Source organism: Mycobacterium sp. UM_CSW, from assembly GCF_000455205.1.
Lineage (GTDB): Bacteria > Actinomycetota > Actinomycetes > Mycobacteriales > Mycobacteriaceae > Mycobacterium.
In genome coordinates, this window is record NZ_AUWQ01000008.1 from 1 (window position 1) to 56,016 (window position 56,016).

The 56,016-nt window shown below is 68.3% G+C and carries 45 protein-coding genes; 17 read left to right on the forward strand and 28 right to left on the reverse strand.

The genetic code is table 11. The annotated features are described in order from the left end of the window. Positions 1 to 104: 104 nt before the first annotated feature. Entirely contained in the window at positions 105 to 1,079 is a 975-nt protein-coding gene (locus N415_RS03435) for a helix-turn-helix domain-containing protein (RefSeq protein WP_081665050.1), read from the forward strand. 24 nt (positions 1,080 to 1,103) lie between these two features. Here N415_RS03435 and N415_RS03440 read toward each other — a convergent pair whose 3' ends face one another. The 11 genes from N415_RS03440 to N415_RS03490 form a co-directional block, all read right to left on the reverse strand. Beyond that, positions 1,104 to 1,643 (reverse strand): DUF302 domain-containing protein, encoded by a 540-nt coding sequence (locus tag N415_RS03440; protein ID WP_068177247.1) that lies wholly within the window; start codon positions 1,641 to 1,643, stop codon positions 1,104 to 1,106. 75 nt (positions 1,644 to 1,718) lie between these two features. Beyond that, positions 1,719 to 2,561, reverse strand: coding sequence for an alpha/beta hydrolase (locus tag N415_RS03445; RefSeq protein ID WP_239645437.1), 843 nt, complete (start codon positions 2,559 to 2,561; stop codon positions 1,719 to 1,721). Between the two features lie 216 nt (positions 2,562 to 2,777). Then, positions 2,778 to 3,992, reverse strand: coding sequence for a VWA domain-containing protein (locus N415_RS03450; RefSeq protein WP_068177251.1), 1,215 nt, complete (start codon positions 3,990 to 3,992; stop codon positions 2,778 to 2,780). A 6-nt stretch (positions 3,993 to 3,998) separates the two neighbouring features. Then, entirely contained in the window at positions 3,999 to 4,661 is a 663-nt protein-coding gene (locus tag N415_RS03455) for an SRPBCC family protein (RefSeq protein WP_068177253.1), read from the reverse strand. A gap of 13 nt (positions 4,662 to 4,674) precedes the next feature. Beyond that, positions 4,675 to 5,541, reverse strand: coding sequence for a MoxR family ATPase (locus N415_RS03460; protein ID WP_068177256.1), 867 nt, complete (start codon positions 5,539 to 5,541; stop codon positions 4,675 to 4,677). Next, positions 5,541 to 6,125, reverse strand: a complete 585-nt coding sequence (locus N415_RS03465; RefSeq protein ID WP_068177318.1) for a nucleotidyltransferase family protein — start codon at positions 6,123 to 6,125, stop codon at positions 5,541 to 5,543. The genes N415_RS03460 and N415_RS03465 overlap by 1 nt, the downstream gene beginning before the upstream one ends. Then, entirely contained in the window at positions 6,122 to 6,994 is an 873-nt protein-coding gene (locus N415_RS03470; RefSeq protein WP_068177257.1) for an XdhC family protein, read from the reverse strand. Before N415_RS03470 ends, N415_RS03465 begins: the two co-directional genes overlap by 4 nt. 60 nt (positions 6,995 to 7,054) lie before the next feature. Then, the gene (locus N415_RS03475) at positions 7,055 to 9,448 is read right to left on the reverse strand and encodes an aerobic carbon-monoxide dehydrogenase large subunit (RefSeq protein WP_068177259.1); all 2,394 of its coding nucleotides are present in this window, start codon (positions 9,446 to 9,448) and stop codon (positions 7,055 to 7,057) included. Beyond that, complete coding sequence (locus tag N415_RS03480; RefSeq protein WP_068177261.1) at positions 9,445 to 9,921, reverse strand: (2Fe-2S)-binding protein; 477 nt, start codon at positions 9,919 to 9,921, stop codon at positions 9,445 to 9,447. Before N415_RS03480 ends, N415_RS03475 begins: the two co-directional genes overlap by 4 nt. A gap of 2 nt (positions 9,922 to 9,923) precedes the next feature. After that, positions 9,924 to 10,805 carry a xanthine dehydrogenase family protein subunit M gene (locus tag N415_RS03485; RefSeq protein ID WP_068177263.1) on the reverse strand — a complete coding sequence of 294 codons (882 nt, stop codon included), beginning with the start codon at positions 10,803 to 10,805 and terminating at the stop codon, positions 9,924 to 9,926. Positions 10,806 to 10,836: 31 nt separating this feature from the next. Continuing rightward, positions 10,837 to 12,006, reverse strand: coding sequence for an XdhC family protein (locus N415_RS03490; RefSeq protein WP_193376398.1), 1,170 nt, complete (start codon positions 12,004 to 12,006; stop codon positions 10,837 to 10,839). A 22-nt stretch (positions 12,007 to 12,028) separates the two neighbouring features. Here N415_RS03490 and N415_RS03495 point away from each other — a divergent pair, with 22 nt between their 5' ends. Beyond that, entirely contained in the window at positions 12,029 to 12,994 is a 966-nt protein-coding gene (locus tag N415_RS03495) for a LysR family transcriptional regulator (protein WP_068177265.1), read from the forward strand. 49 nt (positions 12,995 to 13,043) lie between these two features. Here N415_RS03495 and N415_RS03500 read toward each other — a convergent pair whose 3' ends face one another. The 6 genes from N415_RS03500 to clpB all read right to left on the reverse strand — a co-directional run bounded on the left by N415_RS03500 (position 13,044) and on the right by clpB (position 19,692). Next, complete coding sequence (locus tag N415_RS03500) at positions 13,044 to 13,688, reverse strand: RNA methyltransferase (RefSeq protein ID WP_068177266.1); 645 nt, start codon at positions 13,686 to 13,688, stop codon at positions 13,044 to 13,046. After that, positions 13,685 to 14,605 (reverse strand): hypothetical protein, encoded by a 921-nt coding sequence (locus N415_RS03505; protein ID WP_068177321.1) that lies wholly within the window; start codon positions 14,603 to 14,605, stop codon positions 13,685 to 13,687. Before N415_RS03505 ends, N415_RS03500 begins: the two co-directional genes overlap by 4 nt. A gap of 179 nt (positions 14,606 to 14,784) precedes the next feature. Next, a complete protein-coding gene (pyrE, locus tag N415_RS03510; protein WP_068177268.1) occupies positions 14,785 to 15,327 on the reverse strand; it encodes an orotate phosphoribosyltransferase in 543 nt (180 codons plus the stop codon). Further along, the gene (locus N415_RS03515) at positions 15,314 to 16,084 is read right to left on the reverse strand and encodes an SDR family oxidoreductase (protein WP_068177270.1); all 771 of its coding nucleotides are present in this window, start codon (positions 16,082 to 16,084) and stop codon (positions 15,314 to 15,316) included. The genes pyrE and N415_RS03515 overlap by 14 nt, the downstream gene beginning before the upstream one ends. 34 nt (positions 16,085 to 16,118) lie before the next feature. Beyond that, positions 16,119 to 16,967: a trehalose monomycolate transport factor TtfA gene (ttfA, locus tag N415_RS03520; protein ID WP_068177273.1), complete on the reverse strand. Its 849-nt coding sequence runs from the start codon at positions 16,965 to 16,967 to the stop codon at positions 16,119 to 16,121. A gap of 178 nt (positions 16,968 to 17,145) precedes the next feature. Next, positions 17,146 to 19,692, reverse strand: coding sequence for an ATP-dependent chaperone ClpB (gene clpB / locus N415_RS03525; protein ID WP_068177275.1), 2,547 nt, complete (start codon positions 19,690 to 19,692; stop codon positions 17,146 to 17,148). 125 nt (positions 19,693 to 19,817) lie between these two features. Between clpB and N415_RS03530 the strand changes: the two genes are divergently transcribed. Both N415_RS03530 and N415_RS03535 read left to right on the forward strand, forming a co-directional pair. After that, positions 19,818 to 20,969 carry an FAD-binding oxidoreductase gene (locus N415_RS03530; protein WP_068177277.1) on the forward strand — a complete coding sequence of 384 codons (1,152 nt, stop codon included), beginning with the start codon at positions 19,818 to 19,820 and terminating at the stop codon, positions 20,967 to 20,969. 13 nt (positions 20,970 to 20,982) lie between these two features. Continuing rightward, entirely contained in the window at positions 20,983 to 21,873 is an 891-nt protein-coding gene (locus tag N415_RS03535) for an aldose 1-epimerase (RefSeq protein WP_068177279.1), read from the forward strand. Positions 21,874 to 21,884: 11 nt separating this feature from the next. Here the strand turns inward: N415_RS03535 and N415_RS03540 are convergent, their stop codons facing one another. The 6 genes from N415_RS03540 to N415_RS03565 all read right to left on the reverse strand — a co-directional run bounded on the left by N415_RS03540 (position 21,885) and on the right by N415_RS03565 (position 27,869). Next, the gene (locus N415_RS03540; RefSeq protein WP_239645438.1) at positions 21,885 to 22,421 is read right to left on the reverse strand and encodes a hypothetical protein; all 537 of its coding nucleotides are present in this window, start codon (positions 22,419 to 22,421) and stop codon (positions 21,885 to 21,887) included. A gap of 8 nt (positions 22,422 to 22,429) precedes the next feature. Further along, positions 22,430 to 22,822 carry a helix-turn-helix domain-containing protein gene (locus N415_RS03545; RefSeq protein ID WP_068102682.1) on the reverse strand — a complete coding sequence of 131 codons (393 nt, stop codon included), beginning with the start codon at positions 22,820 to 22,822 and terminating at the stop codon, positions 22,430 to 22,432. After that, positions 22,822 to 24,000, reverse strand: coding sequence for a molecular chaperone DnaJ (gene dnaJ, locus N415_RS03550; protein ID WP_068102680.1), 1,179 nt, complete (start codon positions 23,998 to 24,000; stop codon positions 22,822 to 22,824). The genes N415_RS03545 and dnaJ overlap by 1 nt, the downstream gene beginning before the upstream one ends. Positions 24,001 to 24,054: 54 nt before the next feature. Continuing rightward, a complete protein-coding gene (grpE, locus tag N415_RS03555) occupies positions 24,055 to 24,693 on the reverse strand; it encodes a nucleotide exchange factor GrpE (RefSeq protein WP_081665051.1) in 639 nt (212 codons plus the stop codon). Continuing rightward, positions 24,690 to 26,558 carry a molecular chaperone DnaK gene (gene dnaK / locus N415_RS03560; RefSeq protein WP_068177283.1) on the reverse strand — a complete coding sequence of 623 codons (1,869 nt, stop codon included), beginning with the start codon at positions 26,556 to 26,558 and terminating at the stop codon, positions 24,690 to 24,692. The genes grpE and dnaK overlap by 4 nt, the downstream gene beginning before the upstream one ends. Before the next feature lie 396 nt (positions 26,559 to 26,954). Further along, positions 26,955 to 27,869 (reverse strand): LysR family transcriptional regulator, encoded by a 915-nt coding sequence (locus N415_RS03565; RefSeq protein ID WP_068177326.1) that lies wholly within the window; start codon positions 27,867 to 27,869, stop codon positions 26,955 to 26,957. Between the two features lie 130 nt (positions 27,870 to 27,999). On the opposite strand from N415_RS03565, the gene N415_RS03570 reads away from it, so the two are divergent. From N415_RS03570 to N415_RS03585, 4 genes are all read left to right on the forward strand, one after another. Further along, positions 28,000 to 29,490 (forward strand): aldehyde dehydrogenase family protein, encoded by a 1,491-nt coding sequence (locus tag N415_RS03570; protein WP_068177286.1) that lies wholly within the window; start codon positions 28,000 to 28,002, stop codon positions 29,488 to 29,490. Next, the gene (locus N415_RS03575; RefSeq protein ID WP_068177288.1) at positions 29,490 to 30,446 is read left to right on the forward strand and encodes an amidohydrolase family protein; all 957 of its coding nucleotides are present in this window, start codon (positions 29,490 to 29,492) and stop codon (positions 30,444 to 30,446) included. The genes N415_RS03570 and N415_RS03575 overlap by 1 nt, the downstream gene beginning before the upstream one ends. Beyond that, complete coding sequence (locus N415_RS03580; RefSeq protein ID WP_068177291.1) at positions 30,443 to 31,642, forward strand: cytochrome P450; 1,200 nt, start codon at positions 30,443 to 30,445, stop codon at positions 31,640 to 31,642. Before N415_RS03575 ends, N415_RS03580 begins: the two co-directional genes overlap by 4 nt. 83 nt (positions 31,643 to 31,725) lie before the next feature. Further along, the gene (locus tag N415_RS03585) at positions 31,726 to 33,174 is read left to right on the forward strand and encodes an amino acid permease (RefSeq protein ID WP_068177293.1); all 1,449 of its coding nucleotides are present in this window, start codon (positions 31,726 to 31,728) and stop codon (positions 33,172 to 33,174) included. Here the strand turns inward: N415_RS03585 and N415_RS03590 are convergent. Further along, complete coding sequence (locus N415_RS03590; protein ID WP_068177295.1) at positions 33,153 to 33,713, reverse strand: NTP transferase domain-containing protein; 561 nt, start codon at positions 33,711 to 33,713, stop codon at positions 33,153 to 33,155. The genes N415_RS03585 and N415_RS03590 overlap by 22 nt on opposite strands. 52 nt (positions 33,714 to 33,765) lie before the next feature. Here N415_RS03590 and N415_RS03595 point away from each other — a divergent pair, with 52 nt between their 5' ends. The 4 genes from N415_RS03595 to N415_RS03610 all read left to right on the forward strand — a co-directional run bounded on the left by N415_RS03595 (position 33,766) and on the right by N415_RS03610 (position 38,183). Continuing rightward, on the forward strand, positions 33,766 to 36,102 hold the full coding sequence (locus tag N415_RS03595; protein ID WP_068177297.1) for a xanthine dehydrogenase family protein molybdopterin-binding subunit: 2,337 nt from the start codon (positions 33,766 to 33,768) through the stop codon (positions 36,100 to 36,102). Next, entirely contained in the window at positions 36,099 to 36,998 is a 900-nt protein-coding gene (locus N415_RS03600; RefSeq protein WP_068177299.1) for a xanthine dehydrogenase family protein subunit M, read from the forward strand. Before N415_RS03595 ends, N415_RS03600 begins: the two co-directional genes overlap by 4 nt. Beyond that, entirely contained in the window at positions 36,991 to 37,476 is a 486-nt protein-coding gene (locus tag N415_RS03605; RefSeq protein ID WP_068177301.1) for a (2Fe-2S)-binding protein, read from the forward strand. The genes N415_RS03600 and N415_RS03605 overlap by 8 nt, the downstream gene beginning before the upstream one ends. Positions 37,477 to 37,580: 104 nt before the next feature. Further along, entirely contained in the window at positions 37,581 to 38,183 is a 603-nt protein-coding gene (locus tag N415_RS03610; RefSeq protein WP_068102659.1) for a hypothetical protein, read from the forward strand. 155 nt (positions 38,184 to 38,338) lie between these two features. Here N415_RS03610 and N415_RS03615 read toward each other — a convergent pair whose 3' ends face one another. Beyond that, on the reverse strand, positions 38,339 to 41,386 hold the full coding sequence (locus N415_RS03615; RefSeq protein WP_343203450.1) for an adenylate/guanylate cyclase domain-containing protein: 3,048 nt from the start codon (positions 41,384 to 41,386) through the stop codon (positions 38,339 to 38,341). Positions 41,387 to 41,622: 236 nt separating this feature from the next. Further along, positions 41,623 to 44,295 (reverse strand): adenylate/guanylate cyclase domain-containing protein, encoded by a 2,673-nt coding sequence (locus N415_RS03620; protein WP_239645439.1) that lies wholly within the window; start codon positions 44,293 to 44,295, stop codon positions 41,623 to 41,625. A 363-nt stretch (positions 44,296 to 44,658) separates the two neighbouring features. On the opposite strand from N415_RS03620, the gene N415_RS03625 reads away from it, so the two are divergent. Next, complete coding sequence (locus N415_RS03625; protein WP_068177307.1) at positions 44,659 to 45,156, forward strand: hypothetical protein; 498 nt, start codon at positions 44,659 to 44,661, stop codon at positions 45,154 to 45,156. Positions 45,157 to 45,170: 14 nt separating this feature from the next. Here N415_RS03625 and N415_RS03630 read toward each other — a convergent pair whose 3' ends face one another. Continuing rightward, entirely contained in the window at positions 45,171 to 48,365 is a 3,195-nt protein-coding gene (locus N415_RS03630) for an adenylate/guanylate cyclase domain-containing protein (RefSeq protein WP_255342503.1), read from the reverse strand. A gap of 165 nt (positions 48,366 to 48,530) precedes the next feature. Next, positions 48,531 to 49,781, reverse strand: a complete 1,251-nt coding sequence (locus tag N415_RS03635; RefSeq protein ID WP_068177308.1) for an HNH endonuclease signature motif containing protein — start codon at positions 49,779 to 49,781, stop codon at positions 48,531 to 48,533. A 250-nt stretch (positions 49,782 to 50,031) separates the two neighbouring features. Here N415_RS03635 and N415_RS03640 point away from each other — a divergent pair, with 250 nt between their 5' ends. From N415_RS03640 to N415_RS03655, 4 genes are all read left to right on the forward strand, one after another. Beyond that, positions 50,032 to 51,615, forward strand: a complete 1,584-nt coding sequence (locus N415_RS03640; RefSeq protein ID WP_068177329.1) for a PPE family protein — start codon at positions 50,032 to 50,034, stop codon at positions 51,613 to 51,615. Between the two features lie 52 nt (positions 51,616 to 51,667). Continuing rightward, positions 51,668 to 52,180, forward strand: coding sequence for a hypothetical protein (locus N415_RS03645; protein ID WP_068177310.1), 513 nt, complete (start codon positions 51,668 to 51,670; stop codon positions 52,178 to 52,180). Positions 52,181 to 52,190: 10 nt separating this feature from the next. After that, complete coding sequence (locus tag N415_RS03650; RefSeq protein WP_068177312.1) at positions 52,191 to 53,834, forward strand: Hsp70 family protein; 1,644 nt, start codon at positions 52,191 to 52,193, stop codon at positions 53,832 to 53,834. Between the two features lie 122 nt (positions 53,835 to 53,956). After that, positions 53,957 to 56,016 (forward strand): heterodisulfide reductase-related iron-sulfur binding cluster (locus N415_RS03655; protein WP_068177314.1); only part of this gene is annotated, 2,060 nt, incomplete at its 3' end.

Sequence of the window (56,016 nt, forward strand, 5' to 3'; positions counted from 1 at the left end):
GACCCACCGTCACCAGCCCGTCCTATGCTCTCGGTTTGACTTTATGAACTGATCAGTCCAGAATATTATGGACCGATCGGTGTAGATTTCCGACGAGGTAAACCATGTCTTATGTGACTGTCGATACCCGCCGAACGCCGCTCAGCGCCGAAGCGGTGACCCAGATGATGCACGAGACGGTGGTGGCGGTCGACATCGCGTTCACCGAGGGAGCGCCGGTCACCCTTGCGGGCACCATCTACGAGTTGGGTGATTTGCAGAAGTTCTCGGTGCACTCCAACACCTTGGGGGTCGAGCGGACGCCGGCGCAGGCCCGGGATGACATGCGCCCGTGCGTGTTCGTGGGGGTGCAGTCGTCGGGCACCAGCGTCGTGGTCCAGCATGGCCGTGAGGCGTTGTTGCGTCCGGGTCAGCTGGTGTTGTGGGACTCCACCGCTCCATACACCGTGTGCGATCCCGACGGGATCCGCCACCACTACTTTCGGGTGCCGATTGATCGGCTTGGTCTGCCGCACAACATGATTAGTCAGTTGTGTGCGGTCACGCTGAGTCCGCAGCATCCAGTCGCCGATCTGACGGCTACCTATCTGCGTCGACTGGGGACGCGGTCTGACATCTTCGAGCGCGCCGATACGGAATCGGTGGCACAGGCCACCATCGACCTGCTGCGCGCCCTGTTGACCACCCACGTCGACGCCACCAAGCTCGGCCGTGAAGCCATGCACGCAACACTGCAGTTGCGGATCATCGAATACCTGCGCGCCCACCTGCATGACCCGAATCTCTCTGCGGCGCAGGTGGCATCCGAACACCACATCTCGGTGCGCCAGCTCTACAAGGTGCTCGCGGAGGCGCAGATCGGCCTCGGTGATTGGATCCGCGCCGAAAGGCTGGAGGCGTGCCGGCGCGACCTGGCCCAGCCCATGGCACAGACCGCATCGATCGCCGCGATCGCACGGCGGTGGGGGTTCGCCGACCCATCGAGCTTTGCGCGGATGTTCCGCACCGCGTATGGGATGTCGCCCCGCGAGTGGCGCGACCTGCACGCGGGGACGGGGGGCGGCAGGCCTGGCACCTAACCGCGCCCCTGGCTTTCTCGGCGGTCACGGCGTCTGACCGTCGTCGACGAACGCCGCTGCGGCGTCGACGCCGACGACCGTCAGCAGGCGGGCCACCTTGCGGTCGAGTTCGCGGCCCACGTCGGTGATGGCGGGATCGTTCAGGCTGGCGAACAAGCTGCTGGGCTGGTCGAGGGTGAAAATGGCGTCGCCGCCGGCATCACTGTGGACGAGGATGCGCAGCGGCGCGTAGAGCAGAGCCAGCGAGGAGCGGCGGAACATCTGCTCGGCCACGACGGGGTTGCCCAGCAGGTACTCCACGGCCGGGGTTTGGTGACCGGCGGCCGACATGATCGGTCTGGCGTCGATGGAAGTAAACACCATCAGTTCGTGGGGTGCATTGGCCCTGACGGCGGCACGCACGTCATCCCAGGCGCCGCCGCCGGCGACGATCTCTTGTACGGCTTGGCGATCGAACACCGGCGCTGCGGATTCGAAGGCGGCGCGGAACTCGTCAAACGGGATGGCGGTGGCGATATCGAGGCGCACGACGCGGTGCGGCGTGCGGGTGGCCGTTGCAGACATGGCGCTCCTTTAGGGGGTGTGTGGTGACGGGACGCGCGGTCGTCGGCTGGTAATCGGTAAAGCGCGAGGAGGAGGTCAAAATCCCTTGCCGGCCAACCATTCCAGGACAACGTCGGCGACCTCCTTCCAGCCGTTGTCGATGGTCAGGGAGTGGCCGCGGCCTTCGAAGACGTGGAAGTCGGTGTCGCCGGGTCCCTTGCTGTAGAGGTCGACAACCTGCTTGGTGACCTTGAGCGGCACCACGTGGTCCTCGGTGCCGGAGGTAATCAGCAGCGGCCCGCGGCTGCCGACGGTGACGTCGACGGCGGCGGCGGAGTGCCTCGAGAGGTTAGCGCTGGCCTCTTCGAACAGCGGGCGTCCAGCACCGGGTATGGACCAGGCGTCGTGCAGAGCGTTGGATTCCTCGACGGTCAGAGCATTGCCGAACGCGTAATGGAACTGTTTGGGTGTAAGCGCCACGGCGCGGTGTCGGTTGGCGGGATTGCCGAGCACCGGGAACGCGGATTTCAGTTGCGCGAAGGGCAGCGCTTTGGCGCCTTTGATCGCCGCGGGGTCAAGTGCGACGGCGGCTGCGGCGTACCCACTGGCGAGGAGTTGCTGGGCAAACAATCCTCCGAAGGAATGGCCGATGACGATCGGTTTGACGCTCGGGTTGCCAATGATGCCGGCGTAATGGTCGACGACATCGGCAATGCCGACGCCGTTCATGGCGTCGGGGTTGGCGCGGGTCTCTTCCACAGTGGGGGAATCGCCGGGCCAGCCGGGGGCTGTCGCGGCATATCCGTTGGCGCCGAACAGTTCTAGCCACGGTTGCCAGGCGCTCGAGTGGATCCACAGGCCGTGAATAAAAATGACCGGGTGGGTCTTAGCAGGTGCGGTCATCGCGAATGTCCTTTCAGGTGCGATTGTTTCGCACAATGGATTGCCGGCGGTGTGCGGTTGCGGTCGGTTACGACGCTAGGGCGGCCCGCACACGGTTGCGACGCCGGTGACGTGTTCGTGCGCGTGGTGCACATCTGCGTGCACTGGGTGAGCACCCAATGGGAACCGATCGGCTTGTCCTAGACCGAGGGTTCGACGCCGTCAACACTTGGGACGAGGGCCGCGGGGGGTACTTCGATGGCCCCAACGGCGTTACGGCGCGATTGATAGCAGCGGGCGGGTCAGGGCGGTGAGTAGCTCGCGCAGCCCGGTCAGCGAGTTCGCCGGCAGGAACAGGTCGCAGTAGGGCAGGGCGGCGGCCATCGAACCGGCCAGCGGTTGGAAGTCGCCTTGCGCCGCACGGGGATTGAGCCAGACCAGCGTCGCGGCCCGGCGGTGCAACCTCGCCATCGCGTGGGCAAGCACCTCGGGCTGGTCGCTGTCCCAGCCGTCGGAGGCGATGATCACCACCGCACCGCGCAGCGCGTTGCCGTGCGGCGGGGCCAGCAGGGCGCCGACGCTGCGGCCGATGAACGTGCCGCCGTAGCGGTCGGTGACCTTCGCGTTGGCCTTCTGCAGCGCGACCTCGGCCGAGCGGTGCGACAGCACCGACGTGAGCCGGGTCAGCGACGTCGAGAACGCGAACACCTCGGGGTGGGCGCGGGCTTGGCGCAGCACGGCGGCACGCATCAGGTGCAGATAGATCGCGGCGTACGGCTGCATCGAGCGGCTCACGTCGCACACGAGGACCACCCGTCGGGGCCGGCGGCGGGGCCGTGTCCGCGCCAATCTCAGCGATTCCCAGCCGGTTTGGCGAGACGCGTTCATGGTGGCCCGCAGATCGATCCGCTTGCCGGCCGCGCTGGGCTCGAAGCGCATGCTGCGGCGCCGCGGCCAGCGCGCCACCGTCGCCTCCAGCCAGGAGCCGAGCAGGCGAAGGTCTTGCGCGTCGAAGCGGTCGAACGGTTCGTCGGCGCGCGCGGCGATGCGGCTGGGGAGGAGATCCGGCAGGAGGACGCTCGCCGCTCCGTCGTCGCCGCCGCCAGCCATCCTCGCGACCCATGGCAATTCGTGGGCGCCGCCACCCGATCGGCTTCCCGCCGGCTGCAGCGTGCCGGCCCCGGGTGCCTTCGGCCCCGGAACTGGTAGGACCGATTCGCGGCCCGCCGCGGCTTCGGGGAGGGCGGCGCCGAACACCTCCTCGAACACGGCGTCGAAGGCCACCAGGTCTTCCATCCGGTTCACCAGCGTCAGCCTGGCCGCCCAATACAGCGCCGACGTGGTGTCGGGCACCAACCGCCCGAGCGCTTGCACGAAGTCGGCCGGGCCGTTGGCCGACACCAGCACCCCCGCGCCGCGCAGGCGCGCCACCAGGGCCGCCGCGAACGCGGCCAGGTCGACGCCCCGCAACAGCAGTGGGGTGGGCACGACGCGCTAACGCCTCCGGCCGAGCAGCCAACCGAGCACCAGCGCGGCCAGCACGGCCAGCGCCACGGGCGCGTATTTCTTGAGCTGGTCGCCACCGGCGAGCTCGAGCAGGTCGATGGGCTCGGGCTCGGGAGCGGGCGACTGGCGCGTTCCCGGGACGGGGTTCGCCGGCCATGCCGGAATCGGCTCCTCCTGCGCCGCGTCGGGCGCCGGGGCGCCGGTGTTCTTGGCGGCCAGTTCGGCCTCCAGCGACTCCACGAACTGGCCCAGCAGCTTCTCCGAAACCTGCTGCAGCATGCCGCTGCCGAACTGGGCCAGCTTGCCGACGATCTTCAGATCGGTGTCGACGGTGACGCTGGTGCGTTCCCCGTCCTCGTGCAACTGGGCGGTGACCGTGGCGGCGGCGTTGCCGGTGCCCCGCGCCTCCTTGCCCTTGCCGTCGATGACCGCGCGGTGCTGTTCGCGGTCCAGCTCGACGAAGCGCACCTTGCCGCTGAACTCGCTGGTCACCGGGCCGACCTTGACCTTGACCTTGCCCAGGTAGTCCTCGCCCTCGTGGCCGGTGAGCTGGGCGCCCGGCATCAGCGGGATCACCTGTTCCAGGTCGCACAGCACGTCCCAGGCCTGCTCGATGGGAGCGCTGACGGTGAACTGGTTGGCGATCTTCATGCGGTAAGTCCTCTCAGGTGCGGCTGTACTCAGTAAACGCGTCGCGAATCAGGGTACGGTCGTCCGGGGTCTTGGCCAGCGCCCCCAGGCTCACGACCGCCGCCTCGTCAACCAGGTCCGCCACGCCCAGGGACACCAGGGCGGAGACCCAGTCGATGGTCTCGGCCACCCCGGGCGGCTTGTCCAGGTCGAGATCGCGCGTGCGCCCGACGAATTGGGTGGCGTGCTCGATCAACGGCGCCGTCGCCCCCGGCACCGTGCGCCGGACGATGGCGGCGGCGCGGGCCGGCTCCGGGTAGTCGATCCAGTGGTACAGGCAGCGGCGGCGCAACGCGTCGTGCAGGTCGCGGCTGCGGTTGGAAGTCAGCACCGCGATCGGCGGGCGCTCGGCGACGAAGGTGCCCAGCTCGGGCACGGTGACCGCGGATTCACCGAGGAACTCCAGCAGCAGCGCCTCGAATTCGTCGTCGGCGCGGTCGATTTCGTCGATCAACAGCACCGGAGGCTTCGGGCCGCGGTGCCGCACGCACCGCAGGATGGGCCGGTCGACGAGGTAGTTCTCGGTGTAGAGGTCGGCCTCATCGATATTGGCGCCCTGCGCCTCCGCCAGCCGGATGGACAGCAGCTGGCGCTGGTAGTTCCAGTCGTAGAGCGCCTCGCTGGCGCTGAGTCCCTCGTAGCACTGCAGCCGCACCAGCGGGGTACCCAGCACCGCCGCAAGGGTTTTCGCGGCCGTGGTCTTGCCGACGCCCGGTTCGCCCTCCAGCAGCAGCGGGCGGCCGAGCGTGACCGCCAGGTAGATCGCCGACGCCGTCCCCGTGTCGAGCAGGTAGTCGTGCGCGTCGAATCGGGCGATCACGTCCTGCACGCCGTCAAACATCAGGACGTCACCAGCCGGCGGTAGTCGTCCCAGGTGTCGACGTCGAGCGGCACGGGACCGTCGACCGCGAGTTCGCGCACCTGGTACCGGCCCGACTCGATGAGCTTCCACACCCCCTTGTCGCCGTGCAGTTCGCGGAGTTCGCCGAACAGCGCACGGCCGAGCCAGAACGGGTGCCCGATCCCGTCGTCGTAGCGGCACACGGCGATGTCGGCGGTCGCGCCTTCGGCGGCCACGCGCCGCGGTGTTAGCGGATCGATCCGGGGTTGATCGCCGAGCATCAGCACGATGCCGGCGGCGCGGGGGTCCACCCGCTCGAGCGCGGCGCGCAGCGAGGCCGCACATCCGGTCCCGAAGTCGTCGACCTGCACCACGTCGACCCCGGCCATCGGCACCGCATCGCGCACCGCCGCCGCGGCGCCGCCGAGGGTGACGATGAGCTGGTCGAACCCGGCGCCACGGGCCGCCTCCAGGGTGGCCCCGAGCAGGGTCGTATCCCGGTACGGCAGAAGCTGTTTGGGCGTGCCCAGCCTGCGCGAACCGCCGGCCGCCAGCACGACGCCGGTGACGGGCGACCCGGTCATGCGCCGGCTGGCCGGTCGGCGAACGCGGCGCGGCATCCCGGGCTGCAGAACCAATGGTCGGCGCCGCCCACCCGCAGGTGTTCGGTGGCGGGCCCGATCGTCACCGTCATGCCGCACACCGGATCGACCGCCTCGCGCGCGACGGCCTCCGGCGCGACCGGGCGCCGCAGGCCGGCGCGAATGCCGGCGATCAGTTCGGCCGCGATCGAGACCGCGATCTCGGCGGGGGTCTTGGCGCCGATGGCCAGCCCGACCGGGGTGTGCACCCGCGCCCGCTCCTCCGGCGAGAGGTCGAGCGACTCCAGGATCGCGGCGCCGCGCACCTTGCTGGCGACCAGGCCGATGTAGCCGACACCGTGATCCAGTGCCGCGCGGATGGTTTCGGCTTCCGGCCCGCCGTGGCTGGCAATGACGACGGCGGTCGCGTCGGAGAGGTCGCCGTCGCTGCGGGCGTCGTAGCCGAGCACGCCGCACACCCGGGTCAGCGCCTCGGCGATCGGCGTGGTCCCGTAGACCCGGATCAGCGGGGCCGGCAGCTGCGGGGTCAGGAAGATCTCCAGCGACCCGCCGGACAGGCACGGGTTGACGACGACGCAGGCGCCGGGGGCCTCGGGGAAGTGCACGTCGCCGTCGGGAAGCACTCGCAGCAGCACGCTTTCGCCGGCCTGCAGCGCGCCCATCGCCGCCTTGCGGACCGAGTTCTGGGCGCATTGGCCGCCCACGAAGCCCTCGATTGTGCCGTCCGCCAACAGGATTGCCTCGTCGCCCGGGTAGGACGAGGTGGGCGGCTGGGCGCGCACCACGGTCGCGTGCACGAACGGTGTCCGTGCCGCCAACAGCTCCTGAACGCGCTCACTGATTATCGTCATCTGTTTGACTGCGCCCTTCCTCCTCATCGCTCGTTCCTCGCTCTGCATCGTCACGGCGCGCTAGATCGGCGGCCTCGCTCTGCCCTGCATCGCCTCCCACACCCGCGACGGCGTCAGCGGCATGTCGGCGTGCCGAACCCCGTACGGCGCCAACGCATCCACCACGGCGTTGACCACCGCTGGCGGCGATCCGACGGTGGCCGATTCGCCGATGCCCTTCGCGCCGATCGGGTGGTGCGGCGACGGCGTCACGGTGAAGCCGGTCTCCAGGTGCGGCACCTCGGCCGCGGTCGGGATCAGGTAGTCCATCAGCGATCCGCCGAGGCAGTTGCCCTCCTCGTCGAACGCGATCATCTCCATCAACGCCATGCCGATGCCGTCGACGATGCCGCCGTGCACCTGCCCCTCGATGATCATCGGGTTGATGCGGGTGCCGCAGTCGTCCACGGCGAGGAAGCGGCGCACCTTGACCACCGCGGTGCCCGGATCGACGTCCACCACACAGAAATAGGCGCCATACGGGTACGTCAGGTTCTCCGGGTTGTAGCAAACCTCGGCGTCCAGGCCGCCCTCGATGCCGTCGGGCAGGTCGCCGGCCCCGTGTGCGCGCATCGCGATGTCCTGGATGGTCACCGACGCCGACGGGTCGCCTTTGACGTGGAACGAGCCCTTCTCCCACTCCAAGTCGGCGACCGAGACCTCGAGCATGCCCGATGCGATGATCCTGGCCTTGTCGCGCACCTTGCGCGCCACCAGCGCCGCGGCCCCACCGGAAACCGGCGTCGAGCGGCTGCCATAGGTGCCCAGCCCGAATGGCGTCTGGTCGGTGTCGCCGTGCACCACCTCGATGTCGTCGGGCGGGATGCCGAGCTCCTCGGCGACGATCTGCGCGAACGTCGTCTCGTGCCCCTGCCCCTGGCTCTGAACCGACAGCCGCACAACGGCTTTGCCGGTCGGGTGCACGCGCAGCTCACACCCGTCGGCCATGCCGAGGCCGAGGATGTCCATGTCCTTGCGCGGACCGGCGCCGACGGCCTCGGTGAAGAACGACATCCCGATGCCCATCAGCTCGCCGCGCGCCCGCCGCTCCTTCTGCTCGGCCCGCAGCGCGTCGTAGCCGATCATGTCCATGGCCTTGCGCATGGTGGCCTCGTAGTCGCCCGAGTCATACGTCCAGCCGGTCTTGCTCTGGTACGGAAACTGGTCCGGCCGCAGCAGGTTTCGCAGCCGCAGCTCGGCCGGGTCCATCTTCAGCTCGAACGCCAGGCAGTCCACTAGCCGTTCCACGAAGTACACCGCCTCGGTGATGCGGAACGAGCACGCGTAGGCCACCCCGCCGGGCGCCTTGTTGGTGTACACGGCGGTCATGTGGCAGTAGGCGGCCTCGAGGTCGTAGCTGCCGGTGAACACCCCGAAGAAGCCGGCCGGGTATTTCGTCGGCGCGGCCTGGCCGTTGAACGCGCCGTGGTCGGCCAGCACGTTGGACCGGATCGCGAGGATCTTTCCGTCGTTGGTGGCGGCGATCTCGCCGACCATGATGTAGTCGCGGGCGAAGCTGGTGGATGTCAAATTCTCGCTGCGGTCCTCCATCCACTTCACCGGCTTGCCCAGCAGCAGCGAACCGACGATCGCGCACACGTAGCCGGGGTAGATCGGCACCTTGTTGCCGAAGCCGCCGCCGATGTCGGGCGAGATCACCCGGATCTTGTGTTCGGGCAGGCCCGCGACCAACGCGTACAGCGTGCGGTGCGCGTGCGGCGCCTGCGAGGTGGTCCACAGCGTCAGCTTGCCGGTCACCGGGTCCAAATCGGCCACCGCGCCGCAGGTTTCCATCGGCGCGGGGTGCACCCGCGGGTACACGATCTCCTGCTTGACGACGACGTCGGCCTTGGCGAACGCCGCGTCGGTGGCGGCGGCGTCGCCGGTCTCCCAGTCGAAGATGTGGTTGTCGTTCTTGCCGTCGAGATCGGTGCGGATCACCGGGGCGGACGAGTCGAGCGCCTTGCGCACGTCGACGACGGGATCCAGCGGGTCGTAGTCGACGTCGATCAGCTCCAGCGCGTCGCGGGCCGAGTAGCGGTCCTCGGCGACGACGAACGCCACCTCCTGGCCCTGGAAGCGCACCTTGTCGGTGGCCAGGACGGCCTGGGTGTCGTTGGACAGCGTCGGCATCCAGGCCAGGCCCTTCTCGGCCAGGTCCGCGCCCGTCACCACGGCCTTGACCTTCGGATGTGCTTGCGCCGCAGTGGTATCGATGCCGACGATGCGGGCGTGCGCGTACGGCGAGCGCAGGATCGCCAGGTGCAGCATGCCCGGCAGCGCGACGTCGTCGACGTACGTGCCGCGGCCGCGGATGAAGCGGGGGTCCTCCTTGCGCAGCATCCGGCCGTGGCCGCACGGCTTCTGGTCGTTGTCGGCGGTGTCTTCGGGCGGGCGGGATTCGATGGTGGTCATGACTGTGCCTCCGCCGCAGCATTGTTCGCGGCCCACTGGATGGAGCGCACGATCGTCGTGTATCCGGTGCAGCGGCAGATCTGCCCGGAGATGGCCTCCCGGATGGTCTCCTCGTCGGGGTTGGGATCGCGGTCCAGCAGGGCGCGGGCGGTGATCATCATTCCCGGTGTGCAGAAGCCGCATTGCAGCCCGTGCCAGCGCATGAACCCTTCCTGGATCGGGTCGAGCTGACCGTCCACGGCCAGGCCCTCGACGGTCCGCACGCTGTGGCCGGACGCCATCACGGCCAGCATGGTGCAGGACTTCACCGGCACCCCGTCGACGTCGACGACGCACGTTCCGCAGTTGCTGGTGTCGCATCCCCAGTGGGTTCCGGTGAGCCGCAACTGATCCCGCAGGAAGTGCACCAGCAGCATCCGCGGCTCGACGTCGGCGGTGACCTGCTCGCCGTTGACGGTCATGTTGACTTGCATCGCTATTGGCTCCTTTGTTCGCCAACCCGCCGCGCCGCGGTGCGCAACGTGCGGATAGTGAGTTCCGAGGCGAGGTGGCGCTTGTAGTCGGCGGTGCCGCGGACGTCGGTCACCGGCTCGCAGGCGGCGGCGGCCAGGCGACCCGCCTCGGCGAAGGTCTCGTCGGTGGCCGGCCGGCCGACCAGCGCCGCCGAGATCTCGGCCAGCGCGCCCGGGTCGGGGTTGACGGCGGTCAGGCCTACGCGGGCGGCGGCGATCGAGCCGTCGTCGAGGGTGACGGCCGCGCCCGCTGCGGTGACGGCCCAGTCACCGACGCGCCGTTCCACTTTCGCGTAGGCACTGGACGTGTTGAGCCGCACGGGGATTCGCACCTCGATCAGGATCTCGTTCGGGGCGACCGCCGTCTCGTACGGGCCGACGATGAAGTCGTCCATCGCGATCTCGCGTTCCCCCGACGGTCCACGCACCAGGCACACCGCGCCCAGCACTGTGCACACCGTTGAGAGATCCTCGGCCGGATCCGCCTGGCACAGCGAGCCGCCCAGGGTGCCGCGGTTGCGGACCACCGGGTCGGCGATCACCCGTTCGGCGTCACGGAAGATCGGGCACACGGCGGCCAGGGTGTCGGACTCCAGGATCTCGCGGTGCCGGGTCATGGCGCCGACGCGCACCAGGGTGGGATCGGTGATCACGTACCCGAGCTCAGGCGCCAGGTCGTTGATGTCGACGAGGTATTCGGGGTTGGCGATGCGCAGCTTCATCATCGGCAGCAGGCTGTGCCCGCCGGCGATCACGCGCGCCCCCTCCCCCAGCCGGTCCAGCAGGCCGACGGCGTGGTCGACGCTGGTCGCACGTTCGTATTCGAAGGGCCCAGGTACTTGCATGGGAGCAGTGTGGGCCGCGTCACACGGGGCGTCAATGGCGAGTTAAGTGATCGCTGAACTCGCCCGCTACCTGCGGCTCCGCCGCGTCGTGGTGGATGCGCCCGACGGTCTCGGACAGCGGGCGGCCGCCCCCGCCCCAGCGCTTGGCGATGATGTCGGCGGCGATCGACACCGCCGTCTCCTCCGGCGTGCGCGCGCCGAGGTCCAGGCCGATAGGGCTGGACAGCCGGCCCAGCTCGGCGTCGGTCAGCCCCGCCGCCCGCAGCCGGTTCATCCGGTCGTCGTGGGTGCGCCGCGACCCCATCGCGCCCACGTAGCCCACCTGGGGCAGCCGCAGCGCCACCTCGAGCACCGGGACGTCGAACTTGGGGTCGTGGGTGAGCACGCAGATCACCGTGCTCGCGTCGATGGCGCCGGCCTCCGCCTGGGCGGCGAGGTAGCGGTGGGGCCAATCGACGACGACATGGTCTGCGGTGGGGAAGCGCACCGGCGTGGCGAACAGCTCGCGGGCGTCGCACACGGTGACCCGGTAGCCGAGGAACGATCCCTGCTGCGCCAGGGCCGCGGCGAAGTCGATGGCGCCGAACACCAGCATCCGGGGGCGCGGCGCGAAGCAGGAGACGAACACCTCCATGCCCTCGCCGAGGCGCTGCCCGTCGGGGCCGTACTTGAGGACGTCGCTGCGGCCCACCGCCAGCAGGCCGCGGGCGTCGTCGGCGACCGCGGCGTCGGCGCGCGCCGAACCCAGCGATCCGGCCAGCTCGTCCGGCCGGATGACGACGCGGCGCCCGACCCACGTCGCGTCGGGGTGCGCGATGACGGTCGCGACCGCCACCGGGCGGTGCTCGCCGATGTCGTCGGCCACCGCGCCGAGTTCGGGGAAGGTCGATCGCGACACCGACTCGACGAAGACGTCGATGATGCCGCCGCACGTCAGCCCGACCGCGAACGCGTCGTCGTCGCTGACCCCGTAGCGCTCCAACCGCGGCGTTCCGGTCTTGGCGACCTCGCTGGCGAGCTCGTAGACCGCGCCCTCCACGCAGCCGCCGGACACCGACCCAGTCACCGAACCGTCCGGCGCCACCATCATCGAGGCCCCCGACGGGCGCGGCGCGGACCGGAAGGTGCGCACCACCGTGCCCAATCCCGCGGTTTCACCGGCGCGCCAGATCGCCATCAGCTCGGCAAGGACGTCACGCACGCTTTAAACGTAAGCTCATGGCGTGACTCCGGCTCAACTTCGGGCCTATTCGGCGGTGGTGCGGTTGGGTTCGGTGCGCGCGGCCGCGGCCGAGTTGGGCGTTTCCGACGCGGGCGTGTCGATGCTCGTGGCGGCGCTGCGCAAGGAGCTCGACGACCCGCTGTTCACCCGGACGGGCGCGGGCCTGGCGTTCACGCCGGGCGGCCTGCGGCTGGCCAGCCGCGCGGTCGAAATCCTGGGGCTGCAGCAACAAACCGCGATCGAGGTGACCGAGGCCGCCCACGGGCGCCGGCTGCTGCGGATCGCCGCTTCGACCGCGTTCGCCGAGCACGCGGCTCCCGGGCTGATCGAGCTGTTCTCATCGCGGGCCGACGACCTGTCGGTGGAGCTGAGCGTGCACCCGACGAGCCGGTTCCGCGACCTGATCTGCTCGCGCGCCGTCGACATCGCGATCGGTCCCTCCGGCGAGGGTTCGCTCGGTCCGGACGACGGGATCTTCGTGCGGCCGTTCCTGAAATACCAGATCATCACCGTCGTGCCGCCGAACAGCCAACTGGCCGCCGGCATTCCGACGCCGGCGCTGCTGCGCCAGCAGCAGTGGATGCTCGGCCCGGCCGCGGGCGGGGTGGACGGCGAGATCGCAAAGATGTTGCGGGACTTGGCGATTCCGGAGTCGAACCAGCGGATCTTTCAGAGCGACGCCGCTGCGCTGGAGGAGGTGCAGCGGGTCGGCGGTGTGTCGCTGACGATCGGTTTCGCCGTCGCCAAGGACCTCGCAGCCGGGCGGTTGACCCGCCTGAGCGGGCCCGGCCTGGAAAGGTCGGGCGAGTGGTGCGCGGCCACGCTGGGGCCGTCGGTGCGGCAACCGGCCGTGTCCGAGCTCGTCCGCTTCATCACCACGCCGCGGTGCACCCAGGCGATGATCCGCGGCAGCGGCGTCGGGGTGACCCGCTTCCGCCCGAAAGTGCATGTGACGCTGTGGAGTTGAGTGTGCGCCCACGGTGATGACACGCCGACGGGCTTCACACTGAAGGCCGCTACCAGGCGCGCGACAGGTCCGCGTGCTGGCGGACCCAGGCGTGCATCGCGATCCCGGCCGCGACGCCGGCGTTAATGCTGCGCGTCGAGCCGAACTGGGCGATCGACACCGTGAGCGCCGCGCCGGCCCGGATGTCGTCGGTGATGCCCGGGCCTTCCTCGCCGAACACCATCAGGCACTCCCGCGGCAGCGCCGTCTCCTCCAACCGCTGTGCGCCCGGGACGTTGTCGACGGCCACCACCGTCAGCCCGGCGCCCGCCGCGAACCCGAGCAGCGCGGCGGTGGTGTCGTGGTGGCACAGCCGCTGATAGCGGTCGGTCACCATGGCGCCGCGGCGATTCCAGCGCCGCCGCCCGACGATGTGCACGGTGTGCACGGCAAAGGCGTTGGCGGTGCGCACCACCGAGCCGATGTTGGCGTCGTAGCCGAAGTTCTCGATCGCCACGTGCAGCGGGTGACGGCGCAGGTCGATGTCGGCGATGATCGCTTCCCGAGTCCAGTACCGGTAGGCGTCGACGACGTTGCGAGTATCGCCGTCGCGCAACAGGTTTGGGTCGTATCGCGGGTCATCGGGCGGCTCGCCCGACCACGGCCCGACGCCGCCGCCCGTCGTTCCCCATTCGGTGGGCCCCGGGTCGCTCATCGCTGCGTCCACACCCCGGCGTGGGTGCCGTCGACCGCCACCGTGGCGTACAGCAGCGCCTCGTTGATCTCGCCCTGGGTGCACAGCGACGCGTTGACGCGCACGGAATCCAGCGACGCGTCGGGCAGGATCAGCACCGACGACCCGTACGTCGCGCACGCCGGGTTCAGGCCCCGGCCCGGCAGGGTGGGCGACGCCAGCAGCATCAGCGGCCCGCCGCGCTTGGCGGAGTCGTCGCGGTAGCGGTCCGCCAGGGCGGTGGCTTCCAGACCCAGCAGCATGTAGCCGTTGCCGACGAACGCGGCGGGGTCGCCGAGCTGGGCCTTGGTCATCGGGGCGCCGTCGGCGCGCCAGGCCGACAGGCTCACCGTCTTGACGCTCAGGCCGGTGTCGTTGGCGTTGGTCGGCGGCAACCCCACCGGAAACGCCGCCGGGTAGGCCGCCGAGCTGTTCGGGATCCGGTCGCGCGGCGAGTAGGCGTACACCCCGCGCACCTGGCTCCGATCCTTAAGCGGCCCAAGGCAAATGCTGCCGGTGAGCCGACCGGGGGGCGCCGACAGCGGGTGTTGGATGTCGTGCACGGTCGTCGCCGCATCGTCGCAGCTGCGCAGCGCGGCCGACTCCATCGGGTGGGCCAGCGCGCCGTACAGCCCGAAGCGAAGGTCCTCGGGCTTGGCGTGCGGGGCCTTCGGGTCGGTGGGCGACGCGTCGAGGTCGACCAGCACGTAGTCGCCGTCCCAGCGCAGGTTCGACACCGACATGTTCCAGCCCAGCAGCGCCAGCGATTCGCCGAGCCGGGCCCCCTGCGCGCCGTACGGCCGCACGGGGCCGTTGGAGCCCGAACAGCCCAGGGCACACGCCGCCGTGACGACGACAATGCACGCGACGCGGACAAGGCGCCCGAATCTAGTTGACATCATTCACGTTTGCCACAGGAGCCGGTCGGGGAACGGATCGACGACTTGCCCGCCTCAGAGCGACAACTGGGCGGCGGCGGGGCGACCCGGTGCTTTGTCGCTGCGAGGCGGGCACAACGAGAGTCGCCCGGACGAGAGGCTGCTGTGGCACATGTGACAGCGCATGCATGAAACGTGGCCTAGCCCAGCCCCAGATCGGCCAGGCCCAGCACGCTGCGGTAGGGAATTCCTTCTGCTTCGATGGCCTCGGCGGCGCCGGTGGCGCGGTCCACCACGGTGGCCACCCCGATCACCTGGCCGCCCGCGTCCTGCACGGCATGCACCGCGGTCAGCGCCGAGTTGCCGGTGGTGCTGGTGTCCTCCACCACCAGGACCCGCCGGCCGGAGACCTCGGATCCCTCGATAAGCCGTTGCAGCCCATGGGTTTTCGCCGATTTCCGCACCACGAACGCGTCGATGGGCCGCCCGGGCGCGTGCATGATGGCGGTCGCGACGGGGTCGGCGCCCAACGTCAGGCCACCGACGACGGCGTAGTCCCAGTCGGCGGTGAGCTCGCGCATCAGCGTGCCGATCAGCGCGGAGGCGCGGTGGTGCAGGGTGGCCCGGCGCAGGTCGACGTAGTAGTCGGCCTCTTTGCCCGACGACAGGGTCACCCGCCCGTGCACCACCGACAGCCGGCGCACCAAATCGGAAAGCTCCTCGCGGGCGTCAGCTGCGGTCACGACCGCCCACTCGTTTCGCGGCGCTGCGCACCAGGCCGCGGGGCAGCAGCCGCCCGGCGGTGACGATCGCCTTGTACTGCAGGCCCGGCACGCTGACCACCTTGCCGGCGGCGACGTCGGCAAGGCTTGCGGCGACCACGTCGTCGACCTCGAGCCATAGGAACGGCGGCAGCTTGGCCATATCCATCCCGGCCCGGGCGTGAAATTCGGTGTGCACGAAGCCCGGGCACACGGCGTGCACGCCGACTCCCGTTCCGTCCAGCGCGCCGGCCAGGCCCTCGCTGAACGAGATCACCCAGGCCTTGGACGCCGAATAGGTCGACGACCGGCCGTTCACCATTCCGGCGACGCTGGCGACGTTGATGACGGTCCCGGCGCCGGCGGCGACCATGGCGGGCACCGCGGCCCGGGTGAGCTGCAGCACTGCGGTTACGTTGACGTCGAGCTGCGCCTGCAGCAGCGCGGGATCCGTCGTCCAGAATTCGCCGGACGTGCCGAATCCGGCGTTGTTGACCAGGACCCGCACCCCCGCGGCAAGCCGCTCGGCCACCTTGTCGCGGCCGGCCGCGTCGGCCAGGTCCGCGGGCAGGATCTCGATGTTGCCGCCCTGGCCCTCGAGCTCGGCCGCCAGTTTGGTCAGCCGGTCGACGTCGCGGGCGACCAGGACCAGGTCGTAGCCGTCGCGCGCGTACCGCCGTGCGTAGCCCCCGCCGATCCCGGACGTCGGCCCGGTGATCAGGGCTACGGGGCGAGGCATGAGCGACAGTGTAATGACGCGGGCCCGGCCGGCCTCAGCGCTGGTAGTTACTGGCCCCGTGGCCGTTGCGCCCGGTCGGCGGCTGGCGGCCCTGGTCCCGGCGCAGCGGCTCGGTGGCGCGTCGGCCGGCCTGAACGTCCGAGCCCAGCAACCCCGACACGTCCTGCTGCGGCCGCCGCGACGACAACTCCAGGCGACCGGCGGGCGCCAGGGGCCGGCTCGGTGCGGCGTTGCGCGGCAACGCGGGCGCCCCGGCCTCCTGCGGGGTCTCCTGCGGCACCGGCGGCAACACGCGCAGCAGGTCGTTGAACTGGCGCACGGTGCGTAAGCCCTCGTCCCATTGCGCGCGCGTGCTGGAGATCGGCATGGCGACCAACGTCCAGTTCTGCTCGTTCCACATGATCTCGGCGCAGTCGGGGGCGGTGTGCGCGAAGGTGACCATGCGCCGATCGCAGGCCCGCCGGGCGGCGTCCAGATTGGTCGAGTACACCATCCGCGGCCCGATCGCGCCCAGCAGCCAAATGTCGCTCTCCCGAGGCTCTTTCAGACCCTTGAGGCGCAGGTCGACGACGACGTTGGTGCCGACCTTGCGGTGCAGCGCGATCACCGTGGCGACTTCCTCGACGTCGAAGATGTAGACGGCCTCACCGCGGATCTGACCGAGCACGACGTTGTGGGCGGGGACGTCGCCCACCGTGGAGATCACCCCGCGCTTCCAGCGCTTGAGGATGTCGGTCGATTCGCGCTCGTAGTCGAAGCCATGCGACCGCGCCCACGATTTGCGGCGCCTGCTACGCCCCCGCTGCCGATCGATGTCGACGTACACCAGCACGCCCGCGCCGACAAAGCACAGCGCGGACAGCGTGAACCAAAGGGGGACCATCCCACACAGGGTATCCGCTGTCTGCCCGGAATAGACAATGCGACCTGGTCACAAGCAAATTAAGGTTTGCCAGCGCGCGCCGAGTGGGTCGGCATCGCGGCGTTGAGTGTGAGCTGACGGCTTTGGGTGTGAGCTGGCGGCGGGATCCTGGGGATTTTCCCGCCGCCATCCCAGCCGACTAGCCCAGGACCAGCGAGTCGCCGTCCGGGCTGACGTTGACCGGCACCACGTCGCCGTCGTGCACGTCGCCCGCCAGCAGCATCTTGGCCAGCTGGTCGCCGATCGCCTGCTGGACCAGCCGGCGCAACGGCCGGGCCCCGTAGACGGGGTCGAACCCGCGCTGCGCCAGCCAGCGCTTGGCCGGCAGCGACACCTCCAGCTGCAGCCGCCGTTGCGCCAACCGCTTGCCCAGCTGCTGAAGCTGGATGTCGACGATCTGCACCAGCTCTTCGGGGTTGAGCCCGTCGAAGATCAACACGTCGTCGAGGCGGTTGATGAACTCCGGCTTGAACGCCGAGCGCACCGCGGCCATCACCTGCTCCTCGCTGCCGCCCGACCCGAGGTTGGACGTCAGGATCAGGATGGTGTTGCGGAAGTCGACCGTGCGGCCCTGCCCGTCGGTGAGCCGGCCCTCGTCGAGGACCTGCAGCAGCACGTCGAACACGTCCGGGTGCGCCTTCTCGATCTCGTCGAACAGCACCACGGTGTAGGGGCGCCGCCGCACCGCCTCGGTCAACTGACCGCCCTGGTCGTAACCGATGTAGCCGGGCGGCGCGCCGACCAGCCGGGCGACGGAATGCTTCTCGCCGTACTCGCTCATGTCGATGCGGACCATTGCCCGGTCGTCGTCGAACAGGAAGTCGGCCAGCGCCTTGGCCAGCTCGGTCTTGCCGACACCGGTGGGGCCCAGGAACATGAACGAACCCGTCGGCCGGTTGGGGTCGGCGACCCCGGCGCGGCTGCGCCGCACCGCGTCGGACACGGCCTGCACGGCCTTGCGCTGCCCGACGACCCGCTTGCCCAGCTCGTCTTCCATCCGCAGCAGCTTGGCGGTCTCGCCCTCGAGCATCCGCCCGGCGGGAATGCCGGTCCACGCCGACACCACGTCGGCGATGTCGTCGGGCCCGACCTCCTCCTTGAGCATCACGTTCTCGCGGGCCTCGGCCTGCGGCAGCGCGGCGTCGAGCTTCTTCTCCACCTCGGGGATGCGCCCGTAGCGCAGCTCGGCGGCCTTGGCCAGGTCGCCGTCGCGCTCGGCGCGCTCGGACTCCCCGCGCAGCGCCTCCAGCTGTTCCTTGAGCTCGCGGACGGCGTCGATCGCGTTCTTCTCGTTCTGCCACCGGGTGGTCAGCTCGGCCAGCTTCTCCTTCTGGTCGGCCAGCTCGGCGCGCAGCTTCTCCAGCCGCTCCTTGGAGGCCTCGTCTTCCTCTTTCTCCAGCGCCATCTCCTCGATCTCGAGGCGGCGCACCAGGCGCTCGACCTCGTCGATCTCGACGGGCCGCGAGTCGATCTCCATCTTCAGCCGGCTGGCGGCCTCGTCGACGAGGTCGATGGCCTTGTCCGGCAGGAACCGCGCGGTGATGTAGCGGTCGCTCAAAGTGGCCGCGGCCACCAGCGCGGAGTCGGTGATGCGCACCCCGTGGTGCACCTCGTAGCGGTCCTTCAGGCCGCGCAGGATGCCGACGGTGTCCTCCACCGACGGCTCGCCGACGAACACCTGCTGGAAGCGGCGCTCCAGCGCGGCGTCCTTCTCGATGTACTTGCGGTACTCGTCGAGCGTGGTGGCGCCGACCAGGCGCAGCTCGCCACGGGCCAGCATCGGCTTGATCATGTTGCCGGCGTCCATCGCGCCTTCGCCGGTCGCGCCGGCGCCCACGATGGTGTGCAGCTCGTCGATGAACGTGATGATCTGCCCGGCGGAGTTCTTGATGTCGTCGAGCACGGCCTTGAGCCGCTCCTCGAACTCGCCTCGGTACTTGGCGCCGGCCACCATCGACCCGAGGTCCAGGGCGATGACGGTCTTGTCGCGCAGGCTCTCCGGCACGTCGCCCGCGACGATGCGCTGGGCCAGGCCCTCGACGATCGCGGTCTTGCCGACGCCGGGCTCGCCGATGAGCACCGGGTTGTTCTTGGTGCGACGGCTCAAAACCTGCACGACGCGGCGGATCTCGTTGTCGCGCCCGATGACCGGGTCGAGCTTGCCCTCGCGGGCCCGGGCGGTTAGGTCGGTCGAGTACTTCTCCAGCGCCTGGTAGGTGGCCTCGGGGTCGGCGCTGGTGACCCGCGCGCTGCCGCGGACCTTAACGAACGCCTCCCGCAACGCCTGCGGGGACGCGCCGTGGCCGGTCAGCAGCTTGGCGACGTCGGAGTCGCCGGTGGCCAGCCCCACCATCAGGTGCTCGGTCGAGACGAACTCGTCGTCCATCTCGGTGGCGAGGTGCTGGGCGGTGGTGATGGCAGCCAGCGATTCGCGCGACAGCTGCGGCTGCGAGCTGGCGCCGCTGGCCTGGGGCAGCTGGTCCAGGATCCGCTGCGCCTCGGCGCGGATGGTGGCCGGCTCGACGCCGACGGCCTCCAGCAGGGGCGCGGCGATGCCGTCGTTCTGGGTCAGCAGCGCCAACAGCAGGTGGGCGGGCCGGATCTCCGGGTTGCCGGCGGCCGAGGCCGCCTGCAGGGCCGAGGTCAGGGCCGCCTGCGTCTTGGTGGTCGGGTTAAAAGAGTCCACGACTATCTCCGTTTGAGGTCAGAAAGGGCTGCATGAAAATGCTTGTCGTGATGTTCAACGCCGTCAAGGTTGAGTGTGTTCCGCTCAAGTCTACAAAATTTCCTTGACGCCTAGAATCGGGGCCCGTGAGCCTGGAGGACCGCGACGCGTTGCGGGTGCTGCGCGACGCCTTCGAGGATGAGCTCGTCCGCAGGTTCTATACCCACTGGTTCGCCCTCGACGTCTCGGTGCGCGACCTTTTCCCGCCCGAGATGGACGTCCAGCGGGCCGCGTTCGCCCACGCCATGCACTGGGTGTACGGGGAGCTGGTGGAGCAGCGCGCGACCGAGCCGGTGGCCTTCCTCGCCCAGCTCGGCCGGGATCACCGCAAATTCGGCGTGCTGCCGGCGCATTACGGCACGCTGCGTCGCGCGCTGCACGCGACGCTTCGCGACCACCTCGGCGACGCGTGGACCGACTCCGTCGCGGCGACCGCCGATCAGTCGCTCAACCTGATCACCGGGGTGATGAGCGGTGCCGCCGACGCCGACGACGCACCCGCCTGGATGGACGGCACGGTCATCGAGCACATTCGGGTCTCGCGCGACCTGGCCGTCGTGCGGCTGCAACTGGACCGCCCGTTGGACTACTTCGCGGGGCAATACGTCGACGTTCAGGTCCCGCAGTGCCCGCGCCGGTGGCGCTACCTGAGCCCCGCGATCCCGGCCGACCCCGGTGGCGGCATCGAGTTCCACGTCCGACAGGTCCCCGGCGGCCTGGTCAGCACCGCGGTGGTCAACGAAACGCGGCCCGGCGACCGGTGGCGGCTGTCCAGTCCGCACGGCGGCCTGCGGGTCGACCGGGACGGCGAAGACGTGCTGATGGTGGCCGGCAGCACCGGGCTGGCCCCGCTGCGCGCGCTGATCATGGACCTGTCCCGCTACGCGGTGAACCCGCGGGTGCACCTCTTCTTCGGCGCCCGCTACCGCTGCGAGCTCTACGACCTGCCCACGCTGTGGCAGGTCGCCCAGCACAATCCGTGGCTGTCCGTGTCGCCGGTGTCGGAGTACAGCCGCGACCCGTCCTGGGCGGCCGACTATCCCGACGTCACGCCGCCGCGCGGGCTGCACGTGCACCAGACCGGCCGCCTGCCCGAGGTGGTGACCAAATACGGCGGCTGGGGCGACCGGCAGATCCTGATCTGCGGCGGACCGGATATGGTTCGTGCGACCAAGGCCGCCCTGATCGCCAAAGGCGCGCCGCCCGAACGCATTCAGCACGACCCACTGTCCAGGTGAACCGAGGTAAGCCATGCGCATCGTGACCCTGACCGACCCGTCATCGCCGGTGGCGGCGCAGTTCGTGCCGGAGGCCGGCATGATCGGCACGTCGCTGACCGACGCGGGCACCGAGCTGCTCGGCCAACGGCGCGGCCTGCAGGCCTACGTCGAGGCGGGCAAGACGATGGGCATCCCGATCCTGTATCCGTGGGCAAATCGCTTGGGTGCCAACACCTACACGGCCGAGGATGTGACGGTGGCGCTGATGCCCGGGGAAAACGGGGTTCGCGCCGATCCCAACGGGCTGCCCATCCACGGCACGCTGGCCGCCTACCCGGGCTGGCGGGTGACGGCGGAGTCGGACAACGAGCTGGCCGCCGAGGTCGATTTCGGCGCCGACCCGCGGTTGCTCGCCAGCTTCCCGTATCCGCACGTGCTCTCGGTGGCGGTGCGGCTGGCCGACCGGGCGCTCACGGTGCGCACCACCGTCACCGCGAGCGGCGACACGGCGGTTCCGCTGTGCTTCGGCTTCCATCCCTACCTGCGCCTGCCGGACGTTGCGCGCGGCGAGTGGATGATCGAGACGCCGCCGCTGCGGCACCTGCGGCTCGACGAGCGGGGGCTGCCCACCGGCGAGTCCGAACCTCGGCCAGCGACCGAAGAATCCTTGGGCGACAAGGCTTTTGACGATGCCTACGACCAGGTCGGCGAGGGCGCGGTGTTCGCGGTGTCCGGCGGCGGCCGCCGGCTGGAGGTGCACTTCGAGCGGGGATACCCGGCGGCGCAGATCTTCGCCCCGCTTGCCGAAGAGGTCGTGTGCTTCGAGCCGATGACCGCGCCGACGGACGCGCTGCGCCGTGGCGGTTACTCGACCGCACGCCCGGGCGCCCCGGCGGTTACGCAGTTCTCGATTCGGTTGTGAGCGAGCGACTTTCACCACCGCATCATGGGGAAGGGCCGACGCGGGTGCCCGGCGGCGTAGCGGCTCAGACCCTTCGCGAGGAACGCGTGGAAGCCGCAATACGGCAGCTCGGCGACGACGGAGCGAATCTCGGAGCGCCCGACCCCGTTACGTAGCAGACCGCGGCTCACGTCGATACGGTCGGCTATCCGAAAGGCCTCGGCCATACGGTCGTGCGACGGCCGCAGCCGGTGATGTTCGACGATCAGCGTGCGCACATCGTCGACGTTGTCGATGCCGAATTCTTCGGCGTGCGCGGCGGCCAGCTCGGCCGAGGACCCGAGGTAGTCGAACGTGCCCGCGGTCCAGATCCCGAGATCGTGTGCGGCCCAAGCCAGAACCGCGAAGTCGGGGACCGGACCGGCGAGCAGCTGTTGGTGATAATTCATTCCGCGGTAGACGTGATTGCGGTAGGTCGGCAGCTGCGCGCCCAGCTCGCGTTGGTATCGCTGTAGCAGGGTCTCGACGATCGGGTGAACGGTGATCACTTCCATGCCGCGACCAGTCATTTGTTCGCCTAGCGCGGCTTTCGCGGCTGCCACACGACCAGCGCGGTGCTCTTCGGCACCACCGCGATGTCGCGGCGCTGGCCGGCGCGCACCTGCGCCAGCTCCTCGGTCAGCTCCTTCACGCGTGACTGCAGCGCCTCCACCTGGTTGGTCAGCTCGATGATGCGCTTGATGCCGGCCAGGTTGACGCCCTCGTCCTGCGACAGCCGCTGCACCTCGCGCAGCAGGTCCACGTCGTGCTCCGAATAACGGCGTCCCCCACCGGAAGTGCGCCTCGGGCTGACCAGCCCGAGGCGGTCGTAGGTGCGCAGGGTCTGGGCGTGCATGCCGGCCAGTTCGGCGGCCACCGAGATCAGGAAGGTCCGAGCCTCCTCCTTGGGATTCCGTGAGCCCCTGGCCATCAGCGGTTACCTGCCCATCCCGCACGCGGGTTGAAACCACTGGATTGCTCGGCGGCCGCGTAGGCCTCCAGCGCCTCCTGGGCGGCGCCCTCCAAGTTCGGCGGCACGGAGACCTTCACGGTGACCAGCAGGTCGCCGTTGCCGCCGCCGCGCTTGGGCACACCGCGTCCGCGCACGCGCAGGATCCGGCCGTCGGCGGTGCCCTTGGGCACCCGCACGCCTACCTTGCCGTCCAGCGTGGGAACCGAAAGGGTTGAGCCCAAAGCCAACTCGCTGAAGCTGACCGGCACGGTCACGGTTAGGTCGTCGCCGTCACGGCCGAAGACCTTGTCCGGCCGCACATGCACGGTCACGTACAGGTCGCCCGACGGCGCGCCGCGCAGCCCGGCCTCGCCCTGCCCGGGCAGCCGGATCCGTTGGCCGTCCTCGACACCGGGCGGGATCCGCACGTTGATGGTGCGCGTGCGGGTCGTCACGCCGGTGCCTTTGCACTCGTCGCACGGGTGCTCGATGATCGAGCCGCTGCCCCGGCAATCGGTGCAGGGCTCGGAGAAGCCGAACGCGCCCTGGTTGCGGTTGATCACGCCCGAGCCGTTGCAGCTGGGGCACACCTTCGGGCTGGTGCCCGGGCGCGCGCCGCTGCCATGGCAATTCGTGCACGGCGCCGGGCTGGTCAGCCGTAGCGGCATCGCGACGCCCTTGGCCGCCTCGACGAAATCGAGCTCGGTCTCGGTCTCCAGGTCGTTGCCGCGCCGCGGCCGGCTGGGCCGGGGACTGGCGCCGCGTCCGAACAGGCCGCCGAACAGGTCGCCGATGTTGGCGCCGCCGCTTCGGCCGGCGGCGTCGAACAGGTCGCTGAGGTTGAACTCCGCGCCGTCACCGCCGACGTTGAAGCTGAAGCCGCTGCCACCGTCGAACCTGCGGCCACCGAAACCGCCGCCCGCGAACAGGCGGCGGGTCTCGTCGTACTCCTTGCGCTTGGCCGGATCCGACAACACGTTGTGCGCCTCCGACACCGCCTTGAACCGTTCGCCGGCGGCCGGGTTGTCGGGGTTCGCATCCGGGTGCAGGTCGCGCGCCAGCTTGCGGTAGGCGCGCTTGATCTCTTCCGGGCTGGCGTCAGAGGAGACGCCCAGCTCCTTGTAGAAGTCCTTTTCGACCCATTCACGCTGGGCCATGCCGCGTCACCCCCTCACCTTTCTCTATCTACTTGTCGTCTGTAATTCTCGTGCTTAGTCACCGGAGCCGTCGGCGTTATCGACCGTGTCGGACGGTTGCGTTTCGGCCGGGACCGGTTCTTCGCCCACCACGGTGTCGACCACGCCGACGAGGGCGTGCCGCAGCACCTGGTCGCCCAACTTGTAGCCCTGCCGCATGACCGTGCCGATCACCGGCTTGGAGCCCTCGGCGCCGTCGCCCTCGTGCTGCACCGCCTCGTGCAGCACCGGGTCGAAGTCCTCGCCCTCCTCGCCGAACGCCGTGAGGCCGAGGCCGGTCAAGGCGCTGTCGAGCTTGTCGGCGACCGACTTCAGCGGGCCGGTTTCCAGGTCGCCGTGCTTGCGGGCCCGATCGAGATCGTCCAGCACGGGCAGCAATTGGCTGACGACGGCGGCCTTGGCCCGGTCCGCCGCGGCCTGCTGATCGCGCAACGCCCGCTTGCGGTAGTTGGCGAAGTCGGCCTGTACCCGCTGCAGATCGCCGAGCAGTTCGGCCGCCTTGCCGGCCTCCTCCGGACTTTCGCCGGCAAACGCCTCCGGCGCCGACCCGCTGGGGGCCGGGCCGGAAGCGCCATGCCGCACTTCACCGGTCTCCGGATCGATCCGCCGCTTGTCGGTGACCGTCACCTGTTCCTGGGGGTTAGCGTCGGTCACTTGGCCTCCCGGTCGTCGTCGACCACCTCCGCGTCCACGACGTCATCGGCCGAGCCGGACGTGCCGCCGGCCTCGCCGCCGGGGGTGCCTGCCTGGCCGGCCTCGGCCTGGGTGGCCTCGTAGATGGCCTGGCCGAGCGCCTGCGATTCCTGGCCCAGCTTCTCCATCGCCGACTTGATCGCGGAGATGTCGGTGCCGGCCAGCGCCGACTTGGCCTCGGCCACCGCGGCGTCCACCTTGTTCAGCGTGTCCTCGGGGACCTTGCTGCCGCCCTCGGCCTCGCGTTGCTCCTTGACGAACTTCTCCGTCTGGTAGACCAGCGTCTCGGCCTGGTTGCGGATGTCGGCCTCCTCGCGGCGCTGACGGTCCTCCTCGGCGTGCGCCTCGGCGTCCTTGATCATCCGGTCGATCTCCTCCTTGGACAGGCCGGAGCCCTCCTGGATCTTGATCGTGTTCTCCTTGCCGGTGCCCTTGTCCTTGGCCGTGACGTGCACGATGCCGTTGGCGTCGATGTCGAAGGTGACCTCGATCTGCGGGACGCCGCGCGGGGCCGGCGGGATGCCGGTCAGCTCGAAGGAGCCGAGCAGCTTGTTGTGCGAGGCGATTTCGCGCTCACCCTGATAGACCTGGATCTGCACGGACGGCTGGTTGTCGTCGGCCGTGGTGAAGGTCTCCGAGCGCTTCGTCGGGATGGTGGTGTTGCGCTCGATGAGCTTGGTCATCACGCCGCCCTTGGTCTCGATACCGAGGCTCAGCGGCGTAACGTCAAGCAGCAGAACGTCTTTCACCTCACCCTTGAGCACACCGGCCTGCAGCGCGGCGCCCACGGCAACCACCTCGTCGGGGTTGACGCCCTTGTTGGGCTCCTTGCCACCGGTGAGCTCCTTGACCAGCTCGGTCACCGCGGGCATGCGGGTGGAACCGCCAACCAGCACGACGTGGTCGATGTCGGACACCGAGATGCCGGCGTCGGAGATCACCGACTTGAACGGCGCACGGGTGCGGTCCAGCAGGTCCTGGGTGATGCGCTGGAACTCGGCGCGGGTCAGCTGCTCGTCGAGGAAAAGCGGGTTCTTGTCCGCGTCGACGGTGATGTAGGGCAGGTTGATCGAGGTGCTCTGCGAGCTCGAGAGCTCGATCTTGGCCTTCTCGGCCGCCTCACGCAGCCGCTGCATCGCCATCTTGTCCTTGGTCAGGTCGATGCCGCTGGTGCCCTTGAACTTGTCGACGAGCCATTCGACGACGCGGTCGTCCCAGTCGTCGCCACCGAGGTGGTTGTCACCGCTGGTGGCGCGAACCTCGACCACGCCCTCACCGATCTCGAGCAGCGAGACGTCGAAGGTGCCGCCACCGAGGTCGAAGACCAGGATGGTCTGCTCCTTCTCGCCCTTGTCCAGGCCGTAGGCCAGCGCCGCGGCGGTGGGCTCGTTGACGATGCGCAGCACGTTCAGGCCGGCGATCTGGCCGGCCTCCTTGGTCGCCTGACGCTGGGCGTCGTTGAAGTAGGCGGGCACGGTGATGACCGCGTCGGTGATGTCCTCACCGAGGTAGGCCTCCGCGTCGCGCTTCAGCTTCATCAGCACGCGGGCGCTGATCTCCTGCGCCGTGTACTTCTTGCCGTCGATCTCGACGGACCAGTCGGTGCCCATGTGCCGCTTGACCGACCTGATGGTGCGGTCGACGTTGGTCACCGCCTGGTTCTTGGCGGGCTGGCCGACCAGCACTTCGCCGTTGCGGGCGAACGCGACGATCGAAGGTGTGGTCCGCGAACCCTCGGAGTTCGCGACGACGACGGGGTCGCCGCCCTCGAGGACCGAGACGACTGAGTTGGTGGTCCCGAGGTCGATACCGACCGCACGAGCCATAGTGATTCCTCCTGATTACGTAGAGCTTTATTGGTGCCACTATGCTGAGTGAACCCCGCTCAAGCCTGCCCTCGCGGGCGTCGTGGTGTCAACCCAGCCTTGAGTCTGCTTCGCTCAACTTGTTGACCATGCTAACGGCGGGCGCGCCCGTCTTGTTCCCGGGGTGCCCATTGCGTGTGAATTGAGGGCTTTGCGTGGTGCGCCAGGGCGGAAAATCGCCCGGACTCCCGCCGTCAGCTCACATTGAACGCCCTCAGCTCACACTCGATGCGGCCGCCGCTCATTCGACAGATCGCTCGTTCCCGGGTGCCCATTGCGTGTGAATTGAGGGCTTTGCGTGGTGCGCCAGGGCGGAAAATCGCCCGGAATCGCGCCGTCAGCTCACATTGAACGCCGTCAGCTCACACTCGACGCGCCGGGCTCCGGGATCATCTCCTCGATCAGCGAGAACACCGCGCGGGTGGCGGCGCTGGGCGGGCGCGCCGCCGACATCGCGACGTACAGGCGCCAGCACAGGTCGTAGTCGGAGATCCGCAGCGTCGCCAGGCCGTCGTCGCCGATCTCGTCGAGGATGAACCGGCTCAAGAACCCGATGCCCAAGCCGTTTCGGACGTGGGTCGCGGTGGTGGCGATGTCGGCGACCTCGAGGGCGACCGTGCGCTGCACCCCGGCCGTCGCGAAGGCCCGGTCGGCCACCGCCCGGTTGCCGTAGCCCGGCGGGCCGTCGATGAACGACATCCTGGCCAGCTCGGCCAACGACACCGACTCGCGGCTCGCGAGTGGGTGATCCGTCGGGACGATCAGGAGGAGCGGATAGGCCGCGACGAGCCGGGTGTGCAGGTCGGTGGGCGGCCCGTCGGGGAAAACAAGCAGGGCGACGTCGAGGCTGTCGTCGCGCAGTTGCTGCGCCAGGCCCGCCGAACCGGCCCGGGCGAAACGAATTTGGACCAGCACGCCGGGATGCCGGGCACGCAGCTCGGCCAGCAGCCTCGGCATGTCGATGTTGTTGACCGACATGAGCGTTCCCAGCCTGACGGTCCCGCCGACGGAGCCGCCGCCGGCGGCGACGGCGTCCTTGGCCGCCCGGGCCGCGTCGATGGTGGCGCGGGCGTGCGGCTCCAGCTCGCGTCCCGCCGGCGTGAGCGTCACGCCCGCCGGCCCCCGGACGAACAGCTCCGCGCCGAGTTCACGCTCGAGGGCCTTGATGGTGGCGGACACCCCGGATTGGACGACGTGCAATCTCTTGGCGGCCCGGGTGAAGCTGAGGTTGTCCGCGACAGCGAGGAAATACTCCAACTGGCGAAGCTCCACGGAGCCCATTATCACCGTCGGTGATGGCTCCCATCAGGAATTTTCGTTGGCGTCTGACGGTCCGGCCGATTTACGGTTCGCAATTGGGTCGCGTCGATCCCAACCCCCCTCAATTTGGACGGTGCGCGTTATGACTTTGCAGGGCCCCACCCTGACCAGAACCCGGACCCGGTGGTCCTCGGCGTCCACCGACGACCAGTTCGTCGTGCAGAACCCGGCGACGGGCCAGACGGTCACGGTCGTCCAGGGCGCCGGACCGGACGAGGTGGACCAGGCCGTCCGCCGGGCGCACGCCGCGCACCTGCGCTGGAAGCAACGCCCCGCGCGCGAGCGTGGCCGATACCTGCGCCAGGTCGCCGAGGTGATCCGCGCCCACGCCGACGAGATCGCCGCGCTCGAGACGCTGGAGATGGGCAAGCCGATCACGCAGGCGCGCAACTTCGACGTGGAAGCCGCGATCGCCATCTTCGAGTACTTCGGCGCCATGGTGGAGGCGCTGCCCAGCCAGGCCCGCGACTACGGCCCCGTCCTGGACGTCACCACGCTGGAGCCGTACGGCGTGATCGCGTGCATCGTCCCGTTCAACTGGCCGCCGATCCACACCGCGGGGAAGGTCGCGCCGGCGCTGGCGGTCGGCAACGCCGTCGTGCTCAAACCGCCGGAGCAGACGCCCTCGGTGGTGTTGCGGATGGTCGAGCTGATCCAGTCGGTGCTGCCGGACGGTGTAGTCCAGGCCGTGCCCGGCAGGGGTGAAGTGGGCGCCGCGCTGGCCGGTCATCGGCTGGTCGGCAAGGTCTCCTTCACCGGATCGCCGCGGACGGGAGCGGCGGTGCTGCGCACCGCGGCCGGCAACCTCACCCCGACGCTGATGGAACTCGGCGGAAAGAACCCACTGGTCGTGTTCGACGACGCCGACCTGCACGACGCGCTGCTGGCCGCGGTCGACGGCGGCTTCTTCAACCAGGGCGAGGCCTGCACCGCGGCGTCGCGAATCCTGGTGCAGGACAGCGTCTATGCGGAGTTCGAGGCTAAGTTGTGCGCCGCGGTGGGCCGGCTGCGGGTGGGCGACGGCGCCGACCCGGCGACCGACGTCGGGCCGTTGGTCACCCGCAAGCAGCAGAACCAGGTCCTCGATTACCTGCGGATCGGCGTGGCCGAAGGCGCCCACATCGCCGCCCAGGCACCGCTGCCCGACGATCCCCGCTTGGCCGACGGCTTCTACGTCGCGCCGACGGTCCTGACCGGCGTGACCCCCGCCATGCGGGTGGCTCGCGACGAGATCTTCGGTCCCGTCGTCACCCTCATGCCGTTCACCGACGAGGACGAGGCGGTCCGCATCGCCAACGCCACGCCCTTCGGACTGGTCGCGGCGGTGTTCACCCAGGACAGCGATCGCGCCCTGCGGGTCAGCCGGCGGATCCGGGCCGGGGCCGTCTTCGTCAATAACTATCAGCGGATTTCCATCGGCACCGGATTCGGCGGCGTCGGGCACAGCGGGTTCGGCCGCGAGCACGCCCAGGAAACGCTGGCGGAGTACGGCTACAGCAAGACGATCCGGTTGGCCTCCGATCGCGACCAGCTGACGTACTGGAGCGCCGCCGCCCGGGTGCTGGCCGGCTGATGCGGACGATTGCACTCGAAGAGCATTACGCCACAACGGAATTCCTGAACGGCCCGGGCCGCTGGCTGGCGTCGCGCACCGGCATTGTCGAACCGATCAGCGATCTGGGTGACGGCCGGATCGCGGCGATGGACGACGCCGGCGTCGACGTGGCGGTGCTGTCGCTGGCCGCGCCGGGCGTCGAACAGTTGGACGGGCCGGAAGCCGTTCGGCTGGCCCGCGAATGCAACGACGAGCTCGCGAAGGCGGTCGGGCGATACCCGGGGCGGCTGGCGGGCTTCGCCGCCCTGCCGATCAGCGCACCCGCAGAGGCCGCCGGCGAACTCGAGCGCACGGTGCGCGACCACGGCTTCGTCGGCGCGGTGATCAACGGGCACAGCCAGGGTCGCTACCTCGACGATCCGTTCTTCGACCCCGTCCTGTCGCGGGCGGCCGCGCTGCGGGTGCCGATCTACCTGCACCCGACCATCCCGCCGGCGGGCGTCATCAAGTCCAGCTACGCGGGATTCTCCGACCAGGTGACGTTCACGCTGGCCACCGTCGGATGGGGCTGGCACATCAACACCGGCACCCACGTGCTGCGGCTGATCCTCGGCGGCGTGTTCGACCGGTACCCCGAGCTGCAGGTCGTCATCGGGCACATGGGCGAGGCGATCCCGTTCATGCTGCCGCGGTTCGACGCGACGCTGAAGCCCCACCTGACCGGCCTGCAGCATCCCGTCAGCACCTATCTGAGGCGAAACCTGAACTACACCTTCGCCAACTTCAACGACCAGGCCACCTACGCCAACCTGGTCGCGCAGGTCGGCATCGGGCGGGTGTGTTTTTCGGCCGACTACCCGTTCGGGTCGATGCGCGCCGCCCGGGACTTTTTCGACGGCCTGCCGCTGAGCGACGACGACCGGGCGCTGATCAGCCACCGCAACGCCGAGCGGTTGCTGGGCCTGACCAGGTGACCGGCTTCGCCCCGCTGCCGCCGCCGTTCGTCGACGACAGTAGGTTCCTCATCGCCAAAGAGCCGAGGGACTACTGGCGCGAGCTGCGCGCGGGTGGAGTGTTCCTCGATCTCAGCGGCTTCTACTACGTGACCCGTGGCGAGGATGTGCGTGCGGCACTGCGCAACCATGTGGTATTCGCCTCACGAAGGAAGCAGCTCGCGCCATCCCGCGCGGGAGTCCGATCGCTGCCGATACCCGTCCCGCTTGCCTATGACCCGCCCGAGCACACGCGCTTGCGTCGGATATTGCGGCCCCACTTCAGCCCTCAGGCGGTGAGCAAGCTTCGACCCGCGCTGTGCGCCCAGGCGGCAGCGCTCGTCACCGCCGTCGCGCCCGTCGGTGCCTGTGAGGCGATCAGTGCCATCGCCCACCCGTTTCCCTTCGGTGTGTTGGTGACGCTGTGTGGGCTCCCGTGGGACGACCGAGAAAAGCTGGCCGCCTGGGCGGAGGCGGTCGACTGGGACACGCCCGGATCGCCCCCCGCTTTTAAGCTGCTCACCTATCTTGTCGAGGCCATCGGCGGCGTCGGGCGGCCTTCCCTCGCGTCGCGGCTGCTGACCGGTGACGACCCCCTCACCGAAGACGAAGTGATCGGGTTCTATGCCCTTCTTTGCTTCGCCCAGGACGGCATGCAGGCGGCCATCGGGTCGGCGCTGCTTCTCTTGGCCCGCGATCCCGAGCTACGAGACCGACTTCGCGAAAATCCCGACCAAATCCGGGCGTTCGCCGAAGAGGTGGTGCGACTCGAGACTCCACTGCCGTTCATCGGACGCTTCACCACACAAGAAGTCACGATCGCAGGCGTCACGATTCCGGCGGGGAGTGTGGTCCGCCTGTGCCTGGCGACGGCCAACCTCAATGACGGCGAAGGGCCACACCGGAGTTTTGGGGGCGGCGTTCATCGCTGCCTGGGAAGGGCCCTTGCCCGCGCGGAACTGAGTGTGATCGTGGCTCAATGGTTACGCGCCGTGCCGCGTTTCCATTTGGAACAAGGCTTCGTGCCGAGCTTCACCTTCACGCCAGGTGGCGCCATCATGCCAAGCCGCCTGCCGCTGCGCTGGGACAGCTCCGGTCCAAAGGCTCGTGGCTGCGACAAGCCAAGCAGCCGGCCCCGGTGCGCACGGGCTTCCGCCGAGCGGTTGCTGGGCCGGTAAAAACTTCGCCAAATGTTGGTGGGCACGCGGCGCGATCATGGGTTAGCCTGAGCGTTCCCCGGAGCCACCACGGCAGGAGCTCGATGCCACCAGACAGTGCCGCCGAGCGGCTCGCCCGCGAGGACGAGGGCTATCACAAGAGCCTCAAAAACCGCCAGATTCAGATGATCGCCCTCGGTGGCGCCATCGGCACCGGGCTTTTCCTCGGCGCCGGCGGACGGCTGGCCTCGGCGGGGCCCGGGCTGTTCCTGGTCTACGGGGTCTGCGGCATCTTCGTCTTCCTGATCCTGCGCGCGCTCGGCGAGCTGGTGCTGCACCGCCCGTCGTCGGGATCGTTCGTGTCGTACTCCCGTGAGTTCTTCGGGGAAAAGCTGGCTTACGTCGCCGGCTGGATGTACGTCCTCAACTGGTCGATGACGGGCATCGTGGACACCACCGCGATCGCGCACTACTGCCACTACTGGGGGATTTTCCACGCCATCCCACAGTGGACGATCGCACTGTTCGCGCTGCTGGTGGTGCTGTCGATGAACCTGATCTCGGTCAAGGCCTTCGGCGAGCTGGAGTTCTGGGCGTCGTTGATCAAGGTGCTGGCGCTGGTCACGTTCCTCGTCGTCGGCACCATCTTCCTGGTGGGGCGCTTCAAGATCGACGGTCACGACACCGGCCCCGGCCTGTGGGACACCCATGGCGGGCTGGTACCTAAAGGTCTGCTGCCCCTGGTGCTCGTCACCTCGGGCGTGGTGTTCGCCTATGCCGCAATCGAACTCGTCGGCATCGCGGCCGGGGAAACGGCCAACCCGGAGAAGGTCATGCCGCGCGCGATCAACTCGGTGGTATTCCGCATCGCGGTCTTCTACATCGGCTCGACCGTGCTGCTGGGTCTGCTGCTGCCCTACACCGCCTACAAGGCCAACGTCAGCCCGTTCGTGACGTTCTTCTCCAAGGCCGGTGTCCACGGCGCCGGCAGCGTGATGAACGTGGTGGTGTTGACCGCCGCGCTGTCGAGTTTGAACGCGGGGCTGTATTCCACCGGCCGCATCCTGCGGTCGATGGCGATCAACGGCAGCGGCCCGAAGTTCACCGCGCCGATGTCGAAGCGGGGCGTGCCGTACCGCGGCATCCTGCTCACCAGCGCCGTGGGTCTGTTGGGCATCGTGCTCAACGCCGTCAAACCCAGCCAGGCGTTCGAGATCGTGCTGCACATCGCGGCCATCGGCATCGTGTTCGCCTGGGGGACGATCGTGGCGAGCCAGCTGCAGTTCTACCGGCTGGCAAAGGCCGGCAGGGTGGAACGCCCGAAGTTCCGGATGCCGTTGTCGCCGTACAGCGGCTACCTCACGCTGGCGTTCCTGGTCGGCGTGGTGGTCCTGATGTTCTTCGACAAGGTGCAGGGCCCGTACCTGATCGGCGCGACCGTCGTCGGCGTCCCCGCGCTCATCGGCGGTTGGTTCCTGGTCCGGCATCGGGTGACCGCCGCGCAGGACACCGTCACCCCGGCCACCCCCGCTCAGGGTTCGTCGATGTCCTGACCGCCGGCGAGGTCGCCGCAGTCGACGGCCTCGACGTCGGACCGGTCGCGCAGGTACTCCCCCGCGCCCCGATCCCCGTTTAGCTGCTTGAGTACGTCGGGCCAGTGCCGGCGCGCGATGACCACCGGATGGCCCGGCCGCTGGCCGAAGTACGCGCGGGCCAGGCCACTGTCCGACGCCCATGCGCGGTCGAGGACCCGCGCCACCACGGCGGGACCGACGTCGGGAGTGTCGATGACGTGCAGCACCGCGTACTCGGCGCCCATGCGGCCGGCCTCGGCCAGCCCGACGCGCACCGAGGCGCTCAGCCCGTTGCGCCAGTCCGGCACGAAGACCGGGGTTACGCCCGACGGGGCCGCCGCACCCCACGCCGGCGACGCGGCGCCCAGGACCAGCACGACGTCGTCGCAGCCGCCATCGCGCAGCGCCCCGATCGCGGCGTCCAGCCAGCCCTCCACCAGCACCTTCGGCCGTCCGTACCGGCGTCCCTCGCCCGCGGCGAGCAGGACGCCGACAGGCCTCGACTGTGATAACGCCACTCTCCTATGATGGCATCGAGGTTCTCGTAAGGCGACAACCGGATGGAGCGCAATGACTCGAGACGCGCACGGGGCGACGGCCACGACCCCGCGATACGCGGGCACCCGCGTGCAGCGGGTGGAGGACCTTCGGCTGCTGACCGGCCGCGGCGGGTTCGTCGACGACATCTCGCGCCCGGGCATGCTGCACGCCTGCTTCGTGCGCAGCCCGTTCGCCCGCGCCAGGATCAACGGCATCGACGCGTCGGCGGCGCTGGCACTGCCCGGCGTGCGCGCGGTCTTCACCGCCGCCGATCTCAACCCCGACGTCAAGGAGGCCTGGCACGCCGTGGCCGGCAAGGACGTGCCGGACACGCCCCGCCCGCCGCTGGCCGAGGGCGAGGCGAAGTTCGTCGGCGACCCGGTCGCGCTGATCGTCGCCGAGAGCCGCTACATCGCCGAGGACGCGCTGGAGCTGGTCGACGTCGACTACGAGCCGCTGCCCGCGATCACCGACCTCGCCCGCGCGCAGTCCTCGGACGTGCTGGTGCACGACGCCTACGCGAACAACGTCGCGGGCGGGATGGGCGGCGCCCCGCCGGACGAAGAGGTGTTCGCCTCCGCGGCATGCGTGGTGAAAGAGAACATCTACCAACAGATTTACGCGCCCGTGCCGATAGAGACCCGCGGGTTGGTGGTCGAGTGGGAGGCCGCGTCCGAGGAGCTCACCCTGTGGGCGTCCACGCAGACCCCGCACGAGCTACGCGCGTTCTGCGCGCGCCTGTTAGGGATTGCGGCGCAACGGGTTCGGGTCATCATGCGCGACACCGGCGGCGGTTTCGGCCAGAAGGTGGTCCCGATGCGCGAGGACATGTGCATCATGCTGGCCGCCCGCAAGGTGCCGGCGGCGCTGAAGTGGATCGAGGACCGCCGCGAGAACCTGATGTCGGCCGGCCAGGCCCGGCATGTCGATGGCACGGGCCGGATGGCGTTCGACGAAGACGGCAACATCCAGGCCGCCGACATCGACTTCGTCCAGGACGTCGGCGCCTACCCGACGCCCTACCCGGTGCTGACCACGGCCGCCATCGGCATGTTCTTCCCCGGGCCCTACCGCGTGCCCAAGGCCAGCTTCAACTACAAGACGGTCTTCACGAACACCAGCGGGCTGGCCGCCTACCGCGGCCCGTGGCAGTACGAGACGCTGGCGCGCGAAATCCTGCTGGACATCGCCGCCCGCAAGATGGGCATGGACCCGGTTGAGCTGCGCCGGCGCAACCTGCTGCGCCGCGACGAGATGCCCTACTTCAACCCCAACGGCATGCCGTACGACCACGTGGCCCCCAGCGAGACGTTCGAGCAGGCCGTGAAACTCCTTGACCACGAAGGCTTTCGCAAGGAACAGCGCGAGGCGCTGGCGCAGGGCCGCTACCTGGGCCTGGGGTTCTCGGCCTACATCGAGCCGACCGGAGCGGCGACGGGCCACCTGGCGACCGAGGGTTGCACCATCCGGATGGAGCCGACGGGCAAGATCAACGTCTACGTGAACGGCGGCTCCAGCGGAAACAGCTTGGAGACTACCGTCATTCAGCTGACCGCCGACGCGCTGGGCGCCGACATCGATGACGTCGCCACCATCCAGGGCGACACCGCGGTCACGCCCTACGGAGCCGGGACGCAGGGCAGCCGCAGCGGCCCGATGACCGCCGGGGCCGTCGCGGAGGCGGGCGCCATTCTGCGCGAGAAGATCGTGGCGCTGGCGGCGCACCAGTTGAAGGTGCCCGAATCCGAAGTGGAGCTGGCGAATTCGACCGCCGTCGTGCGGGGCGACCCGTCGAAGCAGGTGACGTTCGGCGAGCTGGCCTACCTGTCGTACTACTCGCCGCAAGCGCTGCCGCCGGGGATGTCGCCCGAGCTGGAGGCCACCGCCCGCTACGTCGCCAAGGCCCCCATCCTGTGGTCGAACGCGACGCACGCCTGCACTTGCGAGGTGGACGTCGCCACCGGCAAGGTCACGCTGCTGCGCTACATCGTCAGCGAGGACGTCGGGCCGATGATCAACCCGACCATTGTGGAGGGTCAGATCGCCGGCGGGACGGTGCAGGGCATCGGCGGCGCGCTGATGGAGGACCTCGCCTACGACGACGACGGCAACCCGCTGGCAACGACATTCGTCGACTACCTGCTGCCGACGGCCACCGAGGTCCCGCCCATCGAGTTCGGCCACGTGGAGATCCCCGGCCCGGGGCCCGGCGGTTACAAGGGCGCCGGCGAGGGCGGGGCGATCGGCTCGGTGCCGGCGGTCATCAACGCGATCAACGACGCGCTCGCACCCCTGGGCGTGACGGTCACCCGGCTGCCCGCCAGCCCCGCGTCGATCGCGTCGCTGCTGAGCGAGGCGAACCGGTGAAGCCCGCCTCGTTCGATTACCACCGCCCCGACACCGTCGAGGACGCCGTCGCGCTGCTCGCCGAACTGGGCGATGAGGCGAAGATCATCGCGGGCGGCCAGAGCCTGGTGCCGATGCTGGCGATGCGGCTGGCCTACTTCGATCACCTCATCGACATTTCCCGGCTTTCCGAGCTGCGGGGCATCGAGCGCCGGGGCGACGAATTGTGGATCGGGGCCGGAACCACCGAGTCCACCGTCGGTGCGGATGCCCAAGTGCGCCAATCGGTTCCGCTGCTAACCCGGGCGACCCCGTTTGTCGGGCACTTCCAGATCCGCAACCGCGGCACCCTCGGCGGGTCGATCGCGCACGCCGACGCCGCGGGCGAATACCCGGCGGCCGCGCTGGCGCTGGACTCGGTGATGGAGGTCCTCTCCCCGCGCGGGCGGCGCGAGATCGCCGCCGCGGACTTCTTCGCCGGCCTGTGGGAGACCACGATGGAACCCGACGAGGTGCTGACCGGGGTCCGGTTCCCGGTGTGGGACGGCAGGTCCGGGTTTTCCGTGCAGGAATTCGCGCGCCGCCATGGCGATTTCGCGATCGCCGGCGCGCTGGTCGCCGTCCAGCTCGACGACGGCGACCGGGTGTCCCGCTGCGGCATCGGGCTGCTGGGCCTGGGCCCCACGGTCGGGCGCGCCACGGCGGCCGAGGCCGCGGTGATCGGCAAGCCGGTCGGCGAGCTGGTGCCCGAGGAGATCGGCCGGGCTGCGATGACCGGCCTCGACGACGTTCCGACCGACCTGCAGGGCTCGGCGGCCTACCGCACCCAGGTCGGTGCCACCATGGTCGCGCGCGCCTGGACACAGGCCTTGAATGAGGCCACAGCGGAAGCACTCGGGGAGACAAGCCATGCATGAACAGCCGGTTCAGTTGTCGGTCAACGAGACTCCGATCGCGGCCAGCGTCGAACCGCGCATGACGCTGGCCGACTTCCTGCGGGAGCGGTGCGGGCTCACCGGCACCCATCTCGGCTGCGAACACGGCGCCTGCGGCGCGTGCACGGTGCTGGTGGACGGCGACGCCGTGCGGTCCTGCCTGATGTTCGCGGTCCAGGCGGACGGCACGGAGGTGACGACGGTCGAGGGCATCGCGTCGCCCGACGGCACCCTGTCGCCGGTGCAGGCCGCGCTGCGGGAGTGCCACGGGCTGCAATGTGGCTTCTGCACGCCGGGTTTCGTGACCACGCTCACCGCGTTGCTGCGCGACAACCCCAACCCCACCGACGACGAGATACGCGAGGGACTGTCGGGTAACTTCTGCCGCTGCACGGGTTACCAGGGCATCGTCGCCGCGGCCCATCGGGCGGCCGAGCTGGGATCGGTCACGCAGCGGTAAACCTGCGTCATCGGCTCTGCATCGATAACGGCGTAGTTACAGTGCATTTCGCCGCTCCTTGCGTACTCTAAGCGCTGAAATCGAAGACTTTCGGGGAGCGGCGCGTGCAGTTATCGCAAAAGGCGCGGCGAAGGCTGGCCGGCGGCTCGCTGCTGCTCTCGGCAGTCCTCGCCGGCCCCGCACTGGTTTCGGGCTGCAGCTCGCTGATCGACGGCAAGCCGGTCGCCACCCCCGGGACCGGGCCGACGGAGCCCACCTTCCCCACGCCGCGGCCGACCACGACGACGCCGGCGCCGACCAGCACGAGCCCGGCCCCGTCGACGAGCCCGACCGGCCCGGCCAGCCCGACAACACCACCGGCCGGGGTGATCCCGCTGCCGCCGGACCACAACGGCTACGTCTTCATCGAGACCAAGTCCGGCGTGACGCGCTGCCAGATCAACAAGGAGACCGTCGGCTGCGAGGCGCCGTTCACCAATTCCCCACTGCAGGACGGTGAGCACGCCAACGGCGTCAGCATCAGTTCCGCCGGCAACGTGCAGTGGGTGCTGGGCAACCTGGGCGCCATCCCGACCGTCACTATCGACTACAAGACCTACGCGGCTCAGGGCTGGACGATCGTCGCCACCGAACAGGGCACCCGCTTCACCAACGACCGCACTCACCACGGCATGTTCGTCAGCGTCGAGAAGGTCACGACTTTCTGAGCTTTGGAAAGTAACTCGCGTCAGCCCGTGATCGAGACAGCTGTTTCTGAGACCAACATTTGAGACGACGTGAGCTGGAATTCTGGACCGACGGCGCCACCTTTGGGCGATGTCTCACATGTGGTCTATTTCGAGACAAGGGCAACGCTCGTACGTCAAAACATCGCCTCGGCGCACTTCATGTGCCCCTCGAAACCAAGTGATGTCGCCATGTCACGGTAGCGATCCCGATAATTGCGGTAAGTGATGTCGTCACCGCGAGCCTGTGCTGATAGTGCGCGCAGCCGCAGGAGCGGCAAGGCATGCAAGATGAAGCCCGGATCGGTAGGCACAGCGACAAGTCGATCGATTGACGACTGCGCTTCATCAAGGTCGCAGGGCGCTCCCCGTTGCAACAGCAATTCAATCAACGTCGAAGTCGCCAGGCCGCTCCAGATCATGTTCCCTGCATCCAAAAGTTCGTCGACGACATTCCGCGACAATTCAATTGCTGCGTCGATTTCGCCAGATCGGCTCTTTTCCCTCGCGATCAGGGTGTCGATGAACCACACCACGGATACGGTGAAGCGCTGTTCGAGGGCGGCTCGACGGACAGGGCCGAGCAGATCCCATCCGTGGCGCCGCGTGCGACCGCCCAGCTGCACGAGTAGAGCGCCTCTAGCCATTCGTGCGTTGGCGAGTGTGAAATCGTCGCCTGAGCGCTCGGCCACGTCGAGTGCTTCGGCGGTTTCACGTAGCGCGACGGCATCCGGCAGAAGTGCTCCGTATCCGATTAGGAGTGATTTGAACATGATCGTCAGCACGCGTGAGAACGGATCAGAATCCTTGGCCATTGCAATGGCCAAATCCAGGTCCTCCTTCCAACCGGTCTGTCCCAGGCAAGATTTCACTGAGCCGCGCATAGCCAATGCCAATGCCAGCGGTGACCCAACGATCAGGTTCCCCCTCGTCGGATCGCCCTGTGCAGCGTCGATAGCACGCTGTGACAATCGCAGAGCAGCAGCGGATTCTCCCGATTCCCACTTAGCCACAATTGCTCCGAACAACAGCCCAACGGTCATCTCAGGGTCGCCGATCGAGTCGAGGAGATCGGCGTACTCTGACGCCGATTGGGCCGCCTCACGAAATTCACCGTGAAAAGCCAGAGTCAACAACCGCCCAGACATGGCCATTGCCAGCGACCTCTTGTCGCCGACGTCCGTGGTGAGTACGCGTAGTTCATCAAAGCCCGTGTCCGCGACACTCCCACCGACACGCCATGCGGTGGCACAAAGCAGCGTTCGTGGGGCGATACGCATCGGCCAGCGGTCGGGATCACTGCTCGGCAACCGGTCGGCGACCTGCCGGGCTCGCTCCCAGCTCAATCGCGCTGCGGCGATATCACGGTTCGTTGACCATGAGCCTGCACGCATGTGCCAGTCGAAGGCTGCGTGGAGATCACCTGCGGCTTCAAGATGTTCGGCGATTAACGCCGCGTTCTGGTCGGCCCCAGCCGGGTCACGTTGCTGTATGGCGGCGGCCAGCCGCCGATGCAGCTCGGCGCGATCCGATTTCAGCTGCGATTCATAGGCCACGGTGCGGATCAGCGGATGACGGAACACATACACGGGATCGCCAGTGAAAGTGATCCGATCGATCAACTGGCCGCCGACCAGTTCGTCCAGGACAGGATCAACGCCCAGTGTTTCCACCTGGTCCCGGCTGAACTTCGAGCCGATGATCGCCGCTGCAGTCAGCGTGCGCTTAACCGCCGGGTCAAGCCGGTCGATGCGCGCGGCAATCGTTGCCTGCACGGTCGCGGGCACGCTCACCTGTGCAGCCTCGAACATCGAAACGTAGGCGCCGCGGTTTCCTTGCAGCACACCACGCTCGGCCAGTTCGCGCACCATCTCCTCGGCGAAAAATGGATTACCGGCAGCTCTTTCGGTGATCATCTGGCCCAGCTCGCTCACGGAGGGATCCGACCCGAGCAGCTGCGATACCAGGGTTGCCGTCTCCGGATCAGAAAGCGGGGTCAGGGTGATGCTCTGTGCACCGGGCACCCGGCTCAATGCGCCGGTGTATTCGGGGCGGTAGGTGATCAGCACCAGAGATCGGGTCCGCGGGACGACCGCTACTAGGTCGGCCAGCATCGACTCGCTGACTTCATCGATCCAGTGCGCATCCTCAATGACATAGATCGCCGGGGCTTTTCGGGCCAGCGAGGCGGCTTTGATCAACCGCCTCCGCCGCGCGTCTGGATCGATTTTGGGCAGCTCAACATTGGGATCAGCGATGCCCAACAGGTCGTCCAGCAGCAGCATGTCCTCCGGATCGGCGTCCGGCACGATTCGCATCCGTGCCCGCACCCGCCGACGAGCATGCGCATCATCGAGGCCGCGCACCCCGGTGATGGCGCGCATTAGCCGCACCACCACACGAAACGGGACATCGGTGGCGTGGGACTCGCAGAAGGTGGAAAACACCTCGACCCTCCGAGCCGCGGCGAGCGCACTGACCTCGCGCACCAGCCGGCTCTTACCGATACCCGGTGATCCCACCACCGTGACGACCGTCCCGTAGCCATCCATCGCGCGATCCAGCAAACCTTCAACGGCGGACATTTCCCAGCGCCGACCGACCAGATTCGACTCCATACGCCCGCCGGCGCGATGCCCTTCGCCCATTGCCAACAACCGATGAGCGGGGACCGGCGCGCCGCCACCCTTGATCTGGACCAGCTCAGATTCGCCTAGAGTCGCAACGCCATCGACAAGTCGCGCAGTCGAGGCGCTGAGCATCACCCCACCCGGCGGAGCCACCGATTCCATCCGTTGCGCCATGCCGACTTGCTCGCCGATGGCCGTGTAGCCGAACTGTCGCGAACCGATTTCACCGGCGACCACCTGACCGGAGTTAAGTCCCACACGCAACTGCAGCTCCACGCCGTCGCGCCCGCGGGCCTCTATGGCGAGCCGCTTCGCCTCCTCCTGAACGGCCAAGGCCGCCAGACTGGCACGAATGGCATGATCCTCCAACGCCACTGGCGCACCGAACACCGCCATGATCCCGTCACCAGTGAACTTATCGACCGTGCCGCCATACTGCTTTACAGCTGTGGCGCAGCGACCAGCGAGGTCGGCCAGGATCTCCCGCAGCCGCTCCGCTCCAACGGCAGAGGCGATCTCCATCGAGTGCACCACATCGGCGAACAGAACGGTCACCTGCTTGTACTCGGCCCGAGTATCGGATCTGTCGACGGGTGAGCCGCAACCGTGGCAGAACCGAGCATCCGCCAGGGGTTCTGTGCCACACGTCTGGCATGCAGCTACGGCCGTCATCCGACCTCCGCCAATCCTGCCCCCGGGTTCTCACAGGATATGCGATCTGATAGTCGATGAGGCACTGTTAGCTTCACGGTGGATGGTGCCTACGAAGTTTCGAGACTCTCACAACTCGTCTAGTTCGAGACCACGTTCAGTTCTGCGCTGGCCTGGTCGATTTGGTCGTACGCGTAGGTCACGACCTCGGCGGTGGTCATCGTTTCGCCATTGTGGGCGAGCGATTTGTAGATCGCCTCGCCGAGCACGTCACGCAGATGGGTGATCGCGGTGGTAATTCCGGGGAACCCCGCGGCAGAGAAAGGACTGAACGCGAACCCGGCAATTGTGGCCGCCGGTTCGTAGCGTCCGAGCCGGTCGAGAAGCGCGGCGAGGACGGCCAGCGGGACACGGAGTGTTGTGGTGTCGCCCGCATTGTGGAAGTTGCGGATTGCCAGAGTGAGGTGATCGAACGCCGCGGCGGTGTCGCCGCGCTCGGCCTCAATCCAGGCCGAATTGAGCGCCAAGGCTGACAGGTCGGTGCGGTTGCCGCTGTCTTGAGCGATCACCAGACCCCGGTCCAGGGCGTGAAGCGCCCCGACGGGATCCGCCTCACGAAAAGCCACACCGTAGGCACCGAGCGCCCAAGCGAGCAAAGTCGGGTTGCCCGTTGCCTCCGCAGCATCGATGAGGCCGTCCGCGCAATCCCTCGCCGCCTCACCGGAACCGGCCGCCGCCAACGCGAGGACGAGCCATGACCGAATGAGGACGGGGGCGTCGCGGCGGCGTGCGAGCTGGGCGCGGCACCAATCGGCTAACCGCTCGGGCTGCCCGATGGCTACGTATGCAACTCCAAGCACGGCTTCGATGCCGTACGGCACCGACTCGCGGCTCCTGCCGATGACGATCTGACCGGCTTCGCAATATCGGACAGCCGCCTCGATCCGTCCGGTCGAGTAGCACAGCGACGCAATCACGTACAGGAACGCCAGTCGCGGGTGCTCGACCGCACCGGCAGGCTCGATCAGCTCTTCAGCCCAGGAGACCGGCTCATGGGTTTGGGCCCCAGCGCCGAGCCACCCCGCATAGGTGGCGATGGTGGCGGCGACATCGAGATCGCCGTGGTCGGCGGCCCACCGGAATGCGGTCCGCAGATTGGGCAGCTCGACGGTGAACCAGTCGTAGGCCTGTCGCTGTCGGGGGCTGTCCCACAGGGCCATAACGTCGGCTTCGCGCCCGGCGAAGTAGCGCGAGTGGGTGGCCCGAACCTCGGATGCTTCGCCGCGGGCCACGAGTTGTTCCTCGGCGAACTGGCGGATCATCTCTAACATCGCAAACCGGGTCCGCCCCGCCGACCGGTCAGCGATCAGCAATGACTTGCGCACCAACGCATCGAGCAGATCCAGAGTGTCCAGTTCATCGACGGAGCCCGCCACAGCGCAGGCGCTTTCGAGGTCGAAACCCCCGGCGAACACCGAACACCGCTCCAGCAGCGCTTTCTCGGCGTCGTCCAGCAAATCGTAGGACCACGCCACCGCGTGGCGCAGTGTTTGGTGGCGTGACATGCCGCGCCGCGAGCCCACCAGCAGCCGGAACCGCTGATCCAGCCGATTCCGCACCTCGCTGGCGGTCATGGCCGCCATTCGCGAGGCCGCCAACTCGATGGCCAACGGGATGCCCTCGAGTCGGAGGCAGATTTCCACGACAGCGTCCGACTCGCCAGGCTGGGCCACCGAGAAGTCCGAAACGACACTCTGGGCGCGGTCGAGGAAAAGGGTCACGGCGGCAGATTCGGTTCCGGAGGTGACGTCGAGCGACGGGACACGCCATAACTGTTCGTCGCTGACCCCCAATCCTTCTCGGCTGGTGGCCAGAATCGTCACGGTCGCCGAGGCGGTCAGGATGGCTCCGACCAGATCCGCGACACTGTCGACAACGTGCTCGCAATTGTCGAACACCAGCAGGCGGACTCGGCCCTCCAACGCGGCCGCGAGACTGTCAGCCACGCTCTTGCCCGGTTGTTGGATGACGCCCAGCACCGCGGCCACCGCATCGGGCACCGCCGCCGGATCGGCGACCGCGGCCAAGTCGAAAAACCAGACCCCGTCCGGGAATTCGTCGGCCAGCCGCGTCGCGACTTCCACCGCCAGGCGAGTTTTGCCGATCCCGCCCGCCCCAGTCAACGTGACCAACCGATGAGCCTTTACGGCGGCTCGCACCTCAGCGATCTCGGACTCGCGCCCGACGAAGCTGGTGACCGCTGGCCGCAGGTTGCCGGGACTCGCATCCAGCGCACGTAATGGCGGAAAGTCCGTGCGAAGTCCCGCCGCTCGGAGCTGGAACATACCGATTGGGGTCGGTACATCCCGCAATCGGCGCGGTCCCAGGTCGACCAGATCAACACCACTGACCAGGCCCGCCGTCGACTCCGCCAGCAGGATCTGACCACCATGTCCAGCGGTCATTACTCGTGCAGCTCGATTAAGCACCGTTCCGAAGTAGTCACCCTGACGAAGTTCGGCTTCCCCGGTCGCGATGCCCATCCGCACCGGCAACTCCAGCGCACGCTGTGCGGCCACCGCGGCATCGACCGCTGACTTAGGTGAGACGAACGCAGCGCACACGCCGTCCCCGGTGTGTTTGAACAACCAGCCTTCGTGCGCCTCGATCGCCTTACACAACACTTCGTCGTGGGCGGCTAAAGCGATCCGCATCGCCTCCGCGTCGGACTCCCACCGACGGGTCGAACCCTCAATATCGGTGAACAGAAATGTCACTACACCCAAAGGCGGGTCCCGTCGGGACACCTGCACAGGATGTCATACAAGCCACGTCAACGCCGCCAGCCGAAACGAACTTTCAAGCTCGAGTAGATGCTGGACCATATTCTTGCGGGCCGAGGCACCGACCCCGGGATGAGGCGGATGGAACCCCGACACGATGGTGAGCCACCTTGCACGAGATCAATGCTCGGTCACGAGCATCCGTCGAATCAACGACGCAAGCATTCTTGCCAAACTGTTTCTAGATACCAGGTCCATAGACCATCCTTCACGCCCGTGACGAAAAAGGTCGAACATGGGAGGATGCCGGAAACCCGCGGCCTTACAGCAGGCTCGATTAATGTTGGGGGACCACATGGCTCACGAGCTGGCACCTGAGTAACGGCAACCACAATGACCGTCCAGCGGCTCGATATCCCGGCAAGTCAGTGGCGCCAGGCAGACGTCTCTGCGGTACGGAATGTACTGACCAATGTCGGCGATGATCCGGCACGGGTCCTGGCTTGGCGCGGATCAGTCGTCCTGAGCTTCGCCGACGTACCGGACGGTTATCCCTACCTGAATCCGGCCATCGCTGCGTTCCTGCAAAAGCTGTATTCAGAGGTCCCACACGTCTTGTACTTCCTGAATCCAGATCGGGCGAGCGGTGCGCTTGACAGCTTCTACGCGTCGATCGGCGCCCTGTCTGAAACCGAACACGGAATATGGGTCATGTGGTCGGATGACGTCGCGGCGGCGTTCTACCAAGCGTTGGCCTCGGCTGCTGAGTTCGCGATCTATCGAGGTGATGATTGGGTGGCGGTCGTCGAGGGCTTCGAGTACCACGAAGTCCAGACGAGGAATTCGGAGATACGCGCGATTCTCGTCGCTCGCGGAGTTATACCGGCGTAAGGCGGGAGCCGCCGTCATGGCATCGCCTCGGCCCAGGCGATATGCCCTTGGTAGCCAAGCGTTTTCGTTATGTCGCGGTAACGGTCCCGGCGGTCGCGATAGGCGGCCTCGTCGCCGCGAGTTCGCGCCGACAGCGCTCGCAGACGCAGCAGCCAGATGTCGCGCATCACCAGGCCCTCATCGGCGGACGCGGCCGCCAACCGCTCGATCGCGGCCTCGGCTTCTGCCACGTCACCGTCGGCCCCGCGGTCGAGCAGCGTTTCCACCAGAACACCGGTCACGGGGATGCCCCACAGCAGCAGTCGTCCGTCGCGGAACACATGGTCGCCCGTGGCGCGCAGCAGCGCGATGGCCTCATCGCGGTCTGCACGCGTCGCCTGTTCACGCGCCAAGTAGGCCTCGATGACCGGCAAGTCGCACACGTTGTGCCCCTGGCTGAGGAACACCTCGCGGACCCCGACGGCGAGCTGCTGCCCGCGGTCACGCTCGGCAGCCTCTTGGCGATGCATCAGCGCAAGACTCAACGCCGCCCGGATGAAACCCACCACGACGTCGTCGCTGGAGCGCTCGGCAATCCGTAGGGCACCCTCGATCTCGTCCAGCGCACGATCATCCGGCCTCAGGACGCCGAACGGGATCCCGAGCAAATAGGCGTAGCCGACGACCCCCGCGTAGGAAGCCGGGTCAATCTGTCGGGCCATCGGCATGCCGCGCCGCAGGTCTTCGGGCCATCCGGGAAGGCCCAGGAAATAACGGGCCATGCCCCGCGACGCGAACGCGAGCGCCAGCGGAGACCCGACCAGGAAGTTGCCTTTCGTCGGATCGCCGTGGGCCAGGTCGATCACGGTCTGCGAGCATCGCAGCACGTCACACCACCGGCCGCATTCGATCTGCCCGTAGATCACCGGGAAAGAAAGCCCTACCGTCAAGTTCTCATCTTCGAGCGCCTCGGCGAGGGCCCAGGCTTCCGACGCCAGCTGCGACGCCTCGCGCAGCCGGTCCTGATGGGCATGGCCGACCACCGAACCCGCCGTCGCGATGCCCAAGGACGCCTTGTCCCCCGCGGCGTTGCACAAGTCCCGCAATTCATCGAAGCGGTCACCGGCAATGTCGGCGTGGACGCGCCAGCCCGTCCCGCACAGCATGGTGCGCGGGGCGATGCGCATGGCCGCCCGGTGCGGGGGGTCAGCTTGTAGCGCATCGGCGATATCTGCCGCCCGCTGCCAGCTCAGCCGCGCCGCCTTGATGTCCCGGTTGGTCGCCCAGGTCGCGGCGCGCATGTGCCAGCCGTATGCGGCTTGCAAATCGCCGGCGGCCTCAAGGTGTTCGGCGATCAGTGCGGCGTTTTCGTCCGAGCCTTGGTCGCCGGCCTCAATCGCGGCGGCCAGCCGCCGGTGCAGATCCGAGCGATCCGATTTGAGCTGTGCTTCGTAGGCCACCGCACGAATGAGCGGATGGTGAAAGACGAATTCCGGTTCAGGACTGACCCGGACCTGATCGATGAGCTGTGCTGTCACCAAAGGGGGAAGCACCGGGTCGACACCGAGCACCCTGAGCAGGTCCAGGCCGAATCGCGAGCCGATGACGGCCGCGGCGCTCAGCGTCCGCTTGGCTTTCCGATCGAGCCGGTCGATGCGCGCGGCAATCGTCGCCTGCAGCGTAGCGGGCACCGTCACCTCGCTCACCTCCGCCGCCGTGATGTAGGCGCCGGGCTCCCCGTCCAGTACGCCGCGCTCGGCCAGTTCGCGGACCAATTCCTCGGCGAAAAACGGGTTACCGGCGGCCCTCTCGGCGACTCGTCGGCTCAGCGCACCAACCGAGGGGTGTGGACCGAGGAGCTGCGCGACGAGGGTCGCGGTTTCTGAATCACTCAGTGGCGCAAGGGCTACGGTGTGTGCATTGGCCACTCGAGTCAACGCGCCGCGATACTCGGGTCGATACGTGATCAGCACCAACGAAGCGGTCTGCGGGATCACCGTCAGGAAATCGGTCAGCATCGACTCGCTGGCCTCATCGATCCAGTGGGCGTCCTCGATGACGTAGACCGCAGTCCGTGGGCGGGACAACCTGGCGGCGGTCACCAGTGCGGCCAACCGCCGCCTGCGGGCATCGGGATCGATCGCCGGAACGGCTCTGCCCGGGTCGGCGATGCCGAGCAGGTCGTCGAGCAGTAGCGCGTCCTCGCGATCTGCGTCCGGCATCTGCTCTCGCACTCGGGCGCGGGCAGCCTGGGCGTCAAGGCCTTCGACCCCGGTGGCCGCCCGCAACAGACGCGCCACGGCATGAAATGGGACCTGGCTCGTGTGCGATTCGCAGAAAGTGTTGAACACCTCCACATCCCGGGCCGACGCCATTGCCGCGATCTCGCGCACCAGCCGGCTCTTGCCGATACCGGGTTCACCCACTACGTGGACAACAGCGCCGTGTCCAGCGAGTGCGCGGTCCAACAAGCCCTCGACGGTGGAGATTTCCCACCGGCGACCGACCAGATTCGACTCGGCGCGCTCTGTGGCGCGACGACGATCTCGCGTGTCCAGCAGGCGGTACGCGGTGACCGGTTCGGTGACGCCCTTGACGCGGACCAGCTCCGGTTGACTGAGCGCCGCCGCGCCGTCCACCAGTCGCGCGGTGGAGACGCTGAGCATCACCCCACCCGGCGGGGCGACCGATTCCATTCGTTGGGCCAGCCCGACCTGTTTACCCAGCGCGGTGTATCCGAAAGAGCCCGAACCGATTTCACCGGCGATCACCTGACCGGAATTCAGCCCCACCCGCAGGAGCAGTTCCGTACCGTCTCGCCGCTCTACCTCGGCTGCCAGCGCCTTCGCTTCGGCCTGAATGCTCAACGCCGAAAGGCATGCACGAAAAGCGTGGTCCTCCATTGCCACCGGCGCACCGAAGACCGCCATGATCCCGTCGCCGGTGAACTTGTCCACCGTGCCGCCGTAGCGCTGGACGACGGCCGCGCAGCGGTTGGCCAGGTCGACCATGATCTCGCGCAGCCGCTCCGTCCCGAGAGTCGCCGCGATGCCCATCGAGTCGACGACGTCGGCGAAGAGCACCGTGACCTGCTTGTACTCGGCCGGTCGGCTGACCTCGGTAACCGGTGCGCCGCAGTGATAACAGAACTTGGACGGCGGCGGAAGCTGTGTGCCGCACGAAGCACACGACAGTCCCGTTGCGCTCAGCGCAGCACGCGCGTCGTCCACGCCAATATGGTGTCACTGCGGGTCAACGATGTCGTCCTATCGTCGAGCCGGCGCAGTGGTGTCGGCGCAGTCTCGGTTGCGGCCCGGGCTGGCCGCTGTCGAGATCCGAGGCGAAACCCCTACGCCTCAGCCTGTTTCAGGTTCGATGCGCTGCCGGCGAGCGGCTCAATTGTTTGTTGGTGGGGGTTGGGGTTCGAAGGGGGTGTACCACCACCAGTCGGCGCGTTCGCCGAGGGGTCCGCGGCAGGGTGGGACGGCGGGTGGGGGGTGGTTCGGTGGTCGGGCGAGTGATCCCGCGGACAGTGGTCGGCCGCCGTCGTCGGTGACGACGAGGTGGTCGGCGGGTCCGGTGATGGTGATCAGGCCGCGGTGGTGTGCCCGGTGGTGATAGGGGCATAACAGCACCAGGTTGGTCAACTCGGTGGGGCCGCCGTTTTCCCAGTGCACGAGGTGGTGGGCGTGCAGACCGCGGGTGGCCCCGCAGCCGGGCACCGCGCAGGTGGGGTGGCGGTGCTCGAGGGCGCGGCGTAGCCGGCGGTTGACGGTGCGAGTGGTGCGCCCGGCGCCGATGGGCCGCCCGTCGCGTTCGAACCACACCTCGCAGGTGGCATCACAGGTCAGGTATTGGCGCTCGGCGTCGGAGAGCAGCGGACCCAGGTGTAGCGCGGCGGCACGCCGCTCAACATCGAGGTGCACCACCAACGTGGTGTGCTGCCCGTACGGGCGGCGGGTGGCCTCGGCGTCCCAGCCGGCCTCCACCAGTCGCAGAAACGCCTGCACGGTGTCCGGGAACGGCGGCGCCGCATCGGAGGCGGCCTCGCTATCGTCGCGGTCGCGCTTCCACTGGGCGATCAGCGCCTCCCGGTGCGACGCCAACGCCGCCTCGAACGTCGCCGCCTCGGGATGCGGAAGCTTGATCCGCCAACAGCTGCCCTCCTCGCTCGAGGTCTTGGTGATCGAGGGTTGCAGCTCCGGGCGGGCCTCGGCCTCGGGGCGCGGTTCGAGCTTGATCGCGGTGCGCAACTGAGTGACCGTGGCCACCTTCGCCAGCTGGACGTAATGCTCATCCGATCCCTCACCCGCGCGGGCGGCGATCACCCCGACCTGATCCAGCGACAACCGCCCCTGCCGCAACTCCCGGGTGCAGCGCGGAAACTCCTGCGCGCGGCCGGCCACCGTGGCGATCGTCTGCGCGTTGGCCGGTGAGCAGCCGGTCTTCCAGGCCACCAACGCCGGGATCGACCGCGCCCCGGTATTACCCCACAATCCGTCGCGATCGATCTCGGCGACGATGTCCACAATGCGCCCATCAATCGCATTGCGTTGACCGCACAACTCCGCCAACTCCTCAAACAACACCTCAAGACGCGTCGGCTCATTCACCACCCAAGCGCCAACAGATGCGGTCGAAGACATGACCCCATCATCACAACCAGGTACGACAAGTTTTCGGCCAAGAAATCCGCGCCGGACCCACGACCGTCGTCATTGGCCAAGCGGCACAATCTGAACGGCCACCGCACGGCGCGCAACCCAGCCACCTGCATCCGGGGTCACCGAGGATAAAGCTGCCGCAATCCAGGATTCCGGCCTGAGTCGATGCGGTACGTTCCTGAAGGGGAAATGCGATCAGCGCTGATCGAGGGGAGCAGTGGTGAGCTTTTTGGTGTGGCCGCCAGAGGTCAATTCGGTATTGCTGCTTGATGGACCGGGTCCTGGGCCGATGTTGGAGGCGGCGGCTGCCTGGGAGGGCGTCGGCTCCGAATTGAGTTCGGCGGCCAACGCGTTCAACTCCTTGACCTCGGACCTGGCCGGGCAGGCCTGGCAAGGGCCCGCGTCGGCCTCGATGACGGACGCGGCGGCCCGCTACGTGAGGTGGCTCGGCGGGGCGGCCGCCCAGGCCGAACAGTCGGCGGCCCAGGCCCGCGCGGCGGCAACCGCCTACGAGTCCGCGCTGGCGACGATCGTGGACCCGGCAGCGATCAACGCGAATCGCGGCCAATTGGTGTCGCTGGTGATCTCGAACCTGTTCGGTCAGAACGCCCCCGCGATCGCGGCCGCCGAGGCCGACTACGAGCAGATGTGGGCTCAGGACATCGCCGCGATGGGCGGGTATCACGCCAGCGCGTCGGCAACGGTCGCGCAGTTGGGCTCGTGGGAGCAAGCGCTGCAAAGCCTGCCCGGTGAATTCGTCCAAGCTGTCGAAAGCGAATTCCACCACGTGGCCAACACGGTCATCGGCACCATCTTCGGGGCGCCGGCCGCTCCGCCCTTCTCGGCGACGCAGACGGGGACCTACACCGGCGGACCGTCGCTGGCCACCCGGTTCGAAGAAGCCGCGCTGTACCCGGTGAAGCCCCTCCTGGGTTTCTTCCCGGGACTCGAAGCTCAGCTTTCGTCGCCCAGTTCCCCGTTCCTGCAGCTGTTTACCGGCAACAATCCGCTGCTCGGGATAGGCCTGTCCAACACCCCGCCGCGGTTGCTGCCGTTGCTGCTCGGAGAAACGGTGCAGCACACCACATATAACGGGATGGACGTCGTGCAGATCACCCCGGCTCACCCGACCGGCAACTACGTGGTGGCCATTCACGGTGGCGCGTTCATTTTCGCGCCCTCGATCTTCCACTGGCTCGACTACACGGTCATGGCGTATCAGACCGGCGCGACCATCGAAGTGCCGATCTACCCGCTGCTGCAGCAGGGCGGCACGGCCGGCACGGTGGTGCCCCAGATGGCCGGCTTCATCAACTCGCAGATCGCCGCGCACCCCGGGCATGTCAGCGTGACCGGCGACTCCGCCGGCGGCAACCTGGCTCTTGCGGCCCTCGAATACACGTTGGCCCAGAATCCGAATGCCGCCATGCCAACCTCGATGGTCCTGCTGTCTCCGTGGCTGGATGTCACGTTCAGCAACCCGAACATCGCGTTCGTCCAGGATCCCCTGCTGCCGGTTGCGCCTGGAATACAGATCGGCAAGGAGTGGGCGGGCGGCCTTTCCACGACCAACCCCGAGGTGAGCCCGCTGTACGCGTCGCAGACTGTGCTCAGCAAGCTCCCACCGACATACGTCTACTCGGGCAACCTGGATTCGCTGTCGCCCGACGTGCTCGTCCTCCAGCAGGAGGCGGCTACGGCGGGCGCCCCGTTCAACTTCGTGCTGGGCAACGGCGAAATCCACGACTGGATCATCCTCACTCTGGACGGCCCGCAGTACTGGGCGCAGATCGATCACGAACTCGGTATCGCCTAACCGGGTCGACGCTCTGAGCTGGCCCGAAGGAGGTGTCAGTACCATCGGCTCCGTGGCATCCAACGGCCCACCGGACGACTTCCACAATCAGCGGACGCAGTATGCGAACTATGGCGCCGCGGAACCGCCACCGGACCAGCCGGAACAACCCGAGGCGCTCGATCCGTTCGAGCAGGAACCCGAGCCGACCCCCTGGTACCGCAAGCCCGCCGGAATCATCGCCTGGATTATCGCCGTCCTGGTCCTGCTCGCACTGATCGTCTACGGGCTGATGGAGCTGATCCAGGGCGGCCAGGGCACCAGCCCCAGCCCGAGCACCACGAGCAGCACCACCCCGACGACGACCACCACCACGACGACGATGACGCCGACGACCACCGAATCATCGGCGCCGCCGCCCACCAGCAGCGCGGTCGAGCCGCCCGCACAGCAGCCGACCCAGCAGCCCACGCGCCAGCCGACCCAGCAACAGCCGACACATCGGCACCACATGCCCCAGCTGCCGTCGGTGATCACCATTCCCGACGGACCCGTGGTCACGCTGCCGCCGGGCCTTACGCAGTGAAGTCCGCGCTATGAGCGAGGCGCTCGGGCTGTCGATCGGGGCGGCCAATCTGGTGGCGGTCCGTTCGGGCAGCGCTCCGGTGGTCCGCAGCTCGGTCTTGACGCTGTTCGAGCACCGGCCCACCGAAATCGGCCTGCCGGAGGAAAACCCCAACCTCTCCGAGCCGGGTCTGGTGCTGCGTGGGTTCGTCGAGCGGGTCGGGGACCGCGCGCCGCTGGTGGCAGCCGACGGGACGAAGTACCTCGGCGAGGTGCTGACGGTCGAGGCGATCGAGGCCATGGCCCGCACGGTGGGCTACGGCACGCCCGTCACCGTCGCGGTTCCCGCCTACTGGTCGGAGGCGCAAACCACCGCGCTGCGCGACGAATTTTTCGCCCAGCCGGACCTGACCCGCGGCGGTGTGGCGCCGGCCCTGATCTCCGACGCCACCGCCGCGCTCTCGACGCTGCGCGCCCACCCGGGATTCCCGGGCGGCGTCGTCGCGGTGTGCGATTTCGGCGCCAGCGGCACCAGCGTCACGTTGATCAATGCCGGGTCGACCCTTGCACAGATTGGTTCGTCGGTGCGCTACACCGACTTCTCCGGCGACGGGATCGACCAACTCATCCTCGATTACGTGCGCTCGGGCGGTTCGGACGCCACCAGCACCGACCTGGCCAGCACCGCCCGAATCGGAGCGCAGGCGCGCCAACTCGCCCAATGCCGCCGCGTCAAGGAGCAGCTGTCCAGCACCACGGTTGCCGGTGACGAGGTCCGGCTTACCCGCGCCGAACTCGAACAGCTCATCTCGCAACCGCTGGACGGATTCATCGGCACCGTGGAAGACACGTTGCAGCGCAACGGGATCGAGCGGTCCAACCTGGCGGCCGTGGCGGCCGTCGGCGGGGGCGCCAGCATCCCGTTGGTCGCCGCGCGTTTGTCGGAGCGCCTGCGGGTGCCGATCCACACCGCGCCGCAACCCGCGCTCGCCGCCGCCGTCGGCGCGGCGGTGCTGGGCCAACAGCAGGCCGCGGCGGGTGTCGCGACCGCCGCCAGCCCCGTCGTGGAAAACCCGACCGAATTGGTCGAGACCGCCAAGGTCGTCGACGGCGGCCCCGCCCTGGCGTGGTCGGCCGACGCCGACGACGCCGCCGAGCCGGTGCCCTACGTCGGCCCCGACATGACCGGCGAATACGGCCGGGAGCCAACGAGATTGGGTGACACCGACAGCGGCCGCCTCGCCGCCGCGACCGGGACGCTGCCGTGGTACAAGCGCACCGCGCTGGTGTTGAGCGTCGTCGGCGCGGCCGCGGCCGTGCTGCTCGCGGTGGTGTTGGCGCTGACCCTGGGCCACCCGAAAACCACCCCGACCAACAACACCCCGCCGACCGAACAAGCGCCGCCGCAAACGTCGCAGACGGAAACGATCACGGAGCCGAACGGCACCACCACCGTGACGGTGCTTCCGCCCCCGCCGCCACCGCCGTCGTCATCGACCGAGCCTCCGGCGACGACCACGACCAGCAGTCCGCCGCCCACGACCACAACGGCGGCGCCGACCACCACGAGCGCCCAGCCGACCACGACGTCGCAGGCAACCACCACCGCGGCGCCGACGACCACGCGACAAAGGCCGCTGCCGCTGCCCCTGCCGCAACCGCCGTTCGGACGTTAGCCGCAGGCCACGGGCGCCGCCGAGCGGCGACTTAGGGCAGCCTATCTCGCACCGAAACCTACCCAGATGTCACTATGAGCAAGCCTCGGTAGGCAACAAACTAGGAATTGGGGAGACCTTCTGTGACCACGCAAACGCTCATCAGACTGATACTCGGACTGGGCATGACCGTGGTGGTGGGCGCTTTCGCTGCGCGCCGCGTCCTGTGGCTGAACAAGCTGATCATGTCCGGCCAGCCGGCCAGCGGGCGCGCCGACCACGTCGGCAACCGCATCTGGACGGAACTCACCGAGGTGTTCGGGCAGCGCAAGCTGCTGAAGTGGTCGCTGCCCGGTCTGGCGCACTTCTTCACCATGTGGGGATTCTTCATCCTGCTGACGGTCTATATCGAGGCCTACGGCGTGCTGTTCCAGCCCAACTTCCACATCCCGATCATCGGCCGCTGGGACGCGCTGGGCGCCCTGCAGGACTTCTTCGCGCTGGCCGTGCTGACCGGCATCGTGACCTTCGCGATCATCCGGCTGCGCACCGAGCCGAAAGAGTACGGCCGCCAGTCCCGCTTCTACGGCTCACACACCGGCGGCGCCTGGCTGATCCTGTTCATGATCTTCAACGTCATCTGGACGTACGCCATCTTCCGCGGGGCCTCGGTGAACGCGCTCGGCGACGAATTCCCTTACGGCCGCGGCGCTTTCTTCAGCCATTTCATGGGCTCGCTGCTGCGGCCGTTGGGGCACAACACCAATGAGATCGTCGAGACCGTCGCCCTGATGCTGCACATCGGCGTCATGCTGGCGTTCCTGCTGATCGTGTTGCACTCCAAGCACTTACACATCTTCCTGGCGCCCATCAACGTCATCTTCAAGCGCCTGCCCGACGGGCTCGGCCCGCTGTTGCCCATCGAGTCCGACGGTAAGCCAATCGACTTCGAAAACCCGCCGGACGACGCGCAATTCGGCCGCGGCAAGATCGAGGACTTCACCTGGAAGGGCATGCTCGACTTCGCCACCTGCACCGAGTGTGGGCGCTGTCAGTCGCAGTGTCCGGCCTGGAACACCGGAAAGCCGCTGTCGCCCAAGCTCGTCATCATGGACCTGCGCGACCACTGGATGGCCAAGGCGCCATACATCCTGGGGGACAAGGAGACTCCGCTCGAGAACACCCCGGAGGGCGGGGTCGCCGAGAACCTGAGCGGCGAGAAGCACGCCGAGGAGCATCACGTCCCCGAGTCAGGCTTCGGCCGCGTGATGGGCTCGGGTCCGGAGCAGGCGACCCGCCCGCTGGTCGGCACCGCCGAGCAGGGCGGCGTCATCGACCCCGACGTGCTGTGGTCCTGCGTGACGTGCGGCGCCTGCGTCGAGCAGTGCCCGGTGGACATCGAGCACGTCGACCACATCGTCGACATGCGCCGCTACCAGGTGATGATGGAGTCGGAGTTCCCCTCCGAGCTGTCGGTGCTGTTCAAAAACCTTGAGACCAAGGCGAATCCGTGGGGCCAGAACGCCTCCGACCGGACCAACTGGATCGACGAGGTCGACTTCGACGTCCCGGTGTACGGCGAGGACGTCGACAGCTTCGACGGCTACGAGTACCTGTTCTGGGTGGGCTGCGCCGGCGCGTATGACGACAAGGCGAAGAAGACCACCAAGGCCGTCGCCGAGTTGCTGGCCGTCGCCGGCGTGAAGTACCTGGTGCTGGGGACGGGCGAAACGTGCAACGGCGACTCCGCGCGCCGGTCGGGCAACGAGTTCCTCTTCCAGCAGCTGGCCGCCCAGGCCGTCGAGACCCTGGACGGGCTGTTCGAGGGCGTGGAGACCGTCGACCGCAAGATCGTCGTCACCTGCCCGCACTGCTTCAACACCCTGGGCAAGGAGTACCGGCAGCTGGGCTCCAACTACACCGTGTTGCACCACACGCAGCTGCTCAACCGGCTGGTGCGGGACAAGAAGCTGGTGCCGGTTACGTCTGTCTCCCAGGAGATCACGTATCACGACCCGTGTTATTTGGGCCGGCACAACAAGGTGTACGAGGCGCCGCGCGAGCTGATCGGCGCCGCGGGCGCCACCCTCACCGAGATGCCGCGGCACGCCGAGCGCAGCTTCTGCTGCGGCGCCGGCGGTGCGCGTATGTGGATGGAAGAGCACATCGGCAAGCGGATCAACCACGAGCGCGTCGACGAGGC

Bases quoted from the DNA above. Each gene is read 5' to 3' on its own strand.
- N415_RS03505 (WP_068177321.1), bottom strand. From the start codon at position 14,605: ATGTCAACTAGATTCGGGCGCCTTGTCCGCGTCGCGTGCATTGTCGTC.
- N415_RS03475 (WP_068177259.1), bottom strand. From the start codon at position 9,448: ATGACCACCATCGAATCCCGCCCGCCCGAAGACACCGCCGACAACGAC.
- N415_RS03585 (WP_068177293.1), top strand. From the start codon at position 31,726: ATGCCACCAGACAGTGCCGCCGAGCGGCTCGCCCGCGAGGACGAGGGC.
- N415_RS03605 (WP_068177301.1), top strand. From the start codon at position 36,991: ATGCATGAACAGCCGGTTCAGTTGTCGGTCAACGAGACTCCGATCGCG.
- N415_RS03435 (WP_081665050.1), top strand. From the start codon at position 105: ATGTCTTATGTGACTGTCGATACCCGCCGAACGCCGCTCAGCGCCGAA.
- N415_RS03650 (WP_068177312.1), top strand. From the start codon at position 52,191: ATGAGCGAGGCGCTCGGGCTGTCGATCGGGGCGGCCAATCTGGTGGCG.
- N415_RS03635 (WP_068177308.1), bottom strand. From the start codon at position 49,781: ATGTCTTCGACCGCATCTGTTGGCGCTTGGGTGGTGAATGAGCCGACG.
- N415_RS03625 (WP_068177307.1), top strand. From the start codon at position 44,659: ATGACCGTCCAGCGGCTCGATATCCCGGCAAGTCAGTGGCGCCAGGCA.
- N415_RS03595 (WP_068177297.1), top strand. From the start codon at position 33,766: ATGACTCGAGACGCGCACGGGGCGACGGCCACGACCCCGCGATACGCG.
- N415_RS03455 (WP_068177253.1), bottom strand. From the start codon at position 4,661: ATGAAGATCGCCAACCAGTTCACCGTCAGCGCTCCCATCGAGCAGGCC.
- N415_RS03465 (WP_068177318.1), bottom strand. From the start codon at position 6,125: ATGACCGGGTCGCCCGTCACCGGCGTCGTGCTGGCGGCCGGCGGTTCG.
- N415_RS03470 (WP_068177257.1), bottom strand. From the start codon at position 6,994: ATGACGATAATCAGTGAGCGCGTTCAGGAGCTGTTGGCGGCACGGACA.
- N415_RS03535 (WP_068177279.1), top strand. From the start codon at position 20,983: ATGCGCATCGTGACCCTGACCGACCCGTCATCGCCGGTGGCGGCGCAG.
- N415_RS03515 (WP_068177270.1), bottom strand. From the start codon at position 16,084: ATGCCTCGCCCCGTAGCCCTGATCACCGGGCCGACGTCCGGGATCGGC.
- N415_RS03460 (WP_068177256.1), bottom strand. From the start codon at position 5,541: ATGTTTGACGGCGTGCAGGACGTGATCGCCCGATTCGACGCGCACGAC.
- N415_RS03540 (WP_239645438.1), bottom strand. From the start codon at position 22,421: ATGACTGGTCGCGGCATGGAAGTGATCACCGTTCACCCGATCGTCGAG.
- N415_RS03485 (WP_068177263.1), bottom strand. From the start codon at position 10,805: ATGCAAGTACCTGGGCCCTTCGAATACGAACGTGCGACCAGCGTCGAC.
- ttfA (WP_068177273.1), bottom strand. From the start codon at position 16,967: ATGGTCCCCCTTTGGTTCACGCTGTCCGCGCTGTGCTTTGTCGGCGCG.
- N415_RS03575 (WP_068177288.1), top strand. From the start codon at position 29,490: ATGCGGACGATTGCACTCGAAGAGCATTACGCCACAACGGAATTCCTG.
- N415_RS03500 (WP_068177266.1), bottom strand. From the start codon at position 13,688: ATGAGCGACCCGGGGCCCACCGAATGGGGAACGACGGGCGGCGGCGTC.
- N415_RS03440 (WP_068177247.1), bottom strand. From the start codon at position 1,643: ATGTCTGCAACGGCCACCCGCACGCCGCACCGCGTCGTGCGCCTCGAT.
- N415_RS03570 (WP_068177286.1), top strand. From the start codon at position 28,000: ATGACTTTGCAGGGCCCCACCCTGACCAGAACCCGGACCCGGTGGTCC.
- N415_RS03545 (WP_068102682.1), bottom strand. From the start codon at position 22,822: ATGGCCAGGGGCTCACGGAATCCCAAGGAGGAGGCTCGGACCTTCCTG.
- dnaK (WP_068177283.1), bottom strand. From the start codon at position 26,558: ATGGCTCGTGCGGTCGGTATCGACCTCGGGACCACCAACTCAGTCGTC.
- dnaJ (WP_068102680.1), bottom strand. From the start codon at position 24,000: ATGGCCCAGCGTGAATGGGTCGAAAAGGACTTCTACAAGGAGCTGGGC.
- N415_RS03480 (WP_068177261.1), bottom strand. From the start codon at position 9,921: ATGCAAGTCAACATGACCGTCAACGGCGAGCAGGTCACCGCCGACGTC.